Source organism: Paraburkholderia tropica, assembly GCF_900109265.1.
Taxonomy (GTDB): Bacteria; Pseudomonadota; Gammaproteobacteria; order Burkholderiales; family Burkholderiaceae; genus Paraburkholderia; species Paraburkholderia tropica.
The window spans coordinates 1-57671 of record NZ_FNZM01000032.1 but is presented as its reverse complement, the minus strand read 5'-3'; the positions used below and the strand labels follow the sequence as shown (position 1 = coordinate 57671).

General features: G+C 66.7%; 47 protein-coding genes (1 of these 47 running past the window's edge). 34 read left to right on the top strand and 13 right to left on the bottom strand.

What is annotated here, in order from left to right; genetic code table 11:
* The 4 genes from BMY06_RS35445 to BMY06_RS35430 form a co-directional block, all read left to right on the top strand.
* On the top strand, positions 1 to 43 hold the 3' portion of the coding sequence (locus BMY06_RS35445; protein WP_074987524.1) for a (2Fe-2S)-binding protein. The gene continues 674 nt to the left of window position 1, outside the view; 43 of the gene's 717 nt are visible here — the last part of the coding sequence; its start codon lies beyond the left edge, outside the window; its stop codon occupies positions 41 to 43.
* Between the two features lie 15 nt (positions 44 to 58).
* The gene (locus BMY06_RS35440; RefSeq protein WP_074987523.1) at positions 59 to 1060 is read left to right on the top strand and encodes an FAD binding domain-containing protein; all 1002 of its coding nucleotides are present in this window, start codon (positions 59 to 61) and stop codon (positions 1058 to 1060) included.
* Positions 1057 to 3333, top strand: a complete 2277-nt coding sequence (locus BMY06_RS35435; RefSeq protein ID WP_074987522.1) for a xanthine dehydrogenase family protein molybdopterin-binding subunit — start codon at positions 1057 to 1059, stop codon at positions 3331 to 3333. Before BMY06_RS35440 ends, BMY06_RS35435 begins: the two co-directional genes overlap by 4 nt.
* 152 nt (positions 3334 to 3485) lie before the next feature.
* A complete protein-coding gene (locus BMY06_RS35430) occupies positions 3486 to 4073 on the top strand; it encodes a nucleotidyltransferase family protein (RefSeq protein ID WP_065063323.1) in 588 nt (195 codons plus the stop codon).
* Between the two features lie 64 nt (positions 4074 to 4137).
* Here the strand turns inward: BMY06_RS35430 and BMY06_RS35425 are convergent, their stop codons facing one another.
* A complete protein-coding gene (locus BMY06_RS35425; RefSeq protein WP_065063325.1) occupies positions 4138 to 4377 on the bottom strand; it encodes a hypothetical protein in 240 nt (79 codons plus the stop codon).
* Between the two features lie 357 nt (positions 4378 to 4734).
* Here BMY06_RS35425 and BMY06_RS39815 point away from each other — a divergent pair, with 357 nt between their 5' ends.
* Together BMY06_RS39815 and BMY06_RS35420 are read left to right on the top strand one after the other, a co-directional pair.
* Complete coding sequence (locus BMY06_RS39815) at positions 4735 to 4884, top strand: hypothetical protein (protein WP_167371434.1); 150 nt, start codon at positions 4735 to 4737, stop codon at positions 4882 to 4884.
* A 299-nt stretch (positions 4885 to 5183) separates the two neighbouring features.
* The gene (locus BMY06_RS35420) at positions 5184 to 6404 is read left to right on the top strand and encodes a PepSY-associated TM helix domain-containing protein (protein WP_065063327.1); all 1221 of its coding nucleotides are present in this window, start codon (positions 5184 to 5186) and stop codon (positions 6402 to 6404) included.
* 128 nt (positions 6405 to 6532) lie between these two features.
* On the opposite strand, the gene BMY06_RS35415 is transcribed toward BMY06_RS35420, so the two are convergent.
* From BMY06_RS35415 to aepX, 3 genes are read right to left on the bottom strand one after another with little or no spacing between them, the layout of a single operon-like run.
* Positions 6533 to 7600, bottom strand: coding sequence for a 2-aminoethylphosphonate aminotransferase (locus tag BMY06_RS35415; RefSeq protein WP_074987521.1), 1068 nt, complete (start codon positions 7598 to 7600; stop codon positions 6533 to 6535).
* A 10-nt stretch (positions 7601 to 7610) separates the two neighbouring features.
* Positions 7611 to 8819: a phosphonopyruvate decarboxylase gene (gene aepY, locus BMY06_RS35410; protein ID WP_074987520.1), complete on the bottom strand. Its 1209-nt coding sequence runs from the start codon at positions 8817 to 8819 to the stop codon at positions 7611 to 7613.
* Positions 8816 to 10510: a phosphoenolpyruvate mutase gene (aepX, locus tag BMY06_RS35405; protein WP_065063333.1), complete on the bottom strand. Its 1695-nt coding sequence runs from the start codon at positions 10508 to 10510 to the stop codon at positions 8816 to 8818. The genes aepY and aepX overlap by 4 nt, the downstream gene beginning before the upstream one ends.
* An 805-nt stretch (positions 10511 to 11315) precedes the next feature.
* Here aepX and BMY06_RS35400 point away from each other — a divergent pair.
* Both BMY06_RS35400 and BMY06_RS35395 read left to right on the top strand, forming a co-directional pair.
* On the top strand, positions 11316 to 12863 hold the full coding sequence (locus BMY06_RS35400) for a methyl-accepting chemotaxis protein (RefSeq protein WP_074987519.1): 1548 nt from the start codon (positions 11316 to 11318) through the stop codon (positions 12861 to 12863).
* A gap of 285 nt (positions 12864 to 13148) precedes the next feature.
* Positions 13149 to 14840 (top strand): peptidoglycan D,D-transpeptidase FtsI family protein, encoded by a 1692-nt coding sequence (locus tag BMY06_RS35395; RefSeq protein WP_373681716.1) that lies wholly within the window; start codon positions 13149 to 13151, stop codon positions 14838 to 14840.
* On the opposite strand, the gene BMY06_RS35390 is transcribed toward BMY06_RS35395, so the two are convergent.
* Complete coding sequence (locus BMY06_RS35390; protein ID WP_244144336.1) at positions 14837 to 15217, bottom strand: DUF4148 domain-containing protein; 381 nt, start codon at positions 15215 to 15217, stop codon at positions 14837 to 14839. The two genes, BMY06_RS35395 and BMY06_RS35390, sit on opposite strands and share 4 nt — an antisense overlap.
* Positions 15218 to 15364: 147 nt before the next feature.
* Positions 15365 to 16141: a Crp/Fnr family transcriptional regulator gene (locus BMY06_RS35385; protein WP_080180672.1), complete on the bottom strand. Its 777-nt coding sequence runs from the start codon at positions 16139 to 16141 to the stop codon at positions 15365 to 15367.
* A 166-nt stretch (positions 16142 to 16307) separates the two neighbouring features.
* Between BMY06_RS35385 and BMY06_RS35380 the strand changes: the two genes are divergently transcribed.
* The 3 genes from BMY06_RS35380 to BMY06_RS35370 all read left to right on the top strand — a co-directional run bounded on the left by BMY06_RS35380 (position 16308) and on the right by BMY06_RS35370 (position 20172).
* Complete coding sequence (locus BMY06_RS35380) at positions 16308 to 17969, top strand: acyl-CoA synthetase (RefSeq protein WP_074987517.1); 1662 nt, start codon at positions 16308 to 16310, stop codon at positions 17967 to 17969.
* 318 nt (positions 17970 to 18287) lie between these two features.
* Positions 18288 to 18599: a hypothetical protein gene (locus BMY06_RS35375; RefSeq protein ID WP_074987516.1), complete on the top strand. Its 312-nt coding sequence runs from the start codon at positions 18288 to 18290 to the stop codon at positions 18597 to 18599.
* 979 nt (positions 18600 to 19578) lie between these two features.
* Positions 19579 to 20172: an IMPACT family protein gene (locus tag BMY06_RS35370; RefSeq protein WP_065063345.1), complete on the top strand. Its 594-nt coding sequence runs from the start codon at positions 19579 to 19581 to the stop codon at positions 20170 to 20172.
* Positions 20173 to 20212: 40 nt separating this feature from the next.
* Here the strand turns inward: BMY06_RS35370 and BMY06_RS35365 are convergent, their stop codons facing one another.
* Complete coding sequence (locus BMY06_RS35365; RefSeq protein ID WP_065063346.1) at positions 20213 to 21250, bottom strand: zinc-dependent alcohol dehydrogenase family protein; 1038 nt, start codon at positions 21248 to 21250, stop codon at positions 20213 to 20215.
* Between the two features lie 678 nt (positions 21251 to 21928).
* On the opposite strand from BMY06_RS35365, the gene BMY06_RS35360 reads away from it, so the two are divergent.
* Positions 21929 to 22165, top strand: a complete 237-nt coding sequence (locus BMY06_RS35360) for a DUF2964 family protein (protein ID WP_065063348.1) — start codon at positions 21929 to 21931, stop codon at positions 22163 to 22165.
* Positions 22166 to 22305: 140 nt separating this feature from the next.
* Here the strand turns inward: BMY06_RS35360 and BMY06_RS35355 are convergent, their stop codons facing one another.
* Complete coding sequence (locus BMY06_RS35355) at positions 22306 to 22704, bottom strand: hypothetical protein (RefSeq protein ID WP_065063350.1); 399 nt, start codon at positions 22702 to 22704, stop codon at positions 22306 to 22308.
* 638 nt (positions 22705 to 23342) lie between these two features.
* On the opposite strand from BMY06_RS35355, the gene BMY06_RS35350 reads away from it, so the two are divergent.
* Positions 23343 to 23747 (top strand): helix-turn-helix domain-containing protein, encoded by a 405-nt coding sequence (locus tag BMY06_RS35350; protein ID WP_065063351.1) that lies wholly within the window; start codon positions 23343 to 23345, stop codon positions 23745 to 23747.
* A gap of 240 nt (positions 23748 to 23987) precedes the next feature.
* Here the strand turns inward: BMY06_RS35350 and BMY06_RS35345 are convergent, their stop codons facing one another.
* Complete coding sequence (locus BMY06_RS35345; protein ID WP_244144337.1) at positions 23988 to 25679, bottom strand: GGDEF domain-containing protein; 1692 nt, start codon at positions 25677 to 25679, stop codon at positions 23988 to 23990.
* Positions 25680 to 25855: 176 nt separating this feature from the next.
* Here BMY06_RS35345 and BMY06_RS35340 point away from each other — a divergent pair, with 176 nt between their 5' ends.
* A complete protein-coding gene (locus BMY06_RS35340) occupies positions 25856 to 27454 on the top strand; it encodes an inorganic phosphate transporter (RefSeq protein WP_074987515.1) in 1599 nt (532 codons plus the stop codon).
* A gap of 123 nt (positions 27455 to 27577) precedes the next feature.
* On the opposite strand, the gene ppk2 is transcribed toward BMY06_RS35340, so the two are convergent.
* The 3 genes from ppk2 to BMY06_RS35325 form a co-directional block, all read right to left on the bottom strand.
* Positions 27578 to 28516 (bottom strand): polyphosphate kinase 2, encoded by a 939-nt coding sequence (gene ppk2 / locus BMY06_RS35335; RefSeq protein ID WP_065063357.1) that lies wholly within the window; start codon positions 28514 to 28516, stop codon positions 27578 to 27580.
* 175 nt (positions 28517 to 28691) lie between these two features.
* On the bottom strand, positions 28692 to 29093 hold the full coding sequence (locus tag BMY06_RS35330) for a VOC family protein (RefSeq protein WP_065063359.1): 402 nt from the start codon (positions 29091 to 29093) through the stop codon (positions 28692 to 28694).
* Positions 29094 to 29176: 83 nt separating this feature from the next.
* Positions 29177 to 30004 (bottom strand): FadR/GntR family transcriptional regulator, encoded by an 828-nt coding sequence (locus BMY06_RS35325; protein WP_080180674.1) that lies wholly within the window; start codon positions 30002 to 30004, stop codon positions 29177 to 29179.
* Positions 30005 to 30168: 164 nt separating this feature from the next.
* On the opposite strand from BMY06_RS35325, the gene BMY06_RS35320 reads away from it, so the two are divergent.
* The 16 genes from BMY06_RS35320 to BMY06_RS35240 all read left to right on the top strand — a co-directional run bounded on the left by BMY06_RS35320 (position 30169) and on the right by BMY06_RS35240 (position 50458).
* Complete coding sequence (locus tag BMY06_RS35320; RefSeq protein WP_074987514.1) at positions 30169 to 30969, top strand: (Fe-S)-binding protein; 801 nt, start codon at positions 30169 to 30171, stop codon at positions 30967 to 30969.
* Entirely contained in the window at positions 30966 to 31769 is an 804-nt protein-coding gene (locus BMY06_RS35315; protein WP_074987513.1) for a LutC/YkgG family protein, read from the top strand. Before BMY06_RS35320 ends, BMY06_RS35315 begins: the two co-directional genes overlap by 4 nt.
* Positions 31766 to 33226: a LutB/LldF family L-lactate oxidation iron-sulfur protein gene (locus tag BMY06_RS35310; RefSeq protein WP_065063365.1), complete on the top strand. Its 1461-nt coding sequence runs from the start codon at positions 31766 to 31768 to the stop codon at positions 33224 to 33226. Before BMY06_RS35315 ends, BMY06_RS35310 begins: the two co-directional genes overlap by 4 nt.
* Before the next feature lie 107 nt (positions 33227 to 33333).
* Positions 33334 to 35061, top strand: coding sequence for a lactate permease LctP family transporter (locus BMY06_RS35305; protein WP_074987512.1), 1728 nt, complete (start codon positions 33334 to 33336; stop codon positions 35059 to 35061).
* 216 nt (positions 35062 to 35277) lie between these two features.
* Positions 35278 to 35787, top strand: coding sequence for a carboxypeptidase regulatory-like domain-containing protein (locus BMY06_RS35300; protein WP_176087201.1), 510 nt, complete (start codon positions 35278 to 35280; stop codon positions 35785 to 35787).
* A 572-nt stretch (positions 35788 to 36359) separates the two neighbouring features.
* Complete coding sequence (locus BMY06_RS35290; RefSeq protein WP_080180675.1) at positions 36360 to 38024, top strand: efflux transporter outer membrane subunit; 1665 nt, start codon at positions 36360 to 36362, stop codon at positions 38022 to 38024.
* A gap of 16 nt (positions 38025 to 38040) precedes the next feature.
* On the top strand, positions 38041 to 39108 hold the full coding sequence (locus tag BMY06_RS35285) for an HlyD family secretion protein (RefSeq protein WP_074987511.1): 1068 nt from the start codon (positions 38041 to 38043) through the stop codon (positions 39106 to 39108).
* Positions 39108 to 41843 (top strand): ribosome-associated ATPase/putative transporter RbbA, encoded by a 2736-nt coding sequence (gene rbbA, locus BMY06_RS35280; RefSeq protein WP_074987510.1) that lies wholly within the window; start codon positions 39108 to 39110, stop codon positions 41841 to 41843. The genes BMY06_RS35285 and rbbA overlap by 1 nt, the downstream gene beginning before the upstream one ends.
* A gap of 1 nt (position 41844) precedes the next feature.
* Positions 41845 to 42972: an ABC transporter permease gene (locus tag BMY06_RS35275; RefSeq protein ID WP_074987509.1), complete on the top strand. Its 1128-nt coding sequence runs from the start codon at positions 41845 to 41847 to the stop codon at positions 42970 to 42972.
* 137 nt (positions 42973 to 43109) lie between these two features.
* Positions 43110 to 45911 carry a monovalent cation/H+ antiporter subunit A gene (locus BMY06_RS35270; RefSeq protein ID WP_074987508.1) on the top strand — a complete coding sequence of 934 codons (2802 nt, stop codon included), beginning with the start codon at positions 43110 to 43112 and terminating at the stop codon, positions 45909 to 45911.
* Positions 45911 to 46267, top strand: coding sequence for a Na+/H+ antiporter subunit C (locus tag BMY06_RS35265; RefSeq protein ID WP_074987507.1), 357 nt, complete (start codon positions 45911 to 45913; stop codon positions 46265 to 46267). Before BMY06_RS35270 ends, BMY06_RS35265 begins: the two co-directional genes overlap by 1 nt.
* Positions 46264 to 48048 (top strand): monovalent cation/H+ antiporter subunit D, encoded by a 1785-nt coding sequence (locus BMY06_RS35260; RefSeq protein WP_074987506.1) that lies wholly within the window; start codon positions 46264 to 46266, stop codon positions 48046 to 48048. The genes BMY06_RS35265 and BMY06_RS35260 overlap by 4 nt, the downstream gene beginning before the upstream one ends.
* A gap of 2 nt (positions 48049 to 48050) precedes the next feature.
* The gene (locus BMY06_RS35255) at positions 48051 to 48545 is read left to right on the top strand and encodes a Na+/H+ antiporter subunit E (protein WP_065063378.1); all 495 of its coding nucleotides are present in this window, start codon (positions 48051 to 48053) and stop codon (positions 48543 to 48545) included.
* A complete protein-coding gene (locus BMY06_RS35250; protein WP_065063380.1) occupies positions 48539 to 48814 on the top strand; it encodes a K+/H+ antiporter subunit F in 276 nt (91 codons plus the stop codon). Before BMY06_RS35255 ends, BMY06_RS35250 begins: the two co-directional genes overlap by 7 nt.
* 13 nt (positions 48815 to 48827) lie before the next feature.
* Positions 48828 to 49277, top strand: coding sequence for a Na+/H+ antiporter subunit G (locus BMY06_RS35245; RefSeq protein ID WP_074987505.1), 450 nt, complete (start codon positions 48828 to 48830; stop codon positions 49275 to 49277).
* Between the two features lie 395 nt (positions 49278 to 49672).
* On the top strand, positions 49673 to 50458 hold the full coding sequence (locus BMY06_RS35240) for a DUF4397 domain-containing protein (RefSeq protein ID WP_074987504.1): 786 nt from the start codon (positions 49673 to 49675) through the stop codon (positions 50456 to 50458).
* Positions 50459 to 50524: 66 nt separating this feature from the next.
* Here the strand turns inward: BMY06_RS35240 and BMY06_RS35235 are convergent, their stop codons facing one another.
* The gene (locus tag BMY06_RS35235) at positions 50525 to 51433 is read right to left on the bottom strand and encodes a LysR family transcriptional regulator (protein ID WP_065063384.1); all 909 of its coding nucleotides are present in this window, start codon (positions 51431 to 51433) and stop codon (positions 50525 to 50527) included.
* A gap of 172 nt (positions 51434 to 51605) precedes the next feature.
* Between BMY06_RS35235 and BMY06_RS35230 the strand changes: the two genes are divergently transcribed.
* The 4 genes from BMY06_RS35230 (at position 51606) to BMY06_RS35215 (ending at position 57561) form a co-directional block, all read left to right on the top strand.
* On the top strand, positions 51606 to 53732 hold the full coding sequence (locus tag BMY06_RS35230; RefSeq protein ID WP_074987503.1) for a 3-hydroxyacyl-CoA dehydrogenase NAD-binding domain-containing protein: 2127 nt from the start codon (positions 51606 to 51608) through the stop codon (positions 53730 to 53732).
* Positions 53733 to 53886: 154 nt separating this feature from the next.
* Complete coding sequence (locus BMY06_RS35225; RefSeq protein WP_065063387.1) at positions 53887 to 55095, top strand: acyl-CoA dehydrogenase family protein; 1209 nt, start codon at positions 53887 to 53889, stop codon at positions 55093 to 55095.
* 11 nt (positions 55096 to 55106) lie between these two features.
* Positions 55107 to 56243, top strand: coding sequence for an acyl-CoA dehydrogenase family protein (locus BMY06_RS35220; RefSeq protein WP_074987502.1), 1137 nt, complete (start codon positions 55107 to 55109; stop codon positions 56241 to 56243).
* A gap of 106 nt (positions 56244 to 56349) precedes the next feature.
* The gene (locus tag BMY06_RS35215; protein WP_065063391.1) at positions 56350 to 57561 is read left to right on the top strand and encodes a CaiB/BaiF CoA transferase family protein; all 1212 of its coding nucleotides are present in this window, start codon (positions 56350 to 56352) and stop codon (positions 57559 to 57561) included.
* The last annotated feature ends 110 nt before the right edge of the window (positions 57562 to 57671 follow it).

Here is a 57671-nt window from a genome sequence, read left to right as displayed (position 1 = left end):
CATCGTGGCCGCCGTGCGCGACGCGCACAGCGCCGGCGCGTGACGCACGGAGCCGCTCATGGACGCTCTCTCCTACCAGCGCGCCGCCAGCATCGACGCCGCCATCGCCGCCGCGCAGCAACCGGGCGCGGCCTTCATCGGCGGCGGCACGAATCTGCTCGATCTGATGAAAGGCGGCCTCGCGCATCCCGTCACGCTGATCGACATCACGCGCCTCGCGCCGCTCGATCAGATCGACGCCTTGCCCGATGGCGGCCTGCGCATCGGCGCGCTCGTGCGTAACAGCGACGCCGCCAATCACACGCTCGTGCGCACGCGTTATCCGCTGCTCTCGCAAGCGCTGCTCGCGGGCGCGTCGCCGCAATTGCGCAACATGGCGACGGTCGGCGGAAATCTGCTGCAACGCACGCGCTGCGATTACTTCTACGACACTGCGTTCGCGCAATGCAACAAGCGCGCGCCCGGTAGCGGCTGCGCGGCGCTCGGCGGCTTCAACCGGCTGCACGCGATCCTCGGCGCGAGCACGCAATGCGTGGCCGTGAATCCGTCCGATATGAGCGTGGCGCTCGCGGCGCTCGACGCCGTCGTGCAGGTGCGCGGTCCGAACGGCGCGCGCGCGATTGCCTTCGCGCAGTTTCATCGACTGCCCGGCGAGCGTCCCGATCTCGACACCACGCTCGCGCCTGGCGAACTGATCACGTCGGTCGATCTGCCGCCGCCCGCCTTCAGCGATCACGCGCATTACCTGAAGCTGCGCGACCGCGCGAGCTATGCGTTCGCGCTCGTCTCCGTGGCAGCGGCGCTGCAACTCGACGGCCGGACCGTGCGCAGCGTGCGCCTCGCGCTGGGCGGCGTCGCGCACAAGCCGTGGCGCGCGAGTGTCGCCGAGCAGCATCTCACCGGACGCCCGCTCGACACCGCAACGTTACGCGCGGCCGCCGCCGCCGAACTCGCGCAGGCGCGGCCGCTGCCGGGCAATGCGTTCAAGGTCGAACTGGCGCAGCGCGCGATCGTCCGCGCGACTTTGCTGGCGGCGGGCGCCACGGGAGACTTCGCATGAGCGACGCGAACCAGGACGCGAATCACGACACGAATCACGACACGAAGCGGCTGATCGGCCAGCCCGTCGATCGCATCGACGGCATGCTCAAAGTCACGGGCAGTGCGAGCTATGCGTCGGACTTTCCCGAGGCGCGGCTCGCGCACGCGGTGATCGTGACGAGCACCCTATCGAGCGGCACGATCACGTCGATCGACACGCGCCGCGCGCAGGCGATGCCCGGCGTGCTGCTGGTGATGACGTGGCAAAACGCGATGCGACTGCCCAACAACGGCCAGACGCCGCTCGCGCCGCCCGCGGGCCGCCGCCTCACGCTGCTGCAAGACAACATCGTGCGCTACAGCAACGAGCCGGTCGCGGTCGTCGTCGCCGACACGCTGGAGCGCGCCATCGACGCCGCGCAGCACGTCAAGCCGGTCTACGCCGCCACGCCCGGCACGCTCGATTTCGCGCGCGCGAAAAGCGAGGCGCACACGCCGCCCTCGCCGCCGGGCCGTCCCGCCGATTCGTCGCGCGGCGATCCGGAAGCGGGACTGCGCGAAGGCGCGGTGCGCATCGACGCCATCTACACGACGCCGGTGCAATTCCACAATCCGATGGAACCGCACGCGACGATGGCGCGCTGGGACGGCCCCGAACTCACCCTCTACGACTCGACGCAAGGCGTCTCCGGCGCGAGCACCGCCGTCGCCGCCGTGTTCGGCGTGCCCGCCGCGAACGTGCGCGTGATTTCGCCGTTCATCGGCGGCGGCTTCGGCTGCAAGGGTTCGTCGTGGTCGCATGTGAGTCTGTGCGCGATGGCCGCGAAGCAGACCGGACGCCCCGTGCGTCTCGCGCTCGCGCGTCCGCAGATGTTCGGCCCGGTCGGCTCGCGCCCGCACACCGAGCAGCATCTGTCGATCGCGGCGCGCAAAGACGGCACGTTGACCGGCCTGCGTCACGACACCTTTTCGCACACCTCGACGTTCGAGGACTGGACCGAACTGTCCGGACTCGTCACGCGCATGATGTATGCGGTGCCGAACCTGAGCACGAGTCATCGCGTCGTGCCGCTGAACGTGGGCACGCCGACCTTCACGCGCGCGCCCGGCGAAACCACCGGCTCGTTCGCGCTCGAATCGGCGATGGACGAACTCGCGTGGCGGCTCAAGCTCGATCCCGTCGCACTGCGTCTGAAGAATTACGCCGAAGCCGAGCCGCAGGAGGGCAAGCCGTGGTCGTCGAAGGCACTGCGCGAATGCTACGCGGCAGGCGCGGATCGCTTCGGCTGGGCACAGCGCGTGAACGCGCCGCGCGCGATGCGCGAGGGCAATACGCTGATCGGCTGGGGCATGGCGAGCGCGACCTATCCCGCGAACCGCGGCGAAGCGTCCGCGCTCGCGCGCATCCTGCCCGACGGCACGGCGATGGTCGCCTCCGGCACGCAGGACCTCGGCACCGGCACCTATACCGTGATGACGCAGGTGGCCGCCGATGCGCTCGGCTTTCCGCCCGATCGCATCGCGTTCGCGCTCGGCGATTCGACGCTGCCGCGCGCGCCCGGCTCGGGCGGCTCGCAGTCGGCGGCGAGCGTGTCGCCGGCCGTGCAGGCCGCGGCGCGCGCCGCGCGCGACAAACTGATCGCGCTGGCCGTGGCCGACCGCGCCTCGCCCGTGTACAGCGCCGCGCCCGCCGAGGTCACCGTCAGCGACGGCTGGGTCGTGTTGCGCAGCGACCCGTCGCGCCGCGATCCCGCCGCCGCCATCGTGGCGCGCGCGGGCGGCCAGCCAATCGACGCGCAGGCCACGGCTAAACCGGGCGACGAGCGCAGGCAGTACGCGTTCCACTCGTTCGGCGCGGTCTTTGCCGAAGTGCACGTGGACGCGGAACTGGGCACGGTGCGCGTGACGCGCATCGTCGGCGCTTATGACGTGGGGCAGGTGCTCAACGAGAAGACCGCGCGCAGCCAGTTGATGGGCGGCATGGTGTGGGGCGTGAGCACGGCGCTGCACGAAGACGGTCTGCTCGACACGCGCACGGGCCGCTTCGCAAACGGCAATTTCGCGCAGTACCACGTGCCGGTGAACGCCGACATCGGCGCGCTGGATGTGTTGTTCGTGGGCCAGCCGGATCTGCGCTTCAATGCGGTCGGCGTGCGCGGCATCGGCGAGATCGGCATTACGGGCGTGCCCGCCGCCATCGCGAACGCCGTGTATCACGCGACGGGCGTGCGCGTGCGCGATTTGCCGATCACGCTCGACAAGCTGATGCTGCCGCAGCACGCGTTCGCGTGAAGCGGCGGCATCGTCGATCTGGCGTTGATTCAGCGTCGATTCGCTCGCCGCACCTCACGCGCGCGCGGGGCAATCCGCGCTTGCCCCGCGCGCCATTGCGCCGCACAATCGGCCCATTCCCTTCTCGCGCGGCTCGCCCCGCGGTAGACCCCATGGCTTATGCATCGCTCGCCACCGGCGTCCTGCTCGCCGCCGGCACGGGATCGCGTTTCGATCCCCAAGGTCTGCGCAACAAGCTGCTCGAACCGCTGCCTGGCGGCGCGTGCGTCGCGCACGAAGCCGCGCATCGTCTGCTGCTCGTCGTGCCCAAGGTGATCGCCGTCGTGCGTCCCGGCGCGGAAGCGCTCGCGCACGCGCTCAACGAGGCAGGCTGCGACGTGGTGTTCGCGCCCGACGCCGTGCGCGGCATGGGCGCGAGTCTGGCGGCGGCCGTCGAAGCCGATACGGAAGGCGAAAGCTGGATCGTCGCGCTCGCGGACATGCCGCGTATCGCCGTGCCCACGATCGAAGCGGTCGCGCGCGAACTGGACGCGGGCGCGCCGCTCGTCGCGCCGTTCCATGACGGCCGGCGCGGACATCCGGTGGGATTCGGCCTCGAACATCGCGCGGCACTGATCGCGCTCGACGGCGACACGGGCGCGCGCGCGTTGCTCAGCACGCAGCCGATCAAACGGATCGACGTCGACGACCCCGGCATTCTGCGCGACGTGGACACGCCCGCCGATCTGCACGGGCTTTAAACGTCAGGCGCGGATTTCGCGCCGGGCGGCGCGTTGAGGAAACGCAAGAAGCTCGGCAAGCGGCTCAGGGACGGCTGGCGTCCGTCGCTGCGTCCGTCGTGGTATCGGCAACTGGGTTCGCGACCGTGTCGGACGCCGCAGCGTCCGCCTTGGCATTCGCATCGCCACCGGACTTCTCCGAGACTGCGGGCGGCGTGTGCACCGAGGCGACCTGCTCGGCTTTCGCGTGCGACGCATGACCAAACAACGTCGGCACGCCGAGCAAACCCAGAACGAACACCACCGCCACTACCGCCGCACCCATACCATCACCTTGCCGATACTGAGGGAGCGCGCTGGCGCTCCCGTTTTGAGGAAGGCTGAAGTTTACGACCGGGTAAGTTTTTGAAAAATGCCGGCAGCATATAAACAGTGTTGATCTGACAGCAATAATCGACACTCAAAACGGCCTGTATCGCACTCAATATGGCAGGTTTGACGAACAATCGCCTGCCGATCGTCTCGTCGCCACACTCGCGCATGCAAATCGCCGCGCCCCGAAACCCCGCCTGAAGGCGCGCCCGAATCTCCACGGCACGCCGCGCCGCGATCAGCTAGGCTATGAGTACGCGCTCCGCGTTCCGTCCACCGCCCGGCCCCGGCCGCGCACGAGGTAGCCGCGATGATCTGCTCGCACACGAACCCGCTTCCCGAACCGCTCGCCGACCCGACGCGCGATCCCGACCGCGACCCGCTCACGCCCCCGCCGCCGGGCCATCACGGCGAAGAACCGCAACGCCCCGACGGTCCGCCGAACAAGGACCCGATCTGAACGGCGGCGCACGCCGCGCCGCTGCGCGTGCGCCCGAACCCAATCGATCAGCCTCCACCACCGCGCACGATCGACCCGATCCGCGTGCTTTCCCGCTTTTATCCCTCGCCTTAGCTTTCACCAAGCTTGCACTCAGGCGCCACGCTCCTTAAAATGCAAACGATTCGTATTTGCAGTCAAGTAGCGGGTAATATTGCATGTCCGCTCTCTTCAGCCGTTTAGCCGAACCACCAACGCATCGTGACCCACTTTCAGACCGAGCCCGTTCCCGCACTCCGCCGGACGCGCCGCGCCGCCGCATGAGACCGCTGCTGGTTCGCCTGCACCGCTGGTTCGGCCTCGGCACGGCGGCATTCCTGTTCATCGCCGGGCTGACCGGCGCGGTGATCGCGTGGGACCACGAACTGGATTCCGCGCTCAACCCGTCCTTCTATCACGCTCACACGCCGGGCACGCCGCTGTCGCCGCTCGAACTCGCGAAGCGCTTCGAGGCCGCCGAGCCGCACGCCGAAGTCACCTTCATGCCGCTCTCGATCGAGCCCGGCACCACCTTCATGGCGCGCGTGAGTCCGCGCACCGATCCGAAGACCGGCGCACCGTATCCGCTCGACTACAACCAGATCGCGCTCGATCCCGTCACTGGCGCCGAACAGGGCCGCCGCATGTGGGGCGCGCCGTCGCTCGCGCGCGAGAACCTGATTCCCTTCCTCTACCAGCTCCACTACACGCTGTTCATGCCGACGAAGATGGGCATCGACTTCAGCGTCTGGACGATGGGCGTGGTGGGCATGGTGTGGCTGCTCGACGGCTTCATCGCCATCGTGCTCGCGTTTCCGAATCTCAAGAGCTGGCGCAAGTCGCTCGCGTTCCGCCTCAAGCGCGGCGGCTACGCGCTCACGTTCGATCTGCACCGCTCGGGCGGCGTGTGGCTCTGGGGTCTGCTGATCGTGGTCGCCGTCACGTCGATTTCGATGAATCTCGGCACGCAGATCGTGCGCCCCGTGGTTTCGGTCTTCTCGACGCTCGCGCCGGACCCGTTCCGCTCGCCCTCGCCCGCCGGCGCGCTGACGCCCGCCCAGGCCGACGCCGCGCGCACGCGCATCGTCGCCGAAGCGGCCGCCATCGGCCGGCGCGAAGGCATCACCGCGCCGCCGGGCGGACTGTTCGCGATGCCGGAGTTCGGCGCCTACGGCGTGGGCTACTACGCAGCGGGCAACGATCACGGCGACGCCGGGCTCGGCAATCCGTGGCTCGTGATCGACGGCCACAACGACGCGATTCTCGGCAGCCAGATTCCCGGTCGCGGCAGCGCGGGCGACATCTTCATTCAGGCGCAGTTTCCGCTGCACTCGGGCCGTATCGCCGGTTTGCCCGGACGCATCGCGATCAGCTTCACGGGCATCGTCGTGGCGATGCTCAGCGTGACCGGCGTGCTGATCTGGCTGAAGAAAGCGCGCGCGCGCCGCAAATCGTCGAAACAGAGCGTGCCCGTGCGCACGCGCGAACGCACGGCGAGCTGATCGCCGCGTCGATTGCGTCGATCGCGTCGATCGCGGCGCGCGCCGGAAACAAAAAGGCCTTGCAGCGCTTTCACGCTGCAAGGCCTTTTTTTATGGGTCAAAACGAATCGCTAAACGGTCGTCAAGCCTTATTGCGCGATCGCGTCAAACGACGCGAGCAGACGCTCGACGTCGGCGGCATGAATGTCGCCCATCGTCGAGATGCGGAACAGTTCCTTCGACAGACCGCCCTGCCCCGCGTAGATCACGAAGCCGCGCGCCTTGAGCGCGTCGTGCAGCTTCGGATAGTCGATGCCCGCAGGCAGACGGAACGCGCGCAGCACCACCGACGACTCGTCCTTCGGCAGCACGCAGTCCATGCCGCGCGCGGCGAGACCGGCGCGCACCTGCTCCGAAAGCGCCGCGTAACGCGCGTGACGCGCCTTCCAGCCGCCTTCGTCCGCCAGCTCGCGCAGCGCCTCGACCAACGCGTAATACGCGTGCACCGACGGCGTGAACGGCGTGTTGCGCTGATCCTGCAGCGTCGCGAGACGCTTGAGATCGAGGTAGTACGTGCGGCTCGCGGCCGTGCCGAGCGCCGCGCGGCGCACGATCACGAAGGCCGCGCCGGGCACGCCGTGCAGGCACTTGTTCGCGGTCGCCGCCACGGCGGCGATGCTCGTGTCGTCGAAATCGATCGCTTCGGAACCGAAGCTGCTCACGCCGTCGACGAGCATCTGCACGCCGCGCGCGCGGCACGCTTCGCCCAGCGCGCGCAGATCGTTCAGACGGCCCGTGGTGGTCTCGTGATGAATGATCGCGACGTGCGTGAACGACTGGTCGGCGTCGAGCGCGGCGGTGATGCGCGCGAGATCGGGCGCCCGCATCCACTCGTGCTTCACGACTTCGTGCGCGATGCCATACTGCGTGGCGATCGCGGTGATGCGCTCGCCGTACACGCCGTTTTCGACGATCAGCAGCTTGCCGTTCGCGGGCACGAGCGAGGCGATCATGCTCTCGACCGCGGCCGTGCCGGAACCGGTCATGAGCACCGCCTGCCACTGCGCGGGATCGAGATCGTAGACGCCGACGAGACGCGTGCGCGCCTCTTCCTGTACGTCGAAGAACTCGCTTTCGCGATGGCACAGATCTTCCTGCAGCAGGCTGCGGCGCACGCGTTCGGTGAGCGTGACCGGGCCGGGATTGAGCAACAGCATCGGCGATTCCTTATTGAGCGGCGTTGACGGCAGCCGCAGCCTCGGCGCCGATATGGCGCATGAGACGCGACTTGACGTCGGGCGGCGTGATGGTCGGGCGCGGCAGGCCGTCGGGCGTGCCGCGCTTGATCGTCAGGCGTACGAAGCGTGCGCCGGCGACGCCGTTCGCACCCGTCGCGCGTTCGCGCGCCGCTTCCAGCACGGCGTCGAGCGTGGCGAGTTCGTCGCCTTCCACGGCGTCGGCGTAACCGCAAGCGGCCGCCACGTTCGCGAACGACACCTGTTGCGCGACGGTGGCCTGGCCGCCCGTCGAATCGTGCGCGCCGTTGTCGAGCAGCACGTGCGTGAGGTTCGACGGACCGTAGGCGCCGAGCGTCGCGAAGTTGCCCATGCGCATGAGCGCGGCGCCGTCACCGTCGAGCGCGACCACGTTCAGATCCGGACGCGCCAGTGCGAGGCCGAGCGCGAACGAGCTGACGCAACCCATCGAGCCGACCATGTACAACTGGTTCGAGCGGTCGTCGATCGCGTAGAGTTCGCGGCCGCAGAAGCCCGTCGACGCCACCACCACCGTCGATTCGGCGGGCGTGGCCGCGATCACGCGTTCGAGCGCCTGCTGGCGCGTCGGCAGATCGTCGTAGCCCACGCCCGCGAATTTCGACTGCGCCACCGGCAGCGCGTGCTTCGCCGGCATCGAGCCGCCGCCCTTCAGTTCGAACGGCGCGACGCTGCCCTTTTGCATCACGAGCGCGTACGGGCGACCCGTTTCGTCCATGTGGCGGATGGCGCGTTCGAGCACGGGCGCGATCTGGTCGGCCTCGGTCGGGAACAGCTCCCAGGGCACGTCCATCGTGTCGAGCATCTGCGGCGTGACCGGACCCATCAGCGCGTGCTGCGGTTCGTCGGACACGCCGGGCTGGCCGCGCCACGTCACGATCAGCAGTTGCGGCAGACGGAAGGTCCACGTGAGCGAGGTGAGCGGGCTCACCGCGTTGCCGAGACCCGAGTTCTGCATCATGGCGATGCCGCGCTTGCCCGCGAGCGCGACGCCCGCGATCAGCGCCACGGCGTCGCCCTCGTTGGCCGAGCTCACGTAATGCAGCGACTCGTCCTGCAGCACGTAATTGATGAACGGCGTGAGGAACGAGCACGGCACGCCCGCATACCATTCGAAGCCGCGCGCGCGCGCCGCTTCGACGAACTGTGCCGCTTCGATCATGCCTTCGCCTCCGGCGACGAGCCCGCGTCGCTGCCGATCGGCGTCTGCGCGTGCGCGAAGTCGCCCGCGCGGCGGAAATCTTCGAGGTCGTTCACGCCGCGCCAGTGGCCGCGCACGTATTGCACTTCGATCTTCTCGCCGTCGGCGATCAGCGCGTTGAGCAGCGCCGGCATGTCGAGCGTGTCGAAGTCGGCTTGCGTCTGCAGTTGCGCGAGCTTGTTCTTGAGCTTCTCACGGCCCGCGCCGCGCACGTTCATCAGACCGATCCAGCGGCCCGCGGGCGCCACGCCCTGAGATGCCTGATCCGACGACACACGTTGCAGATACGTCTTGTTGCCGAACAGGCCACGGTCGTCGCCCGACGAGCACCACGCGAAATCGCGCACGCTCGCGTTTTCCGTTTCCGGCGACGAGTCGATCACCACGCTGAATTCGGCTTCGCTTTCGACGAGGTCGCGCAGGATGTAGCTGCGGAACAGCAGATCGCCGTACGAGATCACAGTGTCGTTCTTGAGCGCGTCGACGGCGCACGCGAGCGACGCCAGCTCGTTGGTCTGCGCGTAGCGCTCGTTGCGCGCGAGCTTGATGCCCGCCGTGTCGATCGCCTCGGCCTTGTAGCCGCCCACGACCGTGATGTCGTTGACCGCTTCCTTCTTGAACGCGTCGACGAGCCAGCGCAGCAGCGGCTTGCCCGCGACCGGCAGCATGACCTTCGGCTTGTCTTCGGTCACGGCGTCGAGACCCGATCCGCGGCTCGCCGCCAGCACGATCGCCGAACCGGCCGAACGCGTGGTCGAGAGATAGCGGTTCTCGGCTTCCGAGTATTCGTCGGCGTCCTGCAGACGGAAGATCTCGTTGACGGTCGCGATGCGGTCTTCCACGTCGACGAGCGTCTGCGTTTCGTAGATCGTGCGGGTGACGGCCTGCATCGCCGAAACCGCCGCGCGGATCTGATGGTTCGCCCAGATCACCGTGCTGATGCCCGCCTTGCGGAACACGTCGGTCGGCGTGCTGTAGTACTTGGTCGGCACGATCACGAGCGGACCGCGGCCGGCCCATTCGCGCGCGAACGTGAGGATCTCGTCAGGTTTCGAGAGCTTGCTGTGGATGAGGATCGCGTCCGCGCCCGCGAGGCGATACGCTTCGGCGCGCTTGAGCGCTTCGTCCATGCCCCAGCCTGCGATCAGCGCCTCGACGCGCGCCACGATCGAGAAGTTCTCGTCGGTCTGCGAGTCCTTGCCGGCCTTGATCTTGCCGCAGAATTCGTCGATGTCGGCGAGCGGTTGCGCTTCGCCGCCGATGAAGCTGTTGGTCTTCGGGAACACCTTGTCTTCGATACAGACGCCGGCGATGCCGCGCTGTTCGAGCTTGCGCACGAGGCGGCGCACGTTGTTGAAGTTGCCGTAGCCGGTGTCGCCGTCCAGCAGGATCGGCAGGTCGCTCGCGTCGGCCATGAACTCGAGGTTGTCGACCACCTGGGTCCAACTCGCCTCGTTGTTGTCGCGCACGCCGAACTGCGCGGAGATCGAGAGGCCCGAGCCCCAGATCGCCTTGAAACCTGCTTCGCGCGCGATGCGTGCGGACAGGCCGTTGTGCGCTTCCATCAGGAATTCGAGTTCGTTGCTGACCAGCATCTGACGCAGCCGTGCGCTGCGCGATGCCGGAACCAGTGCGGGTTCGCGTGCGTTCATCGTGTAACTCCAGTGGACGTCGCGTGGGCGCCGGGTTGGCCCGCGCCGCGCGCGTCGCATCGTTGGGAAATGACTTTTCTGGCCTGGGCGCCGCTTGTCGCGTGCTGCTTGCGTGCTGCTTGCGTGCTGCTTTGCATGCTTGTCGCGTGCTTGCCTGCGTGCGCTTTGCGTTGCTTCGCGCGGTGCTCGGTGCGTTGCGGATTGCCGTACTGCTTCGCTTGCGGGCGACTTGCTTTTCGCTTGCTAAACACCGACGTGCCGCTTGCGAATCGCCCGCTATTCCGGAAGCGAAGCGCGAATAAGAATCGATCCTGAACCCGCGAATATGAACCGCAACCGTCGCGGTAACAGACTCGGGACACACACCGGAACGCACTCGTTCGCAGCCCCTACGACAACGGCGCGACACCCGCATGACAAGGGCAGCCTTGAGCCGAAGCCGCGACTATAACGGAAATGATTATTGCTTGCCCCCGAATCCCGCCAGAAGTGGCAAATCATGGAGTTGCTGTGAAATTTGTGGCTTTTAAGCGCGAATTACGGCGTTTTTTGCACTCATGGGGATAGCGCTCGCCAGGCGTCTACATCGCGTGTGCATATGCACGTCGCGGTGCCCATCACTGTGCGCATCAACGTCTTGTTTTGTATGAGGAAACGGCTCGACTGAGGGTTCGCCCTGACTCGCCCGCGCGTTCGAAAACGCCGTTAACACGCACAGGCAGAGCGCTCGCAACGACGCGCGCGACGCCCTAAGCAACACTCGATTCATTGCACCGTGCCAAGCCCCCGAACCATCCGACAGACGATGACGCTCAACACCAAACTCCGCTCGATGATCACGATCCTCTGGATCGGCCTGCTGCTGATCGTGGCCTTCGGCGCATGGCAAAGCCGCGACTCCATGATCCGCGAACGGCGCGCGCAACTGACGACGCTCGTCGACGAAGCGAGCAGCATCGCGAACTACTACTACGGCCTCTCGCAACGCAACGCGATGCCCGAAGCCGAGGCGCAAAAACAGGCGCTCGCCGTGATCGGCTCGATCCGCTACGGCAGCGACGGCTATCTGAGCATCAACAACTCGCAGGCCGTGATGCTGATGCATCCGATCAAGCCCGAACTCAACGGCAAGCTGCTTTCCGGTTTCGCCGATCCCGCGGGCAAGCACGTGTTCACCGCGCTGTCCGAAGCGGCGAATCAGCCCGGCGGCGGTTTCGTCGATTACCTCTGGGCCAAGCCCGGCCATAGCGAGCCCGTGCCGAAACTCAGCTACGGCAACCGCTTCGCGCCGTGGGACTGGGTGATCGTGACCGGCATGTATATGGACGACGTGAGCGCCGCGTTCTACGGCAGCCTCGTGCGCTGGCTGCTCGTGACCTTCCTGCTCGGCGGCATCGCGACCGTGGTGATGGTGTTCGTCGTGCGCAGCGTGCGCGGCAGCATCGGCGGCGAACTCGAAACGGCCGTGGAGACGGCCAACCGCATCGCGCAGGGCGACCTGACTTCGCGCGTCGAAACGCACGGCACCCACGCGCAGAGCCTGATGCGCGCGCTCGCGACCATGCAGGGCGCGCTCGTGCAGACCGTGGCGCGCGTGCGCAGCGGCGCGGAGAACATCAACGTGGGCGCGAACGAGATCGCCGCGGGCAACACCGATCTCTCGCAGCGCACCGAGCAACAGGCCGCCGCGCTCGTGCAGACCGCGTCGAGCATGGACGAGATGACGTCCAACGTGCGTCAGAACGCGGACAGCGCGCAGCACGCCGCCACGCTCGCGAGCGAAGCCGCCGAAGTGGCGACGCGCGGCAGCAGCGTCGTCGACGACGTGGTGCGCACGATGGGCGCGATCACGACCAGCTCGCAGCAGATCGGCGACATCATCGGCGTGATCGACGGCATCGCGTTCCAGACCAATATTCTCGCGCTGAACGCCGCCGTCGAAGCGGCGCGCGCGGGCGAACAGGGCCGCGGGTTCGCGGTGGTCGCGTCGGAAGTGCGCAGCCTTGCGCAGCGCTCGGCCGCGGCCGCGAAGGAGATCAAGACGCTGATCGAGCAATCGACGGGCACGGTCGCCGAAGGCCAGCAACTCGTGACCAGCGCGGGCACGACGATGGGCGAGATCGTGCAGTCGGTGCGGCGCGTGCACGAGATTCTCGAAGAGATCAGCCACGCGTCGCGCGAGCAGAGCGCCGGCATCGAACAGGTCAACCGAGCGGTGGGCGAAATGGATCAGGTAACGCAGCAGAACGCCGCGCTGGTCGAAGAAGCCGCCGCCGCCGCGCATTCGCTCAAGGATCAGGTGACGGGGCTGCGCGAGGCGATTGCGAGTTTCAGGTTGCCGGTGGCGGCTTGAGCGTCTCCGTCTGACCGTGTGATCGCCGATGCCCGGGCGCGCCTCGCGCCACGCGGACATCGGCGCCCCCCGCCTCCGGTCCCCGCCTCCGCCCCCGCCTTCGCGCGCACTTTCCCTGCGCCGCATCACACCCCGCGCGTCCGCGCACTGGCACGCAAATTTCAATTAAATTACACACAGTTTACAATGCCATTCGACTGACACCCGACAGACGCACCTCGCCCTCCGATGATCCGCTCGAGAAGACCGCCGCGCGACCCGCACGCCACCGCGACCCGCCATCCGATGCTGGCGTCTAAGCTGCCCGCCTGGCGTTCGAAGCTCATCGTGTTCATCACGTTTTCCGCGTTCGCGGCGCTCGCGGGCCGCGCGCTCTGGGTACAGGTCGTCAATCACGATTTCTACGTCAAGCAGGGGCAAAAGCGCTATCAGCGCACGCTCGAACTCGACGCCATGCGCGGGCGCATCGTCGACCGCAACGGCGCGATTCTCGCCGTCAGCCTCGAAACCTTCGAGATCTGGGCGAATCCGAAAATCCTCGACGCAGCCGCCTGGTCGCCGCTCGCGAAACTGCTCGACATGCCGCTCGCGGAACTGCGCCGCCGGCTCGCCGGCGACCGCTCGTTCGTACTGCTCAAGCGCCAGGTCGACGCCGACACCGCCGCGCATATCGACGAAATGGCCACCGGCGGCATCACGCTCATCGCCGACTCGAAGCGCTATTACCCCGAGGGCGAATCGGCCGCGCACGTGGTCGGCTTCACCGACGTGGAAGACGCGGGCCAGGAAGGGGTGGAACTCGCCGCCGAAGCGCGTCTGCGCGGCACGCCGGGCCAGCGCGAAGTGATCCGCGACCGGCTCGGGCGCGTGATTTCCGAGCCGAGCGAACGCGTGCAGCCGAAGAACGGCGAGACGGTGCAGCTCACGGTAGACCGCCGCGTGCAGCAGCTCGCCTACACGCAGCTCAAGGCGGCCGTGGCGAAAAATCACGCGGAAGCGGGCAGCGTCGTGGTGCTCGACGCGCAGAACGGCGAGATTCTCGCGCTCGCGAACTGGCCGTCGTTCGATCCGAACAACCGCGCGCGCCTCACCGGCAAGCAGTTGCGCAACCGCGCCGTGATCGACACCTTCGAGCCGGGTTCGACGATCAAGCCCGTGGTCGCCGCGCTCTCGATGGATCTGCGCAAGGTCAACGCCAACACCATCGTCGACACCTCGCCGGGCACGTATCGCATCGGGCCCGCCGTGATTCACGACACCTCGAATCACGGCCGCATGACGGTGGCCGAGGCGATCCAGAAGTCGAGCAACATCGCGCTCGCGAAGATCGCGCTGAACCTGCCCGCGCAGACCATCTGGAACAAGTATCAGGAATACGAGCTTGGCGTGCGGCCCGAAGTGACGTTTCCGGGCGCGGCGGCCGGACGTGTGCGGCCGTGGGCGCGCTGGCGTCCGATCGAGCAGGCGACGATGGCCTATGGCTATGGCCTCTCGGCATCGCTGCTGCAGATCGCGCAGGTCTACACGGCCTATGCGGGCGACGGCACGATGTATCCCGCGAAGCTGCTGCGCGGCGCGCCCGTGACCGCCACCAACGCGCCGCGCGCGGTCACCACGCCGGCCACGGCGGCGGCGCTGCGCAAGATGCTGGAAATGGCGACGACGGAAGGCGGCACGGGCCGCGCCGCCAACGTCGAGGGCTATCGCGTCGGCGGCAAGACCGGCACCGCGCGCAAGCAGATCGGCGCCGGCTACGCGAAGAACCGCTATCGCGCGCTGTTCGTCGGCATGGCGCCGATGAGCGCGCCGCGCGTGATCGTCGCCGTGATGATCGACGATCCGGCGGGCCGCTCGTACTATGGCGGCACCGTCGCGGGCCCGGTGTTCGCGGGCGTCACGCAGGGCACGCTGCAACTGATGGGCGTGCCGCCGGATTTGCAGGCAGCGCCGGCGACACAGTCGCCGCAGTCACGTTAGTGTTGCGCGGAAGCGGCGGGCGCCGCCACGCGCGTGCCCGTCTGTCCGGCCTGCGCCGGTTCCGCGCCATAGCCCGCTTGAGCGGCTCGATCCGCTGAATCCACTTCGGCCACGCTCTGCACCCGCGGCTGCGCCTGCGCAACACGCGCCTCTTCGGCACGCTTCGCTTCGAGGCGGACCATCGCGGCTTCGATATCGTTCGGGTAATTCGCGTTGCTGGCCTGCGACGGGTTATAGCCCACCGATTCCAGGTCCTTCAGTTCCTGCAGCACTTGCGCGCGCGTCACCGGACCGTTCTGGATGGACTGCGCGAACGCGATCGCCGGCGCAATCGCCATCATCGAAACCAGCGCCGTGCGTAGCATTGCGTTCTTCACCTTGCTCTCCTGTGTCAATCGATGCGCCCAGTCTACGCAGCAAGCGCCCGCGTAAAAACGCACCGCACAGGGGAGGACTGTTCCAGTCCGCGAAAGACTGGAGAGAATTTCCGGCGTAGGGGCGCGAACGGCGCGCACGCTGCGTCGTCAGATCTGATCGCGCCCGAACGCGCGCAAGGCGTCGAGATTCACCACGTCGACGCGGTTGTACGCCAGCGTGACGAGCCCCGCGCGTTCGAGCGTCTGCAAAGCCTGATTGACGCGCTGACGCGACGCGCCCGCCAGCATGCCGATCTCTTCCTGCGAGATTTCCAGCGCGCGGCCCGTCTCCGGATAGAGATCGGGATTGAACATCTGCGCGAGCGCCTGGGCGATCCGCGCATCGACATCGAGCAAGCGGCTGTTCTGGATCAGCCCGATAAATTCGCCCATGCGGTTATTCAACTGATGGATGACGAAGCGGTTGAACGGCAGGCTGCTGTCCATGAGGCGATGAAACGTGTCGGCGGGCACCGCCATGACGAGCGACGGCTGCAGCGCGATGACGTCGTATTTGCGCGGCTCGCGCTTGATCACGCTGCCCTCGCCGAACCAGCCGCCGTGCGGCACGCCCGAAAACGTGCAGCCGCGACCCGAGGCGTTGAAGATGGCGAGCTTCACGAGCCCGCTGCTCACGCCCAGCCAGTACGCCGAAGGCGCCTCGCGCGCGGCCACGGTCGCGCCCGCCGCCCAGCTCTGCGCGTGCGAGGTGTCGAGCACCCACGCGCGGTGTTCGGCGTCGAGCGAACGGAACCACGCGAAGCGCTCGAACAGCGCCGCGAGCCGCGCGGCGTCGCGCGCATCGATGCGGCCCGCGGCGGCGGCAGCGGCTTGGTCCGGAGGCATAATGGGCTGCGTCATGGCGCTCACCTTGAAATAGATCATTGCGCGCGGCCGCTCTGTCGCGCCAGCGACAGACTCGCGCGCGCGGTCCTGCTACGTTAGCGCGAATCATACCGATAAACCGTCAATCCGCACGGGCCGACAGGCCGTCGCCATGCACGTCGCTTTGCACAGCACGTCGACCCGCGCGCAGACAGGAGACAGCGCCATGTTGCATCCGTACGAAGACGGCCTCGCGCCGCGCGAAGCCAATTACGTCCCGCTCACGCCGATCGATTTCATCGCGCGCGCCGCCGAGGTCTACGGCGACCGGCTCGCGATGGTCCACGGCAGCGTGCGCCGCAACTGGCGCGACACTTACGCACGCACGCGCCGCCTCGCGAGCGCGCTCCAGCGCGCGGGCATCGGCCGCGGCGACACCGTTGCCGTGCTGCTGCCCAACATTCCCGCGATGGTCGAAGCCCACTTCGGCGTGCCGATGCTGGGCGCGGTGCTCAACACGCTCAACACGCGGCTCGACGTCGCGACCATGCTGTTCATGCTGCGTCACGGCGAGGCCAAGGCGCTGATCGTCGATACGGAATACGCCGCGCTCGCGCAACGCGCGGCGCTCGCATTTCCCGAACTGAAAATCATCACGGTCGCCGACGTGGCGCCCGCCGACCCCGAGCATTTCCCGCGCGCGATCGACTACGAGACCTTCCTCGAACAGGGCGATCCCGAGTTCGCGTGGCAGTTGCCCGCCAACGAATGGGACGCCATCGCGCTCAACTACACCTCGGGCACGACGGGCGATCCGAAGGGCGTGGTCTATCACCATCGCGGCGCGTATCTGAACGCGCTCAGCAACATCCTCGAATGGGATTTGCCGAAGCACGCCGTCTATCTGTGGACGCTGCCGCTCTTTCACTGCAACGGCTGGTGTTTCGCGTGGACGATTGCGGCGCGCGCGGGCGTGAACGTGTGTCTGCGCAAGTTCGACGCGAAACTCGTGTTCGACCTGATCCGCACCGAAGGCGTCACGCATTATTGCGGCGCGCCCATCGTGCAGGGCGCGCTCGCGGATGCGCCCGCCGAGTATCGCGAAGGCATCGCGCACACGGTGCGCACGATGGTGGCGGGCGCGCCGCCGCCGCCGGCCGTCATCGCGAAGATGAAGCAGATCGGCATCGAACTCACGCACGTCTACGGGCTCACCGACGTCTATGGGCCCGCGTCGGTGTGCGCCGTGCAGGACGCGTGGAAGTCGCTGCCCGACGACGAGCAGGCGCGCCTCGCCGCGCGTCAGGGCGTGCGCTATCACCTGCAGGCGGGCGTGAGCGTGCTCAACCCCACGACGATGGAACCCGTGCCCAACGACGGCGAAACGCTCGGCGAGATCATGTTCCGCGGCAACATCTGCATGAAGGGCTATCTGAAGAACGAGCGCGCCACCGAAGAAGCGTTTCGCGGCGGCTGGTTCCATACGGGCGATCTCGGCGTGATGACGCCCGACGGTTACGTGCGCATCACCGACCGCAGCAAGGACATCATCATCTCGGGCGGCGAAAACATTTCGAGCATCGAAGTGGAGGACACGCTGTATCGCCATCCGGCGGTCGCGCTGGCCGCTGTCGTCGCGATGCCCGATCCGAAGTGGGGCGAAGTGCCGTGCGCGTTCGTCGAGCTGCGTCCGGGCACGAGCGCGACGGCCGAGGAGATCGTCGCGCATTGCCGGCTGTTTCTCGCCAGCTACAAGGTGCCGCGCGTGGTGAAATTCGGCGAGTTGCCGCGTACCGCGACCGGCAAGATCCAGAAGTACGAGTTGCGCGCAAAGGTGGGATCGCAGAACGCAATCGACTTCGGCAAGACGGAAAAGCCCGCAAAATGAAGGGCTTTTGAAAGATACAGGGCGCGGCGAGAGGCGTCGGACGGCGTCGAAGCCGCGTCGGGTCGCCGTCGAATGTAACGCCTCTTGACAACCTGGCCCTTTGATTACCGCGCGCAATCTTCAGAAAGGCGCGGTAATCCTTTTTGCATCAAGGTTCGACTGTTAAAAGGGCCTATTTCTTATGACAGTTTGAGTGAAACGAAAGCTTACAAGTGGTCACGTTTTCACCGCGCTCCTCTCGCTAAGCTTGGTTCCGTGGTCGAACGCAGCGCAACAACCGATGCGCCGCGACGATGAACCCGAAGAGGAGGAAAGAACATGAACACCAAGAGCTGGAAGACCCCCGCACGTGTCCTCGCGGCTGCACTGCTGGCCGGCGGCGCGCTGATGGGCGCCTCGAGCGCCTTCGCTCAATCCGCCCCGTACGGCCTGCGTGCCGACTCGGCGCCCGAATACGGTCAGCCCCACATGATGCCGGTGGGCGTGCAACTGTCGATCGGCTGGCACGACAACCGTTACTGGGACGGCCACCGCTATTGGGAACATGACGAGTGGATGCACCGTCACCCGCATGATCCGGGTCCGCGCGGTCACGACGACCATCGTCCGCCGCCCCCGCCGCGCTACTAATGCGTGATCTCGCGCGGCTGCCTTCGAGCGCCGCGCGACGGACTTACGCTAAGCCGGACCGCCGAGGCCGGTCTCTTCGAAAGAGAGACCGGCCTCGGCGCATTTCTCCCCTCGCCGGGGCGCTTTCGCGCCATTTTCGGGCGGCGCGGCGCAGCGCGCATTTCACTCCCTTACCTGAATCCTGCTAACTGCGACTATCGCTCGCCTTCGCTTGATTTGGCCTCCGAATCACAATCGACGCGAACGAAGGGAAAAACACGCGCCTGGCGCTGCGCTTACGCACGGCGGATAAGTGCGCAAGCGCACAGAAGGTAATGCTGCGTAATGCGCCCGCGTTGATCCTGGCCGGACTGGCGGTTAAGGTGGTTGGGCGTTTCGTTCCCCGGAGCGCACGGTGTATTCTCATTGCCCCGGCCGCTACGGTTGGGGCTTTTTTTTGCGCGCGAAAAATCGCTCAGACGCCATCGCGCGAGCAGACCCGCACGCAGACGGCGCACGGCCTGCGACATTTTTTTGCGTTGCCGCGGAATTTTGATGGGCGTAAGGTGGAATCGCCTCTTGAGAACAGGCGAGCCTTATGACCCCCGGTCATCGGAGCATATCCTGACCGGGGATTTTTTCTGCGTGCTTGCCGCAGAGAGGAAGCGTCTGGGAGATCGCGGCGCAGGAGCTGCGGCGCCACGACGAAATCGGTATATGACGGATCACCGAATGAGGAGTTCGGATTCGCTCCAGCCAGAGCTAGACCCGTCATGGAACGCATTATCGGGCCTCGCGCCCAAAGCGTCATTAGCACAACGCGCAAGAATCCATTACGGAAATTGTCAAGATGCCGCAGCGCGGCCTGACGTCGCAGTTTTTTGCCTCACTATCGCTCGATAGCAGGCGCGGCCTGTTCGGCCGGCCGCGCGCGCCGGCACATCCGCTAACATGACGGTTTGCCCTGGCCGCTCCGGCCTTGCTACCGGCCCCGCCCGCTTTGCCCACCTATACCCTTGCCAACTCCGTCGGCGCGGAACTCGAGATCCGCAAGAGCCGCTTCATCGCCCTCGCGATTCCGGTTGCCGACCGCGAAGCCGCCATGGCCGAACTGCGCCGTCTGCGCGAAGAACATCCCACGGCCACGCACGTCTGCTGGGCGCTGCTGGCAGGCGGCCAGTCGGGCATGTCCGACGACGGCGAACCCTCGGGCACGGCCGGCCGCCCGATCCTCGAAGTGCTGCGCCATCACGATCTCGACGGCGTGCTCGCCGCGGTGGTGCGCTACTACGGCGGCGTGAAGCTCGGCGCGGGCGGCCTCGTGCGCGCCTACACCGACGCCATCGCACACGCGCTCAAGGACGCGCCGCGCGTCGAGCGCATCGCACAGGCGCGCTTCACGGTGGAAGTGGGCTATCCCGACGAAACGCGCGTGCGCCACTGGATCGAGCAAGGTCAGCACACGCTCGTCGACAGCCGCTACACGATGACCGTGCGCCTGACGGTCCAGCTTCCGGCCACCGAAGTGGAAGCCGCGCGCGACACGCTGCGCGATCTCACGCAAGGTCGCGCGGGCTTTCCGGAATACGACTAAGCGACGCAGCGCTCGCGCTCTGACATTCCGACGCGCGCGCTCAGGCCGAAATGATCACCTTGAGCGCCTGCGTGCGCGCCGCTTCGCCGAAAGTGGCGTACGCGTCCATGATCTGATCGAGCGTGAAGCGGTGCGTGACGAGCTTGCCAGGTTCGAGCCGCTTCGACTCGACGGTGGCGAGCAGCATCGGCGTGGTGTAGGTGTCGACGAGTCCGGTCGTGAGCGTGATGTTGTGCGCCCAGAGCTTCTCCAGATGCAGATCGACCTTGGTGCCGTGCACGCCCACGTTCGCAATCGTGCCGCCCGCGCCTATGATCGACTCGCAGATCGAGAAGGTCGCCGGAATGCCCACGGCCTCGATCGCCACGTCCACGCCGCGCCCGTTCGTGAGCGCCATCACGCGCTCGACGGCGTCGCCGCTCTTGCTGTTCACGACGTCGGTCGCGCCGAAGCGCTTCGCGACTTCGAGCCGGTTGTCGTCGAGGTCGACCATGACGATGCGGCCCGGCGCGTAGAACTGCGCCGTCATGAGCGCCGCCAGCCCGACCGGCCCCGCGCCGACGATCGCCACCGACTGCCCCGGCTTGACCTTGCCGTTGAGCACGCCACATTCGAAACCGGTCGGCAGAATGTCGCTGAGCATCACGAGCGCCTCTTCGTCGGCGCCCTTCGGCAGGTGATAGAGACTCGTGTCGGCGTGCGGAATGCGCACCTTCTCCGCCTGCGTGCCGTCGATCAGATGACCGAGAATCCAGCCGCCCGTGGTGCAGTGCGAATACATCTGGCGGCGGCAATATTCGCACTTGCCGCACGAGCTGATGCAGGAAATCAGCACCGCGTCGCCAACCTTGAAATTGGACACGCCCTCGCCCACCGCTTCCACCACGCCCACGCCTTCGTGACCGAGCGTCGTGCCGGGCTTCACCTCGGGCACGTCGCCCTTGAGGATATGCAGATCGGTGCCGCAGATGGTCGTCTTCGTGATGCGCACGATGGCATCGGACGGCTTCTCGAGTTGCGGTTCGGGTTTGTCTTCCAGCGCTTTCTGGCCGGGCCCATTGAATACGAGCGCTTTCATCTTGCTCCTCCAGTGAGACGATGCGAGGAAAAGAAAAGAAACGATGTGCAATGGCCGCGCGCTTCGCCGCTGTGTCATTGCGTGTCGTGTGCGTGTTGCGCGAGAGCGGATGCGATTATTTCGCCGATTTCATCGATTAACGCGACCGTTGCGCGTCATGCGATCTCATGACGGACTGCATCCGCACTCACTCGAGCTTAGCACCTGAAGCGTGCACGAGACTGCGCAAGTGAACGAATGCGCACGGACGAATCGTCGCAGCTCACGTCAATCACAATCGATTGAAAAAGTGAAGAGAATGGCGAAGTAAGGGCAAAGCGGGCACCGCGCGAAACCGCAATCGCGCACGCAATCGCACGCGACAAAAAAAGCCGCCGATGAAAATCGGCGGCTAACAGGGGACGTGAAGAACAACCGCGAATCGACTATCGAATCGACCCGACGCACCCATCATGGCGACGCAAAATTAAGGCAAACTTAAAGCCATGGAAAAGTCCGCAGAAAGTTTCGTTACGGCGGCTTCATGACAGCGCATCGCAGCCCGCATTGCAGTCATTCCGAAAGCAACGAAGCGCACGATCGTCTAATCTTGTCACAAAGAGGTCTGCGCGCGCGGCCGCGCATGCGCCGCCACGCGGGGTCATCAGACCGCGCACATCACGTGAAAGGGACGAGAAGATGTTCGATCGTTTGAGGGAAGGCGCAGGTCCCGAACGGCGCCACCGCGTCTGGAGCAAGCTGCGCATCTTCGTGGCGGCCATCGGGACGCTCGGTTCGGCCACGGGCATCGCGATCGCCGTGCTCGGGCTCGTGCAGTTCAACAACCAGAAAGTGATGATCGGCGTGGGCGTGATCATCGTCTCGACGGCGGTGTACGTCTCGATTCTCGCGCGCGACCGCAATCGCGTCGACTAGCGTCGATCACCCTCGATCCGCTCCGCGCGGATCAGGCAGGCGGCGCGCGCTGCCTGCCACGCGACGCGCGCCACGTCTGCAATCAACGACGCTTCAGCACGCCTGCACGATTCAACCGCGCGGCGCCCTTCACGTGGCACTCACGCGTCCTGCCCGAGCGCCACGCAAGGCTCGGCGCTGCGATAGTGGTCGTAGACACGTTCGCGCTCCTCGCTCGCGAGCTGGCGCTTTTCCGTGAGCTTGAGCATGCGATGGCGGTCCGCGCCGAGCGTCGCGTAATAGCGCTCAGCGTGCAGCCGCCGGAAGCGCGTGAAGAAGTCCGGTCCCGGCAGCCCCGAATCGGTCGCGAGCAGCGACGCGTAATCGGCCACCTGCGGCTCGCACAGCGCCGCCGCCGCCGCTTCGAGCTGCTCATAACGTTCGCGCAGCGGCACGGTCTGCGCGAACAGCGCGTGAAAAGCCCCATACGGCACGAGGCCGCGCCGGCTGGCTGCGCGCCGCAGCAGGCGTCCCACCTTTTCGTCGAGTTCAGTATGCATTGCTGTAGCCCGTAAAAGTATGCGAGGCGGAAGAGACCCGACGGATTCGCGCCGCGACGCGCAGCAGCGTGAAACCGGTCCGCCTTTTCGATCCGTCCGATTCAATTCAAATCGCATTCAGCGATTCAAACGCGTGAATTCAGGCCCCTCGAATTTCGCAAAACGATTCAATGGAAATCGGAAATGCATTCTGCCGAAATTTACGGGATCGCTCTCGTAATCTGCCCGTGGGCGGTCGTGATAAAAAGGATTGCAAACATTGCTTCGAGCGAATCGGCGGTCCATGATGGCGCGAATGCGCAATGGCTCGCGGTATTGTTGATCGAATTGGATACGTTCATTTTTTCCGATAGTCCAGGAAAATCCGTAAGTCAAGCAGACTATTTTTCCGCCAGCTATACACATTCCCTACAAAAACAATTATTAATATCCGCTGCGGACTGCCCGAGCAGTCCGCACGCGTCCCAGGTGGACGTCCCGAGTGGGCGTCACGTTTCGCCGTCCGCAAGAGGCCGCGCGTCGGGCAGGAGTTGACGCAAGGCCGCAGCAAACGACAAGACCCGCATGCAGGAATTGGGTTGAAGGAGCGGCGCATCCGCAAGCCGCATGACCGGAATCTTTCGTCGACGAGTGATCACATGCTGACCAGAACCGAAAATTTGCCGAGCGTCGCGCGCCGGATGGCCGCCGGACAGATGCTCGTGGAAGGCGCCACGGTGCATGCCGTGGCCGATTCGCTGCACCTCTCCGCCCAGACGGTGCGCCGCTACAAGTCCATCGTGGAGGACGGCGGGCTCGCCGCGCTCCAGCAGATGAGCGTGGGCGGCCGTCCTTCCGTGCTCGACCACGCCGCGCTGGGCTGGATCGCCAATGCGTTGCACGGCTCGGCGCGAGAGCATGGTTTTGCAAGCGACGCGTGGACCAACAGCCGCGTGCGCGAACTGATCGGCCGCCAGTTCGGCGTCCATTATTCGCGCGTCTATACGTGGCAGATCGTGTCGAATCTTGGCCTCGGCCATCGCCTCTCGAAATCGGCACGCTGATTCGAACGGATTCACGCGAGCAGGTCCGGCGATCCGGGCAAACGTCGCAATCAGGTTGCACCTGGCCGCGGGCGTCTTCACGACGCCCGCGCGGCTCGGTGCAGGCGTTGTGCGGGGTGTCGCGCGACGAGGGCGGCTCCGCGGCGGTTTCGCGCAGACTCATCACGCGCGCCCCATTCAGTGCTCGCCGCGCAAACGCGCCAATCTGCCCGCCAATCAGTTCGCCATTCAGCCCGAATTTCAGCTCGTCATATCCGTCGCCGCAGCCGGGCCCGGCATGATGTCGTCCGCGCCGGTCCACGCCTTCGCGCGCACCTGGTTGCGCCCGGCGTTCTTCGCCTCGTAGAGTTGCACGTCGGCGGCGGCCAGCAGCTTCGCGCCGCTGCCGCCCACCGGCGGCTCGCAACTCGCGCAGCCCACGCTCACCGTCACGCAGCCGTGGCGCGAACCCGTGAACGCCAGATTCGCCGACTCGATACGCCGCCGGATCTTCTGCGCGACCTTCTCCGCGCCCGCCAACGTCGCGCCGGGCAGCACCACCGCGAATTCCTCGCCGCCGTAGCGCGCGACCATATCGGCGGCGCGCCGCGTGCCCGACGCGATGCGCTCGGCCACCAGCGCGAGCACCTCGTCGCCGGCGGCGTGGCCATAGGTGTCGTTGAAAAGCTTGAAGTGGTCGATGTCGAGAAACAGCACGCCCAGCGGCGCGCGCTCGCGCACCGCGCGCTGCCATTCGGCGACGAGCCGCTGATCGAGCGCGCGCCGATTCGAGAGTCCCGTGAGCGGATCGGTGACCGCGAGACGCAGCAACGCGCCCTCGGCGATCAGCTTGTCGCGCAGCGCGAAGGCGAGAATCCACGACACCGCCACCCACGCGCCGCCGAACACCGTCGTCATGACGAGCGCGACCATGCTGCGCCGCCGCCAGCCCGCGAGGATATCGGCGACCGCGGGCGCCACGCCGATGATGATCGGCGTCGTGCCCGCGCGGCCCCACGTGTAGAGACGCTCCACGCCGTCGGTCCCCGAATGCGCCGCGAAAGTGCCCGCGGGACGGCTCGACACGACCTTGAAGGTTTCCCCCTGCCGGAAATTGGCGCCGACGCTGTTCGGTATCAACGGCTTGCTCGCGATCAGCGTGCCATCCGCCATCATGATGAAGACTACGCCGCGCGGCCCCACGTCGATGTGATCGAGCAACTGCTGAAAATACTCGAGCCGCACGCCGAGCAGCGCAACGCCCGCGAACGCGCCATCGGGCGCGCTGATGCGGCGCGTGAGCCCGATCGACAGCACGCCGTTGCGCAGCCGCGAAGCATAAGGCTTCGAAATGAACAGGCCGAGCTGCGGATCGCGCTGCTGCGCGACGAAATAATCGCGGTCGGCGACCGACAGATTCGGCGCGGCCTCGCCGCTCTGCGACGCCTTCACGTGGCCTTGCGCGTCGAGCACATAAGCGCCGCCGAGATACGAGGCCGCCGTCGCGCGGTCGAACAGCACGCGCTGGCGCAGCGCGTCGGGCAGCGTCCACGTCGCGCGTTCCTGCGCGCTCGCAACCACGGCGCGCAGCGAGAGGTCGTATAGCTCGACGTTGCGCGCGATGTCGCTGCTCAGGAGCCGCAAGATGTTCTGCGAATTCTCGACCGCGTGCCGCATCTCTTCGGCGCGGCTTTCGTAGAGCGCCACATAGGTGACGGTCGCCATCACCGTGGCAACGAGCGTGCCCGAGAGCCCGGCGAAAAACGGATGATTGCCGATCGCGCGCGTGGCGAGCCTGCCCTGCGCGAACAGCCAGCGGCGCAGACGCTGGGTCGGCGAAAGCACGCGCCGCGCCAGCGGTCGGCGATGCCACGGCTCGGGCGAAGCGCTGCGATTCGCCTCGTCCTCCGCCACGGCGGGATGGCGTTCAGGCTCTTGAACACGTTCGACCACGCGCCCATTCCTCCGACGATTGACACGCAAAACACGCGTAAAACGCCCTTTTCTTGCGTGCCTGGCGAGCCGTACGCATGAAAATGTCATCAATCCGACACGCTGGCTCCGGATGATCGGAAGCGCGACTTTCGCCGCATTTTCATCGCCCTTTCAGCCACAGGAGCCAGCACGTCATGCCGGACCTTTCCCTGTCACCGCAGCCTGGCGCCTCGCCCGCACGCGGCCGCAGCGCGAGCCTGCTCGCCTTCCTGCTCGTGATCGCCGCGGGCGCCGTCTATGTCGGCATGCATCTCGCCGACGATCTGTCTCCCGTGCGCGAAAGCTCCGCGTTGCCCTGGCTGTTGCTCGGCATCGCGCTGCTGATCGCGCTGGGCTTCGAATTCGTGAACGGCTTCCACGATACCGCGAATGCCGTGGCGACCGTCATCTACACGCACTCGCTCTCGCCGAACCTCGCGGTGATCTGGTCGGGCGCGTGGAATTTCCTCGGCGTGCTCACGTCCTCGGGCGCGGTCGCGTTCGGCATCCTGCAACTGTTGCCCGTCGAGCTGATCCTGCAGGTGGGCAGCAGCGCCGGTTTCGCGATGGTGTTCGCACTTCTGATCGCGGCGATCATCTGGAATCTGGGCACCTGGTACTTCGGTCTGCCGTCGTCGAGTTCGCATACGCTGATCGGCTCGATCATCGGCGTGGGCCTGATGAACCAGATGATGCACGGTTCGACTGGCACGAGCGGCGTGGACTGGAGCCAGGCAATGGGCGTCGGCAAGTCGCTGCTGTTTTCGCCGCTCGTCGGCTTCCTGCTCGCGGCGCTGCTGCTGCTCGTGCTCAAGGCGCTCGTGCGCGTGCCCGCGCTCTACGCCGAGCCGAAGGGCAAGGAACCGCCGCCGTTCTGGATCCGCGCGCTGCTGATTCTCACCTGCACGGGCGTCTCGTTCGCGCACGGTTCGAACGACGGCCAGAAGGGCATGGGCCTCATCATGCTGATCCTGATCGGCACCGTGCCGACCGCTTACGCGCTCAACAAGGCCGTGACGACGGGCGAATCGCAGACCTTCGTCGCGGTCGCCGAACAGGCCTCGCGCACCTTCGGGAAGTATGCGAACGGCGTGCCCACGCCGACCGACGCCGCCGCCGTGCGCAGCGAAGTCGAGCGCTATATCAGCTCGCGCACGCTCTCGCCGCAGACGATTCCGGCGCTCTCCGCGCTCTCCGCGGAAGTAGGCCAGCAGGTGGCCGGCTACGGCTCGATGGCCAACGTGCCGCAATCGGTGGTCGATAACGTGCGCAACAACATGTACGTGATTTCGGAAGCGATCCGCCTGATCGACAAGGCGAAGCAACCCGCCTTCGCCGCCGACGACGCCAGGGCGATCGACAACTTCCGCAGTCAGATCGATCACGCGACCAAGTTCATCCCGACGTGGGTGAAGGTGGCGGTGGCGATCGCGCTGGGTCTCGGCACGATGGTCGGCTGGAAGCGCATCGTGGTGACGGTGGGCGAGCGTATCGGCAAGCAGCATCTGACCTACGGCCAGGGCGCGAGCGCCGAACTCGTGGCGATGGCCACCATCGGCGCCGCCGACGTGTACGGCCTGCCGGTCTCGACCACGCACGTGCTGTCCTCGGGCGTGGCGGGCGCGATGGCCGCCAACGGCTCGGGCCTGCAATGGAACACGGTGCGCAGCCTCGTGCTCGCGTGGGTGCTCACCTTGCCCGCGTCGATCGTGCTCGCGGGCGGCCTGTACTGGGTGTTCCGCCACCTGTTCTGAGCGCCGCATTCGTATCGCTATCGGCAAGGACCACCAGCAAAAGCAGCACCGCAGCAAAAAAGCCGCGCTCCTTTCGGGGCGCGGCTTTTTCTATTCGAGCCGGCTGAGAACCGGACGCGGCGCTCAATACACGTCGGGCACGAACATGTTTTCCGGCACCGGCTGGCGGATATAGTCGGGATGATGCACGCGCGCGGGCAGCGTCACCTGCGGATGCTCGACCTCGTGATACGGCACCTGACTCAGCAGATGGTGAATGCAGTTCAGACGCGCGCGTTTCTTGTCCACGCCCTGCACGACCCACCACGGCGCTTCGGGAATATGCGAGCGCTGCAGCATCACTTCCTTCACGTGCGTGTACGCTTCCCAGCGGCGGCGGCTTTCGAGGTCCATCGGCGAGAGCTTCCACTGCTTGAGCGGGTCGTCGATCCGGCTCTGGAAGCGCACTTCCTGTTCGTCGTCGGTGATCGAGAACCAGTACTTGACGATCTGCACGCCGCTGCGCACGAGCATCTTCTCGAACTCGGGCACCGAGCGGAAGAACTCTTCGTATTCGTCGTCGGTGCAGAAGTTCATCACGCGCTCGACGCCTGCGCGGTTGTACCAGCTCCGGTCGAACAGCACCATTTCGCCGCCCGCCGGCAGATGCTGCACGTAACGCTGGAAATACCACTGCGTGCGCTCGCGGTTGTTCGGCGCGGGCAGCGCGGCCACGCGGCACATGCGCGGATTCAGACGCTGCGTGATGCGCTTGATGACGCCGCCCTTGCCCGCCGCGTCGCGGCCCTCGAAGATCACGACGAGGCGATGCCCCGTGCTGATGATCCAGTCCTGCATCTTCACGAGTTCGCCCTGCAGACGGATCAGCTCGCGGAAATAGACGCGGCGCAGCGCGCGCGCTTCGTCGCTGATCTGCAGACCGCTTTCCTGCAGGCGGTCGTCGACTTCCATTTCGAGCTCTTCGTCGTAGGCGTCGATGAGTTCTTCGTCGAGACGGCGGCGGCGATGACGCTCCGCTTCCAGATCCTGCTCGATGGCCGCTTCGCGGTCCAGTTCGTTCATGGCGACTCTCCTTTTTCGATCAATGGCACCCCGCGCCGGATGCGCCCCGCAAGCGAAGCGCCGATGGACACGGCCACACGCCACTATCGGCGCGGCGGGTGTCACGCGTATTTCATATGCATCGCGCGATGGCCTGAATTGCCGATTCGCTGATTTACCGATTCTCCGCGCGCGCTCAGGTGCGCGGCAACGGTTGCGCAAAACTGAGTTCGTGCCCGTCCGGGTCGCGCAGATGAAAATAGCGCTCGCCCCACGGCGCGTCCTGCGGCGCGAATTCGGGCGAGAAACCGGCGGCCACGGCCTGCTGGTAAAAAGCGTCGACGCCGCAGACGTAGAGGATCACGCGACCCCAGCCCGCCACCGCGTCATGCGGCCCTTCGAGCAGGTTCAGGTAGCACTCGCCGCCGCCATCGCCGCCGAGCACGAACGACGCGAAGCCCGCAATTCGCGGCCCCGGCTTGTGCGCGAAGCCAAGCGGCTCGTAAAAACGCAGCGAGCGCGCGAGATCGCTCACGGTCAGGGTCACGGCGCTCAATGATTCGATACGCGCTTCGTTGCGCGCGGCGGGCGGGGTCATGGCCTGGCCTCCTTGTGATGGGTGTCGCGGGCCGCGCACGGCCCCTGTCCGCCGACTTTAGCAGCCTTTCGCCGCCACGGGCGTCAGGCGCGCCCGCGCTTTGACCTGTCCGCCAGCTTCGGCGCGGCGGATCGGCGGCCCTTCTTGCCAGCGGCTTGATCGCCGGGCTCACCGCCACTGGTCGGACCAGTTTCGAACAATCCGCTCTCCTCGCCGACCCGCGCGCGCACGAAGTCGATATGCGTCTGCATGGCCGTGCGCGCCTCTTCGGGACGCCGCGCCAGAATGGCGTCGCAGAGCGTGCGATGCTGCAGGAGCAACAGCCCGGAGGCGTCGGCGGTCTGCTCGCGCAACCCCGTGCCGTTGATCGTGATGTGCTCGCGCAGCACGCCCAGCACGCTCGTGTGCAGATGCAGGAACATCGCGTTGTGCGAGGCCTGCGCGATGACTTCGTGCAGCTTTGCGTCGGCGTCGGCCTCGGCGGTCTTGTCGTCGGCTTCGCGGGTGCGCTCCAGCGCGTCCATCTGCGCGCGGATGCGGGCAAGATCGTCATCGCTCGCGCGCAGCGCCGCAAAATACGCGGTCGCGCCTTCCAGCACGCGGCGGAATTCGAGGATGTCGTCGCGCAAGGCCGGATGGTCGGCCACCAGTTGCCCCCACGGCGAAGCGAAGCCCGTGCGCAGCTGATCGGTCACAAACACGCCCGCGCCCGCGCGGCTCGCCACGAGTCCGCGCGCAGCGAGCCGCTGGGTCGCCTCGCGCACCGTGTTGCGCGCCACGCCGTAATCCTGCGCGAGCACGCGCTCGGACGGCAGCTTCGCGCCCGCGCCCCACGTGCCGTCGAGCAGCGACGTTTCCATGCGCCTCATCACCGTTTCCACGCGCCCGCGTGCGCCCGCCCTGTCCCTCATTGATCGTCCCCGAGATGTGTTTCGTGTGATCCGGGCGGCGCGCGAATGCGCACTGGTCCAACCAGTTTGTGTGCGCCGCCCGAAGCGGCAATTATGCGCCACAAACCTGCCGTTGCCGCGCACCACCGCGCCGGACGACGCGCCACCCGATACCAAAGCGAGACATGAAGCCACGGCTCTACCCCACCGGCCCGCGTCCCACCGACGTCTACCTGTTCGCCACCTGCCTCGTCGACCTGTTCGTGCCGCAGGCCGGACTCGACGCGGTCAAGCTGCTCGAACGCGAAGGCCTCACGGTCCACTTTCCGCGCGGCCAGAGCTGCTGCGGCCAGCCCGCGTACAGCAGCGGCAACCCGCGCCAGGCGCGCGAGGTGGCGCGCGCGCAGCTCGGCCTGTTCGAGCAGCCGTGGCCCGTGATCGTGCCCTCGGGTTCGTGCGCGGGCATGATGCGCCATCACTGGGCCGCCCTGTTCGCGGATGAAGCCGCTGACGAAGCCCGCGCGCTCGACCTCTCGTCGCGCGTCTACGAACTGACCGAATTCCTCGTGCGCGTGCTCGATGTCGATCTGGGCGCAGCGGGCGCTTACGCCGACGCCGCACGCACCCAGCCCGACGAGCGCGTCGTGCTGCACACCTCGTGCGGCGCGCGCCGCGAGATGGGCACGCGCGTACACGGCGTCGAAGCCGTCGATGCGCTGCCCGGCGTTACGCGCGTCGAGCACGAACGCGAATCGGAATGCTGCGGCTTCGGCGGCACCTTCTCGCTCAAGCACCCCGACATTTCGGGCGCGATGGTCGCCGACAAGATCGCCTCGGCCTGCGCGACCGGCTGCAACCGGCTCGTTTCCGCCGATTGCGGCTGTCTGCTGAACATCGGCCACGCGGCAGAGCGCAAAGGCGCGCCGCTCGAAGTCGAACACCTCGCCAGCTTCCTGTGGCGGCGCACGGGCGGAGACGCAGCATGACCCACGCAGTCGAGACACCTGACTCATCCGGCGCCCGCGCGCGCATGCTCGGACGCCTGCGTGCGAGCATGCCCACCGCAGCCGCCGCGCCCACGCAGATCGATGCACTCGATACCCGCATCGACGCGCATTTCGATGCTCGCCGCGCCCTCGCGAACCTGACGCATTCCGAGCGCCTCGCGCAATTCCAGCACATGCTCGAAGCCGCGCACGCCGACGTGACGATCACGACCGCGCAAGCCTGGCCCGCCGAACTCGCGGGCCGTCTCGCGCAGGCGGGCGTGAAGCGTCTGCTGCTCGATCCGTCGAGCGCCGAAGGCACGGCACTCGCCGCCGCGCTGCCTGCGCAGATTGCCGCGAAGCATTACGACGCGCCGATCGAAACCTGGAAGTCCGAACTATTCGACACGATCGATGCGGGCTTCACGGTCGCGCGCTCGGGCCTCGCGGCCACCGGCACGCTGATCGTCGTCCCCGACGCCAACGCGCCGCGCACGGTTTCGCTGGTGCCGCCGCTGCACGTCGCGCTCGTGTATGCCAACACCTTGCACGCGGATCTGCACGCCGCCGCCAAAGCGGAGCGCTGGCGCGACGGCATGCCCACCAATCTCGTGATGATCTCCGGTCCGTCGAAGACCTCGGACATCCAGCAGACCACCGCATACGGCGCGCACGGACCGCGCGCGCTGTGGGTGATCGTCATCGACGATAACGCCGACGACAGCGCCGACGACAGCGCCGACGACAGCGCCGACGACAGCGCCGATAACAACGCCGCCCCGCAGGGAGACGCACGATGAGCACGGCCGGCACCGCTGAAAACACGCTGCATTTCATGCCCACCGCCGAGTTCCGCACTCGCGCGCGCACCGCGCTCGACGACCCGCAATTGCGCAAGAGCTTTCGCGGCGCGATGGATTTCCTGCAAGGCAAGCGCGCCGCGCAGTTTCCCGAAGCCGACGAACTCGAACAACTGCGCGACCTCGGCGAAGCGGTGCGCCAGCACGCGCTCGCGCGTCTGCCCGATCTGCTCGAACAGCTCGAAGCGAAGCTGCGCGAGAACGGTGTGCACGTGCATTGGGCCGAAACCGCCGACGACGCCAATCGCATCGTCCACGAGATCGCGCAACGTCATGCCGCGACGCGCGTCATCAAGGGCAAGTCGATGGCGAGCGAGGAAATCGAGCTCAACCATTACCTCGGCGAGCGCGGCATCGACTGCATCGAGTCGGACATGGGCGAGTACATCGTGCAGCTCGCGGGCGAAAAGCCCTCGCATATCGTCATGCCCGCGATCCACAAGACGAAGGGCGACATCGCGCATCTGTTCGAGGAACACATTCCCGACACGCCTTATACCGAAGACGTCGACGCGCTGATTCAAACGGGCCGTCGCGCGCTGCGCCGCGCGTTCATCGACGCGCAGATCGGTCTCTCGGGCGTGAACTTCGCCGCCGCCGATACCGGCACGCTCTGGCTCGTCGAAAACGAAGGCAACGGCCGCCTGTCGACCACGGTCCCCGACGTGCATATCGCGATCATGGGCATGGAAAAAGTGGTCGCGAAGCTCGAACACATCGTGCCGCTTTCGAGCCTGCTCACGCGCTCGGCGACCGGCCAGCCGATCACCACGTATTTCAATCTGATCAGCAGTCCGCGCCGCGCGGGCGAGCAAGACGGTCCGCGCGAAGTGCATCTCGTGCTGCTCGACAACGGCCGCAGCCAGGCCTACGCCGACGAGCAGTTGCGCGCCACGCTGCAATGCATCCGCTGCGGCGCGTGCATGAATCATTGCCCGGTGTACACGCGCATCGGCGGCCATGCTTACGGCACGACCTATCCGGGTCCGATCGGCAAGATCATTTCGCCGCATCTGCTGGGCCTCGACGCGACCGCCGATCTGCCCACCGCGTCGAGCCTGTGTGGCGCCTGCGGCGAAGTCTGCCCCGTGCGCATTCCGATTCCGCAACTGCTCGTGCGTCTGCGCACCGAAGCGAATCGCGCGCCCGACGAAACGGTTGCGCATCCGCTGCGCGGCCAGGGCGCGAATCACAGCAAGAGCGAGCAATTCGTCTGGCGCTTCTGGAGCGGCGCATTCGCGCATCCGCGTGCGTATCGCGCGCTGCGCTGGGCCGCCACGCGCCTGCGCGCGCTCGCGCCTTCGCAGCAGATGGGCTGGACGCAGCATCGCACGCCGCTCAAGCCCGCGCCGCGCAGCCTGCACGATCTGCTCAGCGAGCGCGATCAGCCGCAATAGCGTTCGACTCGCTACGAATCACACTCGTCAGGCATCCGAACTACATTGCATAACCGGCCTGACGATCCGCATCGCCATTTTTATCCGCATCATCGGAGGAGACCGTAGTGCAACCCTGGCATCAGATCTATACCCCGCTCGGCAGTCTGTGGCTGTCCGCGCTCGTGGCCGCCGTGCCCATCCTGTTCTTCTTCGTCGCGCTCGCGGGCCTGCGCCTCAAGGGTCACGTCGCTGCCGCGATCACGCTCGTGCTCGCGCTCGGCGTGGCGATCTTCGAATACGGCATGCCGGTGAAGCAGGCGCTGGTGTCGGCGGGTTTCGGCTTCGCCTACGGCATCTGGCCGATCGCGTGGATCATCGTGACGGCCGTGTTCCTCTACAAGATCGTCGTGAAGACGGGGCAGTTCGAAGTGATTCGCGCCTCCGTGCTCTCGATCACCGACGATCAACGCCTGCAACTGCTGCTGATCGGCTTCTCGTTCGGCGCGTTCCTCGAAGGCGCGGCGGGCTTCGGCGCGCCCGTCGCCATCACCTCGGCGCTGCTCGTGGGGCTCGGCTTCGAGCCGCTCTACGCGGCGGGCCTGTGCCTGATCGCCAACACCGCGCCCGTGGCGTTCGGCGCGATGGGCATTCCGATCATCGTCGCGGGCCAGGTGACGGGAATCGATCCGTTCCTGATCGGCGCGATGGCGGGTCGTCAATTGCCGCTGCTGTCGCTGTTCGTGCCGTTCTGGCTCGTCTTCATCATGGACGGCAAGCGCGGCCTCAAGGAAACGTGGCCCGCCGCGCTGGTCGCGGGCGGCAGCTTCGCGATCACGCAGTACTTCACGTCGAATCACATCGGGCCTGAACTGCCGGACATCACCTCGGCGCTCGTGAGCCTCGTCGCGCTCGCGGCCTTCCTCAACGTGTGGCAACCGCGCCGCGCGATGCAAGCAGCCGGCGCAAATGCGCGCATGAGCGGCGGCGCGGCCACGCTCGGCGGCTTCGGCGGCGGCCAGTTCGGCGGCAATGGCAACAACGGCACGAAAGCGTCGAGCCGCCAGGCGTCGCCGTATTCGCTCGCGCAAACCGTGCGTGCGTGGTCGCCGTTCATTCTGCTGACCGCCATCGTCACGGTCTGGAGCGTGAAGCCGTTCAAGGCGCTGTTCGCCGCGAAGGGCGTGCTCGCGGGCACCGTGCTGAGCTTCCATGTGCCGGGCCTCGATCAACTCGTGGTGCGCACCGCACCGATCGTCGCCTCGCCCAAGCCCTACGAAGCCGTGTTCAAGCTCGACTGGCTCTCGGCGGTCGGCACCGCGATCATGATCACGGCCATCATCTCGGTGATCGTGCTGAAGATGAAGCCGCGCGCCGCCGTGACCGCGTTCTTCGAAACGCTCGGCGACCTGCGCCGTCCGGTGCTCTCGATCGGTCTCGTGCTCGCCTTCGCGTTCGTGGCGAATTACTCGGGCATGTCGTCGACGCTGGCGCTCGCGCTGGCCGGCACGGGCGCGGCGTTCCCGTTCTTCTCGCCGTTCCTCGGCTGGCTCGGCGTGTTCCTGACCGGTTCGGACACCTCGTCGAACGCGCTGTTCTGCTCGCTCCAGCACACCACGGCGCACCAGATCGGCGTCTCGGACACGCTGCTCGTGGCGGCCAACACCTCGGGCGGCGTGAGCGGCAAGATGATCTCGCCGCAATCGATCGCGGTCGCCTGCGCGGCCACGGGTCTCGTCGGCAAGGAAGCGTCGCTGTTCCGCTTCACGGTGCGCCATAGCCTCTTCTTCGCGGGCATCGTCGGCATCGTCACGCTGATTCAGGCGTATGTGCTCACGGGCATGATTCCGCAGTAAGCGCATGGCTCGACCGTGCGCCGCACAGTACGTGCGGCGACGCCACACAAAGGCACCAGCACAAGCCGCCGTTCGCCTCGCGACCGGCGGCTTTTTTTTCAAATGGCTTGCACTTGCGTGTCGATCGAAAAATGGCAAATCGGCCCTGTTTTAAGGGACTTTTAAGTCATGCGGCCTAGTCTCGATTCACCTCGTTCACATCGATGGAGGTCGATCATGAAGGCACGCACTTTCACACGGATGGCGCTGTCGACGACAGCGTCGCTCGCGCTCACCTTCGGCGCGTTCGGCGCACCAGGGGCTTACGCGGCGGCGCTTGCGAATCACGCCAACGCCAGCGCCAACGCCAGCGCGGACACATCCGCAGCGAATCTCGGCGCGCTACCTTCGCCGCAACGCGCAGGCTCGATTGCGTATCTCTCCGGCGGCATCGGCAGCGATCAGTCGGCGGCGTTCAAGGCGGCGATGCCGCGTTATCCGCTCTCGCTCGAATTCGCGCGCCAGACGGCGGGCGGCAATGAATATCTCGCCAACGTGCCGGTGAAGATCGCCGACGCGCACGGCCAGCAACTGCTCGCCACGCGCACGAACGGTCCGTTCATGCTGGTCACGCTGCCCGACGGCCATTACATCGTGACTGCGAGCCACGACGGCAAGACCGTGCGCCGCACCGTCGACATCGGCCAGCGCGCGCACACGCACGAGGCTTTCGTCTGGCCGATGTAAGCGCAAGAAAGCCCGCGTAAGCCGCCATCGCGCGAGTCGCGCCCGTCGGGCGGCGGCACGCGCCGCCGCTCGATTGGCGCACGCCGCGTCGAAACGGACGACGCGTTTCGACTGCGCACCTCGCCGTCACGGCTTTTTGCTTTGTGTCACGATCGTTCGCGAATCGGGACGCGCGTGCGCCGCGCGCGTCCCGGACGCGATGCGCACCGCATTCCGCGAGTCGCCATCGTCCGCCACACGCGCCGCAAGATGATGACCACTCAACGATCGAATCGCCGCTTTGCGACGCGTGTGCACCCGCCCGCGTCTCGCCTCGTCGTTCGCGCACCGCGCCGGAGCGGCGCTGCGCCGCACCTTGCGTTGCTTGTTATGCGGCGCGCCGTCACCCATATCGAAGCACCGGACGCCGGATGGTCACGGCCTTTGCACGGCGGCGCGCATTGATGCCCGCCGCACCGCTGCGCCCCTCACTCGACGCCCGCACCACGCCCGACGCTGACCTCGCGCGCATGACGCGCGCCGCGCGCGTCGCCCTGTGTGAACCGCAGCCTGCGCGAGAGGAGAAGTCACCCATGACCCGCCGCCCTGTCGTTGCCGCGTTTGACGCAACCGGCTCGTCCGGAACGTTCGGCACGCCCGCTCCGTCGCGCCACGCCCGGCATTGGCCGCTGACGCTCGCCTTCGCCGCCGTCGCCACGGCCTTCACCGGCTGCGTCTCGCTCGCGCCCGAGTATGAGCAGCCGCCCTTGCCGGTCCCGCAGACCTTCCCCGAAAGCGGCACGCCGTCGAACGGCGCGAACACGCTGAGCGCCGTGCAGGTGGGCTGGAAGGATTACTTCACCGACCCCGTGCTGCAAGGTCTGATCGCCGAGGCGCTCGATTACAACAAGGATCTGCAACTCGCGATCCAGCGCGTGGAAGAAGCGCGCGCGATGTACGGCATTCGCCGCGCCGACCAGTTTCCGACCATCGGCGTGGAAGCCGATCTCGCCCGCGCGCGGGTGCCCGCGCAGCTCTCGGGTTACGGCGTGCCCGTGACGGCCAGCCAGTATCAGGTCGGCATCGGCCTCGCGAGCTGGGAACTCGACTTCTGGGGCCGCGTGGCCAATCTCAAGGAAGCCGCGCTACAGAACTATCTCGCCACCGACGCCGCGCGCCAGGCCGTCACGCTCACCGTCGTCGAGCAGGTCGCCAACAGCTATCTGAGCCTGCGCGAACTCGACGAACGCATCACCCTCACGCAGCAGACGATCGCGAGCCGCAAGGAGTCGTACCGCATCTTCACGCGGCGTCACGAAGTCGGCGCGATCTCGCGGCTCGATCTCAAGCAGGTCGAAACGCTCTGGCGCCAGGCCGAGGCGCTCGGCGCGCAACTCCAGCAGGAGCGCGCGACGCGCGTGAATGCGCTGCAACTGCTCGTGGGCAAGCCCATCGACATGCCGCATATCGACGTCAAGCTCGACGACCACGCCGTGATGCGCGACCTGCCGCCGGGCCTGCCGTCCGACCTGCTGACCAATCGGCCCGACATCGTCGCCGCCGAATTCCAGTTGCGCGGCGCGAATGCGAACATCGGCGCGGCGCGCGCGGAATTCTTCCCGAAGATCACGCTGACCGGCGCATTCGGCACCGCCAGCACCCAGCTTTCCGACCTCTTCACCGGCCCGAGCCGCGCGTGGAATTTCGGGCCGAGCGTGTCGCTGCCGATCTTCGACATGGGCCGCCGCGAATCGAATCTCGAAGTCGCGAAGTCGCAGCGCGATCAGGCCGTGACTTCGTACGAACGCGCGGTGCAGTCGGCGTTCCGCGACGTGGCCGACGCGCTGGCCGCGCGCGAATGGCTCGCCGAACAGGTCGAGACGCTGCGCGCGACCGAAGCCGCCCAGGCCGAACGCGCGCGCCTCGCGCAGTTGCGCTACGACCACGGCGCGTCGCCGTTCCTCGAAGTGCTCGACGCCCAGCGCGACCTGCTCGCGGTGCAGCAGCAGCTCGTGCAAACGCGGCGCGCGTATCTGTCGAGCCGCGTCTCGCTCTATGCGGCGCTCGGCGGCGGCGGATTTGCCACGAGCGCGCCCGGCGTGATGGGTTCGGAAAGCGACACAAACGGCGCGACCGTTTCGCCCGGCGCAACGCACGCCATTTCGCCCGAGATCGCCGCGCCCGGCACCGGCACGCCGAGCGCGAAGCCGGCCCCGAAGGCGTCGCGCGCGCCCGCCGCCGCGCCCCACACTCCCTGATTCCGAGGTTGCCGCCATGCAGATTTCAGCCCGCAAAGTGATTCCCGCCGTCGTCGTGATCGTGCTCGCGGTGGGCGGTTATTTCGGCTGGCGCTATTACGCCGATCGCGGCCCGGGCGCCGGTTTCGTGAACGGCAACGGCCGCATCGAGGCCACCGAGATCGACGTGGCCACCAAACTCGCGGGCCGCGTGCAGGACGTGCTGGTCAAGGAAGGCGATTTCGTCGAGGCGGGCCAGGTGCTCGCGCACATGCAGGTCGAAACGCTCCAGGCGCAGCGCAGCGAAGCGGTCGCGCAGCATCAGCAGGCCGTCAATACCGACGCGAGCGCGAAGGCGACGATCGCCCTGCGCGAGAGCGACCAGCGCGCCGCCGAGGCTGTCGTCGCGCAACGCGAAAGCGAACTGGACGCCGCGCGCCGCCGTCTCGCGCGCTCGGAAAAACTCTCGAAGGAAGGCGCATCGTCGATGCAGGAACTCGACGACGACCGCGCGCGCGTGCGAAGCTCGCAAGCCGCCGTGGCCGCCGCCAAGGCGCAGGTCACCGCCGCGGCGGCGGCCGTCTCGGCGGCCAAGGCGCAGCAGACGGGCGCGGTCTCGGCGATCGCGGCGGCGCAGGCGACCATCGACCGCGTGCAGGCCGACATTCAGGACAGCGATCTGAAAGCGCCGCGCGCGGGGCGCGTGCAGTACCGCGTCGCGCAGCCCGGCGAAGTGCTCGGCGCGGGCGGCAAGGTGCTCAACATGATCGACCTCGCCGACGTCTACCTCACCTTCTTCCTGCCGACCAACGCGGCGGGCCGCGTCTCGCTCGGCCAGGACGTGCACATCATTCTCGACGCCGCGCCGGAATGGGTGATTCCCGCCAAGGTCACGTTCGTGTCCTCGACCGCGCAGTTCACGCCCAAGACGGTGGAAACGCAAAGCGAGCGCGAAAAGCTGATGTTCCGCGTGAAGGCGCAGATCGATCCCGTGCTGCTTCAGGCGCATCTCAAGTACGTGAAGACCGGCCTGCCCGGCGTCGCCTGGGTCAAGCTCGACCCCGACGAGGAATGGCCCGACAAACTCAAGATCAAGGTGCCCTGATGAGCGAACCCGTCGTTCGCCTCGAGCACGTCGGCCTGCACTACGGCAAGATCGTCGCGCTTCACGACGTCACCCAGGACATCCCCGCCGGGCTGATGATCGGCATGATCGGCCCGGACGGCGTGGGCAAGTCGAGCCTGCTTTCGCTGATCGCGGGCGCGCGCAAGGTGCAGCAAGGGATCGTGCGCGTGCTCGGCGGCGACATGTCGAGCAAGAAGCATCGCGACGACGTCTGCCCGCGCATCGCCTACATGCCGCAAGGGCTCGGCAAGAACCTCTATCCCACGCTCTCGGTCGAAGAGAATCTGCAGTTCTTCGGCCGCCTGTTCGGCCACGACGAACACGAGCGCCGCCGCCGCATCGACGCGCTCACGCGCAGCACCGGCCTCGATCCGTTTCTCGCGCGCCCCGCGGGCAAACTCTCGGGCGGCATGAAGCAGAAGCTCGGCCTGTGCTGCGCGCTGATCCACGACCCCGACCTGCTGATCCTCGACGAACCGACCACGGGCGTCGACCCGCTCGCGCGCGCGCAGTTCTGGGACCTCATCAACGGCATCCGCAAGGAACGCCCGTCGATGAGCGTGATCGTCGCGACCGCGTACATGGACGAGGCGCAGCGCTTCGACTGGCTGATCGCGATGGACGACGGGGCGGTGCTCGCGATCGGCAAGCCCGCCGAACTGCTCGAACGCACGCACACGGACTCGCTCGAAGAAGCCTTCATCGCGCTGCTGCCCGAGGCGAAAAAACGCGGCCACCAGCCGGTCGAGATCGTGCCGCTCAACGTCGACGAGCACACCGAAATCGCCATCGAGGCCAAAGACCTGACGATGCGTTTCGGCGACTTCGTGGCCGTCGATCACGTGAGCTTTCGCATTCAGCGCGGCGAGATTTTCGGCTTTCTCGGCTCGAACGGCTGCGGCAAGTCGACGACGATGAAAATGCTCACGGGCCTGCTGCCCGCGACCGAAGGCAAAGCCTGGCTGTTCGGGCACGAAGTCGATCCGCGCGACCTCGACACGCGCCGCCGCGTGGGCTACATGTCGCAAGCGTTTTCGCTCTATGGCGAACTCACGGTGCGCCAGAATCTGGTGCTGCACGCACGTCTGTTTCATGTGCCCGAAGCCGACATTCCGGCGCGCGTCGACGAAATGGTCGAGCGCTTCGACCTCGCCGACGCGCTCGACACGCTGCCCGACAGCCTGCCGCTCGGCGTGCGCCAGCGGCTCTCGCTCGCGGTGGCGATGGTCCACAAGCCCGAGTTGCTGATCCTCGACGAACCGACCTCGGGCGTCGATCCGGTCGCGCGCGACAACTTCTGGCGCCTGCTGATCACGCTCGCGCGCGAAGATCAGGTGACGATCTTCATCTCCACGCACTTCATGAACGAGGCCGGGCGCTGCGACCGCATTTCGCTGATGCACGCGGGCCGCGTGCTGGTGAGCGACACGCCCGCGAACATCACGCGCGATCGCGGCGCGGCCACGCTCGAAGAAGCGTTCATCGCCTGGCTCGTGGATGCGGGCGCGGGCACCGAGGAAACCACCGGCGACGAACTCTCCGTGCTGGCCGAAAATCCCGACGCCGCCGCGCATCCGCAACAGCATCGCGGCTTCAGCCTGCAGCGCGCGTGGAGCTATATGTGGCGCGAGGCGCTCGAACTGCGGCGCGACCCCGTGCGCGCGACGCTCGCGCTCGCGGGCTCGCTGTTGCTGCTGTTCGTGATGGGCTTCGGCATCAGCATGGACGTGGAGGATTTGCGCTTCGCGGTGCTCGATCACGACCGCACCGCGCTCTCGCACAACTACGAGCTGAATCTCGCGGGCTCGCGCTACTTCATCGAGCGGCCGCCGCTGGCGAGCTACGCGGACATGGACAAGCGCATGCGCAGCGGCGAACTCGCGCTCGCGGTCGAGATTCCACCTGGCTTCGCACGCGACGTGGCGCGCGGCAAGGCGGTGCAGATCGGCGTGTGGGTCGACGGCGCGATGCCGCAGCGCGCGGAAACCGTGCGCGGCTACATCATGGGCATGCATCAGGGCTGGCTGCTCGAACAGGCGAAGCTGCGTCTGGGCGCCGACGCGCATGCCGCCGTGGCCGTCGAAACACGCTTTCGCTACAACCCCGACGTGCGCAGCCTGCCCGCGATGGTGCCCGCCGTGATCCCCGTGTTGCTGCTGATGATGCCCGCCATGCTCACCGCGCTCGCCGTGGTGCGCGAAAAGGAACTCGGCTCGATCATCAACCTCTACGTCACGCCGGTCACGCGGCTCGAATTCCTGCTCGGCAAGCAGGCGCCGTACGTGCTGCTCGCGATGCTCAACTTCCTGCTGATGGTGTTCCTCGCCATTACGTTGTTCGGCGTGCCGATCAAAGGCAGCTTCCCGACCTTGTTCGCGGCGGGCATGCTCTACTGCCTGTGCGCGACCGCCATCGGCCTGCTCGCCTCCACGTTCACGAAGAGCCAGATCGCCGCGCTGTTCTTCACGATGATCGGCACGATGGTGCCCGCGGTGCAGTTCGCGGGGCTCATCACGCCGGTTTCGTCGCTCGAAGGCGCGGGACGCATCATCGGGCAGATCTATCCGGCGAGCCACATGCTCACCATCAGCCGGGGCGTGTTCAACAAGGCGTTGCATTTCAGCGATCTGTGGAACTCGTTCTGGCCGCTGGCGATCGCCACGCCCATCGTGCTCGGCGTGACCGTCGCGCTGCTCAAGAAGCAGGAGAGCTGACATGCGCCGCCATCTCGCCAACATCTACCGCCTCGGCGTGAAGGAGCTCTGGAGCCTCGCGCGCGACCCGATGCTGCTGATCCTCATCATCTTCTCGTTCACGGCGATGATCTATTCGTCGGCCACGTCGCGGCCCGAAACGCTGCACATGGCGCCCATCGCCGTGATCGACAACGACGTCTCGCCGCTCTCGCAGCGCCTGATCCAGGCGTTCTTCCCGCCGCACTTTCTTGCGCCCGTGATGGTCACGCCCGCGCAGGCCGATCGCGGCATGGACGCGGGCAATTACACGTTCGTGCTGAACATTCCGCCCAATCTGCAACGCGACGTGCTCGCCGGACGCGCGGCCGAAGTGCAGCTCAACGTCGACGCCACGCGCATGAGCCAGGCGTTCACCGGCAGCAGCTACATCCAGCAGATGATCAACGACGAAGCCACGGAGTTCGTGAACCGCTATCGCGCGCCGACCGAACTGCCCGTCGATCTCGCCGTGCGTATGCGCTTCAATCCGAATCTCACCCAGGCGTGGTTCGGCTCGCTGATGGAAATCATCAACAACGTGACGATGCTCTCCATCATTCTCACGGGCGCGGCGCTGATACGCGAGCGCGAGCACGGCACCATCGAGCATTTGCTGGTGATGCCGGTCACGCCGACCGAGATCATGGTCGCGAAGGTCTGGTCGATGGGGATCGTGGTGCTGGTGGCCGCCGCGCTCTCGCTCACGTTCATCGTGCGCGGCGCGCTGCATGTGCCGATCGAAGGATCGGTCGCGCTGTTTCTCGCGGGCGCGGCGCTGCATCTGTTCGCCACGACCTCGATGGGCATCTTCATGGCGACGCTCGCGCGCAGCATGCCGCAATTCGGCATGCTGCTCGTGCTCGTGCTGCTGCCGCTGCAGATGCTCTCGGGCGGCAGCACGCCGCGCGAAAGCATGCCCGAGTTCGTGCAGCACATCATGCTCGCCGCGCCCACCACGCACTTCGTCGAGCTGGGACAGGCGATCCTGTTTCGCGGCGCGGGCATCTCGGTCGTCTGGCAGCCGTTCCTCTGGCTCGCCGTGATCGGCTCGGTGCTGTTCGTGTTCTCGCTCGCGCGCTTTCGCAAGACGCTCAGCCAGATGGCCTGATCCGCGTCCTGCCGGGCGCACGGGCGTGGATGCCGATCGCATGAACTCCGTCCCCGTTTGCGGCTATGATCGTGGATGCGGCCCGGCGGGCCCGCACCGTTCACACCGCGTGCAGCGGGATTCCCGGAGAGTATCGAATGGTATTGGGCTGGCTCGTCGTACTTCCGTTCGTGGCTGCGGCGCTGGTGGCGCTCGCGGCGCGGCGCGCCAGCGCGCTCTCCACCTGGATCGCGTTCGCGGCGGCGCTGTTCGGCCTCGGCCTGCTGCTCAGCGAACGCGTCGGCATGTCGCCCCACGGCGTGCTGCAATGGCGTCACGAGTGGGTGCCCGACATCGGCCTCGCGCTCTCGCTGCGGCTCGACGGCCTGTCGTTCATGTTCGCGCTGCTGGTGCTCGCCATCGGCCTGCTGGTGTTCATCTACGCGCGCTACTACCTCGCGGGCAGCGAAGCGCTGCCGCGTCTCTACCTGCTGCTTCTGCTCTTCATGGGCGCGATGCTCGGCGTCGTGCTCGCGAACAATCTGCTGCTGCTCGTGATCTTCTGGGAGCTGACGAGCCTCGTCTCCTTCCTGCTGATCGGCTTCTGGCCGTCGCGTCCCGACGCGCGGCGCGGCGCGCGCATGGCGCTCACCATCACGGGCGCGGGCGGGCTCGCGCTGCTCGCCGCCGTGCTGCTGCTCGGCCACGTCTGCGGCAGCTATGAACTGAACGACGTGCTCGCGCAGGTCGACAAGATCCAGCACCATCCGCTCTATCCGGCCATTCTGCTGCTCACGCTGTTCGCGGCCTTCACGAAGTCGGCGCAGTTCCCGTTCCAGTTCTGGCTGCCGCATGCGATGTCCGCGCCCACGCCCGTCTCCGCCTATCTGCATTCGGCGACGATGGTGAAGGCCGGCGTATTCCTGCTCGCTCGTCTTTATCCCGTGTTCGAAGGCACGCACTGGTGGGCCTATACGGCGACGCTCGCCGGGCTCGTCACGCTCGTGGGCGGCGCGTCGATGGCGCTGTTTCAGCGCGATCTCAAGGGCCTGCTCGCCTATTCCACCATCAGCCATCTCGGTCTGATCGTGCTGCTGTTCGGTCTCGACACGCAGCTGTCCACCGTCGCCGCGCTGTTTCACACCGTCAACCATGCGGTGTTCAAGGCGTCGCTGTTCATGGCTGCGGGCATCATCGATCACGAAACCGGCACGCGCGATCTGGGCCGCCTGCGCGGCTTGCGCAGATACATGCCGCACACCGCCGTGCTGGCCAGCGTCGCGTCGCTCGCGATGGCGGGCGTGCCGCTCCTCAACGGCTTTCTCTCGAAGGAAATGTTCTTCGGCGAGACGCTCGCGCAAGGCATGTTCGGCCCGTTGAACTGGACGATTCCGGTCGTTGCGATCGTGGCCGCCGCGCTATCGGTGGCGTACTCGCTGCGCTTCGTCTGGGGCGTGTTCTTCGACGGCGAAACGCCGCGCGATCTGCCGCACTATCCGCCGCACGAACCGCCGCGCTTCATGAAGCTGCCGGTGGAAATCCTCGTGGTGATCTGTCTGTTGATCGGGCTCTTTCCGCAACAGGCGATCGGCCGTCTGCTCGAATCGGCGGCGTGGTTCACGCTCGGCGGCAAGTTGCCCGAATACAGCCTGAGCCTGTGGCACGGCATCAACACGCCGCTCGTCATGAGCGTGGTTTCGTTCGTCGCGGGCGGCGTGCTGTTCTTCGCGCGCCGCGACGCGTTCCGCCATCATCGCTCGCTGCTCACGGAAATGAACGCGAGCGAGGGTTTCGACCGCTTCGTGCAGCGGCTCGAAAAAGGCGCGGGCGCGGTCGTGCGCGTGTTCGAAACGCGCTCGCTGCCGCACTATCTCTCGTGGATGATCGCCGCGATGCTGATCGTGCCAGGCGCGTCGTTCGTCGCGCTGGACGCATTCGGCGGCACGTACGCGAGCATGCCGCCCGATCCGCTCACGCTCTGCGGTCTCGCGCTGATGGCGCTGCTCGCGCTCGGCGTGGTGCTGGTGCGCACGCACACGCTCTACGCGCTCGTGATGCTGAGCACCTGCGGGCTGCTCGTCACGCTCGCGTTCGCGCGCTTCTCCGCACCCGACCTCGCGCTCACGCAGATCTCCGTGGAAGTGGTCACGATCCTGCTGCTGGTGCTCGCGATCTACTTCCTGCCGCAACTGCAGACCGCCATCGAGCCGATTCCCGCCCGCCTGCGCAACGGTCTGCTCGCGCTCGCGGGCGGCGGCCTGCTCGGCAGCGTCGCCTACGAAGTGATGACGCGCACGCCGGAACCCGGCATCGCGCCGTACTTCCTCGCCAACGCGCTGCCCGGCAGCGGCGGCCACAACGTCGTGAACGTGATCCTCGTCGACTTTCGCGGCTTCGATACGATGGTCGAAATCAGCGTGCTGGTGGTGGCCGGGCTCGCGGTCAAGGCGCTGCTGCGCGGCCTGCGCCTGAAAGCGCCCGGCACCGGTCCCGGCGGCTTGCCGTGGTCGTCGCAATCGCATCCGCTGCTGCTCGCGATCCTCGTGCGGCTGATGCTGCCGCTCACCGTGCTGGTCGCCGTATTCGTGTTCCTGCGCGGCCACAATCTGCCGGGCGGCGGCTTCATCGCCTCGCTGATCGTCTCCGTCGCGCTGCTGCTGCAATACGTGGCGAGCGGCGTGTTGTGGACCGAATCGCGCATCCGCATCAACTATCGCGCGCTCGCCGGGCTCGGGCTGCTCGTGGCGGCGGCCACGGGGCTCGGCAGTCTCGCGTTCGGTTATCCGTTCCTGACGAGCGCGTTCGGACACTTCCATCTGCCGCTGATCGGCGAGATCGAATTGAGCACGGCGATGCTGTTCGATCTGGGCGTGATGGGCGCGGTGGTCGGCACCACGCTGACGATCATTTCGCACCTCGGCGTGCGCGACAAGGACATGCAATCCGTGGAGAAAAGCTGATGGAAGCCGCCTTCGCCGCCGCAATCGGCGTGCTCTGCGCCTGCGGCATCTACCTGCTGCTGTGCGCGCGCGTGCTGCCCGTGATTCTCGGCATCACGCTGTTCTCGTATGCGATCAATCTGTTTCTGCTCGGCATGGGCCGGCTCTCGACCGGCAAGCCGCCCGTGATCGCGCCAGGCGCGGCCTATGCCGATCCGGTGCCGCAGGCGCTCGTGCTCACCGCAATCGTGATCGGCTTCGCCATGACGGCCTTCACGGTCGTGCTCGCGCTGCGCTCGCTCTCGATCACGGGCAACGATCACGTCGACGGCCTGAGCGACAACCGCATCTCCGGCGAGGCGCTGCGCGACGAATGAATCACGCCCTCCTGCTCCCCATCCTGATTCCGCTGTTCGCGGCGGCGGCGATCGTCGCGCTGCCGCCGCGCGCCAAGCGGCTGCAACGCGCGCTCAACGCGGCCGCCACGATCGCGCTGCTGCCGCTCGCCTGCCTGCTGATGGCGCGCGCGGCGCAAGGCGAGATCGTCACGTATGCGCTCGGCGCGTGGCGCGCGCCGTTCGGCATCGTGCTGCAACTCGACCGGCTCGGCGCGCTGATGCTGCTGCTCACCGCCGTGCTCGCGGTGTGCTGCCTGATCGGCACGTCGAGCGCCGACGCGCGGCGCGGACGCTATTTCCGCGCGCTGTTCCAGTTCGAGCTGATGGGCCTGAACGGCGCGTTCCTCGCGGGCGACCTGTTCAATCTGTTCGTGTTCTTCGAACTGCTGCTGATCGCCTCGTATGCGCTGCTGCTGCATGGCGGCGGCGCGCGGCGCGTGCGCAACGGCCTGCACTATCTGCTGATGAACCTCGTCGGTTCGTCGTTCTTCCTGATCGCGCTGGGCGTGCTCTACGGCATCACCGGCACGCTCAACATGGCCGACATGGGCCAGCGTCTCGCGCTGCTGCCCACGGGCACGCTGCCGCTCGCGCAGTTCGCGGGCATCACGCTGATGCTCGTGTTCGGCCTCAAGGCCGCCGTGTTCCCGATGTCGATGTGGCTGCCGCAGGCGTACCGCAGCGCGATCGGCCCGGTCGCGGCGCTGTTCGCGATCATGACGAAGGTCGGCATCTACGCGATGCTGCGCTGCGATGCGCTCGTGTTCGGCGCGGCGGGCGGCGTGCTCGATGCGTTCATGCATCACTGGGCGTGGTGGCTCGCGATCGCGACCATCGTGTTCGGCGCGCTGGGCGCGCTCGCGGTGTCGAGCCTCAAGACCACGACGGGCTATCTCGTGCTGGTGTCCGTCGGCTTGCTGATCGCGGCCGCGACGCAGCAGACGCCGCTCGCGTGGAGCGCGCTGCTCTACTACCTGATCAGCACGACGCTGTGCACGGGCGCGCTGTTCCTGCTCGCCGATACGCTCGAACCCGAAGCGCCCGCCACGCCGCACGCGGCCGCTGCCGAGAGCGTCGAACCCGGTTCGCTCGAAGCACTCGACGACGCCAACGTGGCCGCGATCTCGCCCGAATCCGACGCGGCGGCGGTGGCGCGACTCGCGCGCAAGCGCAAGGCGCAAGCGGCTGAGGCGGCTGAGGCGGCTGAATTGGCGCATGCGGAACCGGCCCGGCACACCGCACCTGCCGAACACCCGACGCACGCGCCGTGGCCCTCGAACGTCGCCGGGCTGCTCTATCTGATCGCGGCGGTCGGCGCGGCGGGTCTGCCACCGCTCTCGGGCTTCCTCGGCAAGGCCATGGTGCTCTCCGCCACACCGCTTGGCCCGGCCGCCGTGCTGTGGCCCGCCGTGCTGCTGTCGAGCCTGCTGTCGATCGTCGCGCTGAGCCGCACCGGCACGCGCCTGCTGTGGGCCGAGCCTGCCGCGCGCGTTCAGGCCCACGCCACCACGCCCGCGCCGCGCGGCAGCAACGCGAAGCTCGCGGCCTGCGCGCTGCTGCTGGGCTGCGTGGCGGCGATCACGCTGGGCGCGGGCGCAGTGCGTCATTATCTCGACGACACCGCCGCGCAACTGCTCGACCGCGAAGCCTACGTGCATGCGGTCCTGCCCGCGCCTTCGGACGCAAATTCGGACGTCAATTCGGACGCAAATTCGAACGCGCCGTCGAACCCACCCGCGCCCGCGGCCCAAGGGAGCTGATCATGCTGAAACGGCTCTTTCCGCATCCGTGGCTCACCCTCGTACTGCTCGTCTGCTGGGTGCTGCTGATGAACGACCTCTCGCCGGGCAATCTGCTGCTCGGCGCGGCGCTGGGCTGCGTGATTTCGTTTTGCGTCGGCGAAGGTCTGTGGCTGCAGCCGGTGCGCTTCGGCAAGCCGTGGCGGCTCGTGCGGCTCACGCTGCACGTGCTGATCGATATCGTGGTGGCGAATGTGGAAGTCGCGCTGCTCGTGCTCGGCCCGACGAAACGCCTGCGCCCGGCCTTCATCGAAGTGCCGCTCGACAGCACGCATGAAATCGCGCTCACGGCGCTCATCAGCATCGTCTCGCTGAGTCCCGGCACGCTGTGCGCCGAACTCAGCGACGACCGCACGCGCCTCGTCGTGCACGTGCTCGACCTCGACGACGAAGCCGCGCTTGTCGCGCTCATCAAGTCCCGTTACGAAGCCCCGTTGATGGAGATCTTCGCATGCTAGCCATCGCCATTCCGGTTTCGCTCGCGATCCTCGGCCTTGCTTTTCTGCTCACGCTCGTGCGACTCGTGCGCGGGCCGTCGCTGCCCGACCGCATCGTCGCGCTCGACACGCTCAACATCAACGCGATCGCCCTGATCGTGGTGTACGGCATCAGCCTGCGCTCGACGGTCTTCTTCGAAGTCGCGCTGCTGATCGCGGTGATGGGTTTCGTGGGCACCGTCGCGCTGACGAAGTATCTGCAGCGCGGCGACATCATCGAACTCAACTGAACGAGGCCCGCCGATGCAAACCGTCATCGAAGCGATCGTCTGCGTGCTGCTGCTGATTGGCAGCCTGTTTACGCTGGTCGGCGCCATCGGGCTCGCGCGTCTGCCCGACTTCTTCATGCGCCTGCACGGCCCGACCAAATCGACCACGCTGGGTGTAGGCGGCATCGTGCTCGCCTCGGTGATCTATTTCAGCGCGAACAGCAACTTCGCGAGCCTGCATGAATTGCTGATTCCGGCGTTCCTGTTTCTGACCGCGCCGATCAGCGCGCACATGCTCGCCAAGGCGGGCACCCAGCAACGCGTGCCGCTCGCGGCGGCCACGCGCGGACGCCCGCCCATCACGGGCGCGAGCGCCGACAAGCGCGACACGCGCGACACGCGCGAAGTGCGCGAAGCGCATCCTGATTCCCAGCCGCAAGTTGCAGACCCGAACCCGGACGGCACGCCCGCTCAGGATGCCTGAGCGCCGGCGCGCTTAAAAGCGGCATCGTTTCACTGTTTTCACGGTTTTCGTTGTAAAGACAACGCGCGGCGCATCGGACCGGTCTGCCACGGCGCTTGTCCGTCCAATCATCCCCGCGATCATCCGCGCGCTCACGCGCCACTTCCCTCGCTTTCGCAGCACGCCCACGCCGCCTCCGCGCAAGCGTTCGCACGGGCGCGCTTACGCCTTGTTACGACTTCGCCCACGCAGCGCGACGCCCACGGCACAGCGATTGCTGAGCATGCTCGCCCGCCCGCGCGCGGCATTTTACGTGGCAAGCAACACTCGCCCGCGCGGCTGGACAGCCATAACAAACGCGCACACATACACCGTGCCTTCTACAGCTGGAAACGAAACCCGATGAGGTGGATGAGATGAAGACGATTCGCACCCTGGCCGTGCTCGCGAGCGCGGCGGCCCTGCTGAGCGCATGCGGCGGCGGCGGCAACGACGTAGGCAAGGAACTCGGCCTGCAAAACCCCGAAGTCCATTTCGTGCACGCGCTGCCCGGCGGCGGCAACGTGGACTTCCTCGTGAACGGCGCAGCCCTGCAAACCAACATCGCATACAAGCAGGTCACCAACTTCGCGAACATCAACACGGGCAACACGACCGTGGCCTACGCCAATACCGGCTCGACCACGGCCATCGCCAGCGGCAACTTCCCCGACGTCGCCAAAGGTCACGAATACACGGTGCTCGCGTTGCCCGCGCTTGCCGGCGGCGACATCGGCCTGATCGACGATCCGTTCGACAAGGGCCTGTTCTCCAACAGCGCACGCGTGCGCGCGTTCAACGCCACCGTCAACGCGCAGAATCTCGACATCTACATCGTCGCGCCCGGCACCGACATCAACACCGTGGCGCCGACCATGGCCGGCGTGGCGTACAAGAACGCCGTGCCGGCGAGCGGCCAGGATTCGAACTACCTGAACGGCGGCACCTACGTCGCCATCGCGACGGTGTCCGGTTCCAAGACGGCGATCTTCCAGTCGGCGAGCTTCGATCTCGCGAACAACGCCGACTGGCTGATCACCTCGGTGCCGATCTCGGGCACGCTCTCGCAACTCGCGGTGGGACAGATCCACCTGCTGGTCGCGCAAGGCGGCAACACCTCGCAGCCCGCCGTCGAGCTGATCAACCAGCTCACGGGCGTGTAATCCGGCTCGCCCTCCAGCCACAAGCGCTGTTGTAAAAGCCGCCACCGAAGCCGCCGCGATGCTCGCTCACGCGGCGGCGCCGCGCCCCGTCTTGTGCGCTTCGTCGAGCACGAAGTCGATGAAGGTGGCGGCCGCGCGCGTATGGTGGCGGTTCGGCATGTACAGCATGTACATGTGCGTGCCGAAGATGCTCAGACGCCACGCGTCGAGCGACGTCACCACCGCGCCGAGCCGGATGTCGTCCTGCACCACGTAGTCGGGCACGATGCCCACGCCGAGTCCGGACAAAATCGACTGGCGCAGAAACAGGAAGTTCTCCGAAATAATCGACGGTTCGAGCAGCACCTCGTGCCGGTCGTCGTCCAGATAGCCCGCGAGACGCAGTTGCCGCCCGACCACCGTGGCGGTGATCACGGGCGCGCTCGCCAGATCTTCCAGCGTCTGCGGCATGCCGTGCTGCTGCGCCCACTGCGCCGACGCACAGATGATGTACTTCACCGCACCCATGTCGCGCGCGACGAGATTCTGCGGCGGTTCGTGCATCACGCGCACGGCGATGTCGACTTCGTCGCGCAGCAGATCTTCCACGCGATTTTCGAACATCACGTCGAGCACGATGCCCGGATAAAGCCGCTTGAAGCGGATCAGCCAGTCCGACATCACGAGCTGGCCATAACCGCTCGGCACGGAAAGACGCACGCGCCCCTGCAGACTCTTGCCGAGCGTGGACACCGACTCGCGCGCCGCCAGCAACGCGTTCTGGATCGAGCGGCCGTGCTCGTAAAGCTTCAGGCCGATCTCGGTCGGCTCGACGCGCCGGGTGGTGCGGCGCACCAGTTGCAGCCCGACCGATTTTTCGAGGTGATTGAGGTGGTAGCTCACGTTCGCGCGGCTCATCTTGAGCCGGCGCGCCGCCTCGCTCAGATTGCCCGCGTCGAGTATCTCCACCAGCATGGTTAGCGCATTGACATCCACGTTCGGGTCTCGGAGTTTTCTGCAGACTGATTATTGTCAAAGAATCTTTGACAGTCTGTCAACGAACCATGGGATTGTCAATTAACCTTGGCGTATCCACAATAAAACGAATATCAGAGAACCGCCTTCCGGGCCCTGCGCCTGTCGGGCCCTCAATCCGGAGACACCCTTCATGGCAATCGATACGGCCGTTCCCGTTTCTCCCGTCACCCACGAACTGCGCGGCAAGGTGCTGCTTGTCACCGTCGACAACCCGCCCGTGAATGCGCTCGGCGTCGACGTGCGGCGCGGCCTCGCGGCCGCCATCGAGCACGCCGAGTCGAACGACGCCGTGCAGGCCGTGCTGATCGTCGGCGCGGGCCGCAACTTCATCGCCGGCGCCGACATCCGCGAATTCGGCAAGCCGCCGCAACCGCCCGCGCTGCCCGAAGTCTGCGCGCGCATGGAGTCCTGCCACAAGCCGGTGATTGCGGCCATTCACGGCGCGGCGCTCGGCGGCGGCCTCGAAGTGGCGCTCGCCGCGCACTATCGCCTCGCCGTCGCGGGCGCGAAGCTCGGCTTGCCCGAAGTCAATCTCGGCCTGCTGCCGGGCGCGGGCGGCACGCAGCGCACGCCGCGTCTGATCGGCGCGCAGGCCGCGCTCTCGCTCATGCTCAGCGGCCGTCACGCCAGCGCGCAGGAAGCGCTCAAGATCGGTCTCGTCGACCGCGTGGGCGCGAGCGAAGACATTCTTGCGGAAGGTCTCGCCTACGCGCAGGAACTGCTCGCCGCGCATGCACAGCCGCGCCGCACGCGCGACGCGCAGGCGCTCGCCGACCACGCCGCCTCGCAGGCCGCCATCGACGCCGCGCGCGCCGAAACCGCGAAGAAGTCGCGCGGTTTGTTTTCCCCGCTGAAGATCATCGATTGCGTGCAGGCCGCGCTCGATCATCCGTTCGAAGAAGGCATGCGCGTCGAGCGCAAGCTGTTCCTCGAATGCCTCGACAGCCCGCAGCGCGCGGGCCTCGTCCACGCGTTCTTCGCCGAGCGCGAAGTGCAGAAAGCGCCGGAAACGAAGAGCGCGAAGCCGCGCGCGATCGAAAGCGTCGGCGTGGTCGGCGGCGGCACGATGGGCGCGGGCATCGCCGTGGCCGTGCTCGATTCGGGCCTGCCCGTGACGATGATCGAACGCGACGAGGCCTCGCTCGAACGCGGCCGCGCGCACGTCGAAAAGGTCTACGACGGCCTCATCGCGAAAGGCCGCATGACGCCCGAAGCGAAGGCGCAGACGCTCGCGCGCTTCAGCGGCAGCACGTCGTACGACGCGCTCGCGAACGCCGACCTCGTGATCGAAGCCGTGTTCGAGGAAATGGGCGTCAAGCAGGCCGTGTTCGCGGAACTCGACCGCGTCTGCAAGCCGGGCGCGGTGCTCGCCACCAACACCTCGTATCTCGACATCGACGCCATCGCGGCCAGCGTGAAGCGCCCGCAGGACGTGATCGGCCTGCACTTCTTCTCGCCCGCGAACATCATGAAGCTGCTCGAAGTCGTGGTGCCGAAGGCCGTGAGCGCCGACGTCGTCGCCACCGCATTCGAACTCGCGAAGAAGCTGCGCAAGGTGCCGGTGCGCGCGGGCGTGTGCGACGGCTTTATCGGCAACCGCATTCTCGCCGTCTATCGCACGGCGGCCGATCATCTGATGGAAGACGGCGCGTCGCCGTATCAGATTGACAAGGCCGTGCGCGAATTCGGCTTCCCGATGGGCCCGTATCAAGTGGTCGACCTCGCGGGCGGCGACATCGGCTGGGCCACGCGCAAGCGCCGCGCGGCCACGCGCGATCCGAAAGCGCGTTACGTGCAGATCGCCGACCGCCTCTGCGAGCGCGGCTGGTTCGGCCAGAAAACGGGCCGCGGCTTCTACCTCTATCCGGAAGGCGCGCGCGTGGGCACGCCCGACCCGGAAGTGGAATCGATCATTCGCACCGAGCGCGAGCGCGCGGGCATTGCGCCGCGCAGCTTCACCGACGAAGCCATCCTGCGCCGCTACATGGCCGCGATGATCAACGAAGGCGCGAACGTCGTGCACGAAAAGATCGCGCTGCGCCCGCTCGACGTCGATGTCACGCTGATCTACGGCTACGGTTTCCCGCGCTATCGCGGCGGCCCGATGCAGTATGCCGATACGGTCGGCCTCGCCAATGTGCTCGCCGACATCCGCGAATACGCGAAGGAAGATCCGCTGTTCTGGAAGCCCTCGCCGCTGCTCGTCGACCTCGTCGAGCGCGGCGCGAACTTCGCGAGCCTGAATCAGATCGGCTGAATCGCGTCGCTCGATGCATCGCTACATGCATCGATAGCCGCATCGCTGGAAGCATCGCTTGAACAGCGCGTGACGGCCTCGCCGCCACGCGCCTGAACACCCGCCCGCGCCCGGCACCGCTTGCCGCGCGCGGGCCGCAAGGAGCAACACCACCATGGACCTGAAATTCACCGCCGAGGAAGAAGCCTTCCGCAGCGAAGTGCTCGGCTTTCTGCGCGATCATCTGCCGCAACGTCTCGCCGATATCGTGCGCACCGGCCGCCATCTCACGCGCGACGACATGGCGCAATGGCACGCCATCCTCAACGACAAAGGCTGGCTCGCGAATCACTGGCCGCAGGAATACGGCGGCCCCGGCTGGACGCCGGTGCAGAAGTTCATCTTCGAAAACGAATGCGCGATTGCGGGCGCGCCGCGCATCGTGCCGTTCGGCGTGAACATGCTCGGGCCCGTGCTCATCAAGTACGGCAGCGAAGCGCAAAAGCGCTATTGGCTGCCGCGCATTCTGAACGGCGCGGACTGGTGGTGTCAGGGCTATTCGGAACCGGGCGCGGGCTCCGACCTCGCCTCGCTGCGCACGAGCGCCGTGCGTAAAACCGACGCGAACGGCGACTACTACCTCGTGAACGGCCAGAAGACGTGGACCACGCTCGGCCACTACGCGAACATGATCTTCTGCCTCGTGCGCACCGCCACCGATGTGCGCAAGCAGGAAGGCATCAGTTTTCTGCTGATCGACATGAATACGCCGGGCATCGAAGTGCGCCCGATCGTCACGCTCGACGGCGAGCACGAAGTGAACGAAGTGTTCTTCACCGACGTGCGCGTGCCGGTCGAGAACCTCGTCGGCGAAGAGAACAAGGGCTGGACCTACGCGAAATATCTGCTGACCTACGAGCGCACCAACATCGCGGGCGTGGGCTTTTCGGTCGCCGCGCTCGCGCGCCTGAAACACGCCGCGCAGCAGGTCAAGCGCAACGGCAAGCCGCTCGCCGACGATCCGCAGTTCGCCGCGCGTCTCGCGAAAGTCGAGATCGACCTGGAGAACATGAAGACCACCAATCTGCGCGTGATCGCGGCGGTGGCCGGCGGCGGCGTGCCCGGCGCGGAAAGCTCGATGCTCAAGATTCGCGGCACCGAAATCCGCCAGGAGATTTCGTCGCTGCTGCGTCGCGCGATGGGGCCGTACGCGGCGCCGTTCGTCGAAGAAGCGCTGCACGAAGGCTATGACGGCGAGCCGATCGGCCCCGACGAAGCCGCGAGCGCCGCGTCGCAGTATTTCAACAATCGCAAGCTGTCGATCTTCGGCGGCTCCAATGAAATTCAGAAGAACATCATCTCCAAGATGATTCTCGGTCTTTAAGAGGTCCTGCTATGAACTTCCAGCACACCGAAGACCGCCGCATGCTTGCGGATACGCTCAATCGCTTCATCGCGGAGCAATACGGTTTCGAGAGCCGCGATAAAATCGCGCGCTCGCCTGAAGGCTTCAGCGCGCCGATGTGGCAGCGCTTCGCCGAACTCGGCGTGATCGGCGCGCTGTTCGACGAAGCGGACGGCGGCTTCGGCGGTCAGGGTTTCGACGTCGCGGTCGTGTTCGAATCGCTCGGGCGCGGCCTCGTGGTCGAACCGTTCCTCGACACGCTGATCGTCGGCCGTGCGCTCGCGCACGCGGGCAACGAGGCGCAGCGCGCGCGCATCGCATCGTTGATCGACGGCTCGCAGATCGCGGCCTTCGCGCACGACGAGCCGGGCTCGCACTACGAAGCGGCGCGCGTGAGCACGCGGGCGGAAAAGCGCGGCGACGGCTGGCTGCTGCAAGGCGCGAAAGGCGTCGTGCAGCACGCGGAGCACGCCGACGTGCTGCTCGTCTCGGCGCGCACGTCGGGCGCGGAATTCGACGAAGCGGGCATTTCGCTCTTTCTCGTGCCGCGCGACGCGCAAGGCGTGCGCGTGCGCGGCTATCGCAAGATCGACGGCGGACGCGCGGCCGAAGTCACGCTCGATAACGTGCAACTGGGCGCCGACGCGATCGTCGGCGAACCGGGTGCGGGCTTCGCGACGCTCGAACAGGCGAGCGGCTACGGCCTCGTCGCGCTGGCATCGGAAGCGGTCGGCGCGATGGACGTGGCGCGCGATCACACGCTCGAATATCTGCGTACGCGCAAGCAGTTCGGCGCGCCGCTCGGCAGCTTTCAGGCGCTGCAGCATCGCATGGCCGATCTGCTGCTCGAAATCGAGCAGGCGCGTTCGTCGGTGATCAACGCGGCGGCGGCCATCGGCGCGGCGCGCGTCGAACGCGAGCGCGCGCTGTCGGCGGCGAAGGTCACGATCGGGCGCATTGGCGCGCGCGTGGCCGAAGAAGCGATCCAGTTGCACGGCGGCATCGGCATGACGTGGGAGTTGCCGCTTGCGCATTACGCCAAGCGTCTCGTGATGATCGATCACCAGCTCGGCGACGAGGATCATCATCTCGCGCGTTATATCGCGCTGTCGCGCGCAGCGGCCTGATCGTCGCGCCCCAGCTCCAACCCGGCGACGGAAAGGCGGGCGCGATGCAACAGACGCGACAGCGACGCGCGGCCTTCCCTCAACAACGAACCAGGAGTGCCTGCTGATGCAGACTCACAACACCGGCCTGCCGCTTTCGGGCGTGCGCGTCCTCGATCTGTCGCGCGTGCTCGCGGGTCCGTGGAGCGCGATGGTGCTCGGCGACCTCGGCGCGGAAGTCATCAAGATCGAACATCCCGACCGCGGCGACGACACGCGCGACTGGGGCGTGCGCATCGGCAAGACCGAGACCGCTTACTTCAACAGCGTGAACCGCAACAAGCGTTCGCTTACGCTCGATCTGCAAACGCCCGAAGCGCAGGAGATCGTGCGCGAACTCGCGAAGACCAGCGACGTCTTTATCCAGAACTTCAAGTTCGGCGGCGCGGAGAAACTCGGGCTCGGCTACGAGCAATTGCGCGCGATTAATCCGCGCCTCATCTATTGCTCGATTTCCGGCTACGACCGCACCGGTCCCGAAGCGAAGCGTCCCGGTTACGACCTCGTCGTGCAGGGCGAAGCGGGCCTGATGGCGCTGAACGGCGAGGCGGACCAGCCGCCGCTGAAGTTCGGTGTCGCGGCGGTCGATCTGTTCACCGGCATGTATTCGGCGCAGGCGATGCTCGCCGCGCTCTACGAACGCGAGCGCAGCGGTCGCGGGCGTCACATCGAAATGGCGCTGTTCGATTGCGGGCTGATGATCACTGCGTACTACGGCCTCGAAGCGCTCGTGATGGGCGAAGATCCGCCGCGCTACGGCAACGCGCATCCGTCGATCGTACCGTATGGCGTATTCGATGCCGCCGATGGTCCGCTCGTCATCACGGTCGGCAATAACGCGCAGTTCGAACGCTTCGCGCGCGAAGTGATCGAGCGCCCCGACATCGCCGACGACGCGCGCTACAAAACCAACATCCTGCGTTCGCAGAACCGCGCGACGCTCGTGCCCGAACTCGAACGCGAACTCGCCAGCCGCGGGCGCAAGCTGCTGCTCGAACGGCTCGCGGGCGCGGGCATTCCGTGCGGCGAAGTCGCGGGCCTGCGCGAAGCGCTGCTCTCGAAGCGCGCGACCGATGCGGGACTCGTGACGCAGCAGCCGCATCCGGACACTGAAAGCGGCACGACGCCGGTGCTCGCGCCGCCGTGGCGCTTCGACGGCGAACGCATGCCCGTGCGCCGCGCCCCGCCGCAACTCGGCGAAGGCACGCGCGACGTGCTCGCGTCGCTCGGCTATAGCGACGAACAACTCGCGCAATTGAAGGACAAGGGCGTCATTTGAGCCCGCTTGAATAAACCCGTTGGAACAGGAGGAGTGCTGTGAAGATTCTCGTACCCGTCAAACGCGTGGTCGATTACAACGTGAAGGTTCGTGTGAAGTCGGACGGCACG

Coding starts and splice junctions, on each gene's coding strand:
- BMY06_RS35425 (WP_065063325.1), bottom strand. CDS start 4,377: ATGGGTGCGGCGGTAGTGGCGGTGGTGTTCGTTCTGGGTTTGCTCGGC.
- BMY06_RS35315 (WP_074987513.1), top strand. CDS start 30,966: ATGACCCACGCAGTCGAGACACCTGACTCATCCGGCGCCCGCGCGCGC.
- BMY06_RS35300 (WP_176087201.1), top strand. CDS start 35,278: ATGAAGGCACGCACTTTCACACGGATGGCGCTGTCGACGACAGCGTCG.
- BMY06_RS35430 (WP_065063323.1), top strand. CDS start 3,486: ATGGCTTATGCATCGCTCGCCACCGGCGTCCTGCTCGCCGCCGGCACG.
- BMY06_RS35340 (WP_074987515.1), top strand. CDS start 25,856: ATGCCGGACCTTTCCCTGTCACCGCAGCCTGGCGCCTCGCCCGCACGC.
- BMY06_RS35265 (WP_074987507.1), top strand. CDS start 45,911: ATGGAAGCCGCCTTCGCCGCCGCAATCGGCGTGCTCTGCGCCTGCGGC.
- BMY06_RS35260 (WP_074987506.1), top strand. CDS start 46,264: ATGAATCACGCCCTCCTGCTCCCCATCCTGATTCCGCTGTTCGCGGCG.
- BMY06_RS35250 (WP_065063380.1), top strand. CDS start 48,539: ATGCTAGCCATCGCCATTCCGGTTTCGCTCGCGATCCTCGGCCTTGCT.
- BMY06_RS35275 (WP_074987509.1), top strand. CDS start 41,845: ATGCGCCGCCATCTCGCCAACATCTACCGCCTCGGCGTGAAGGAGCTC.
- BMY06_RS35380 (WP_074987517.1), top strand. CDS start 16,308: ATGTTGCATCCGTACGAAGACGGCCTCGCGCCGCGCGAAGCCAATTAC.
- BMY06_RS35240 (WP_074987504.1), top strand. CDS start 49,673: ATGAAGACGATTCGCACCCTGGCCGTGCTCGCGAGCGCGGCGGCCCTG.
- BMY06_RS35435 (WP_074987522.1), top strand. CDS start 1,057: ATGAGCGACGCGAACCAGGACGCGAATCACGACACGAATCACGACACG.
- BMY06_RS35290 (WP_080180675.1), top strand. CDS start 36,360: ATGACCCGCCGCCCTGTCGTTGCCGCGTTTGACGCAACCGGCTCGTCC.
- BMY06_RS35395 (WP_373681716.1), top strand. CDS start 13,149: ATGCTGGCGTCTAAGCTGCCCGCCTGGCGTTCGAAGCTCATCGTGTTC.
- BMY06_RS35320 (WP_074987514.1), top strand. CDS start 30,169: ATGAAGCCACGGCTCTACCCCACCGGCCCGCGTCCCACCGACGTCTAC.
- ppk2 (WP_065063357.1), bottom strand. CDS start 28,516: ATGAACGAACTGGACCGCGAAGCGGCCATCGAGCAGGATCTGGAAGCG.
- BMY06_RS35385 (WP_080180672.1), bottom strand. CDS start 16,141: ATGATCTATTTCAAGGTGAGCGCCATGACGCAGCCCATTATGCCTCCG.
- BMY06_RS35270 (WP_074987508.1), top strand. CDS start 43,110: ATGGTATTGGGCTGGCTCGTCGTACTTCCGTTCGTGGCTGCGGCGCTG.
- BMY06_RS35375 (WP_074987516.1), top strand. CDS start 18,288: ATGAACACCAAGAGCTGGAAGACCCCCGCACGTGTCCTCGCGGCTGCA.
- BMY06_RS35285 (WP_074987511.1), top strand. CDS start 38,041: ATGCAGATTTCAGCCCGCAAAGTGATTCCCGCCGTCGTCGTGATCGTG.
- BMY06_RS35360 (WP_065063348.1), top strand. CDS start 21,929: ATGTTCGATCGTTTGAGGGAAGGCGCAGGTCCCGAACGGCGCCACCGC.
- BMY06_RS39815 (WP_167371434.1), top strand. CDS start 4,735: ATGATCTGCTCGCACACGAACCCGCTTCCCGAACCGCTCGCCGACCCG.
- BMY06_RS35230 (WP_074987503.1), top strand. CDS start 51,606: ATGGCAATCGATACGGCCGTTCCCGTTTCTCCCGTCACCCACGAACTG.
- BMY06_RS35365 (WP_065063346.1), bottom strand. CDS start 21,250: ATGAAAGCGCTCGTATTCAATGGGCCCGGCCAGAAAGCGCTGGAAGAC.
- aepX (WP_065063333.1), bottom strand. CDS start 10,510: ATGAACGCACGCGAACCCGCACTGGTTCCGGCATCGCGCAGCGCACGG.
- BMY06_RS35255 (WP_065063378.1), top strand. CDS start 48,051: ATGCTGAAACGGCTCTTTCCGCATCCGTGGCTCACCCTCGTACTGCTC.
- BMY06_RS35415 (WP_074987521.1), bottom strand. CDS start 7,600: ATGCTGTTGCTCAATCCCGGCCCGGTCACGCTCACCGAACGCGTGCGC.
- aepY (WP_074987520.1), bottom strand. CDS start 8,819: ATGATCGAAGCGGCACAGTTCGTCGAAGCGGCGCGCGCGCGCGGCTTC.
- BMY06_RS35215 (WP_065063391.1), top strand. CDS start 56,350: ATGCAGACTCACAACACCGGCCTGCCGCTTTCGGGCGTGCGCGTCCTC.
- BMY06_RS35440 (WP_074987523.1), top strand. CDS start 59: ATGGACGCTCTCTCCTACCAGCGCGCCGCCAGCATCGACGCCGCCATC.
- BMY06_RS35350 (WP_065063351.1), top strand. CDS start 23,343: ATGCTGACCAGAACCGAAAATTTGCCGAGCGTCGCGCGCCGGATGGCC.
- BMY06_RS35420 (WP_065063327.1), top strand. CDS start 5,184: ATGAGACCGCTGCTGGTTCGCCTGCACCGCTGGTTCGGCCTCGGCACG.
- BMY06_RS35355 (WP_065063350.1), bottom strand. CDS start 22,704: ATGCATACTGAACTCGACGAAAAGGTGGGACGCCTGCTGCGGCGCGCA.
- BMY06_RS35325 (WP_080180674.1), bottom strand. CDS start 30,004: ATGAGGGACAGGGCGGGCGCACGCGGGCGCGTGGAAACGGTGATGAGG.
- BMY06_RS35400 (WP_074987519.1), top strand. CDS start 11,316: ATGACGCTCAACACCAAACTCCGCTCGATGATCACGATCCTCTGGATC.
- BMY06_RS35310 (WP_065063365.1), top strand. CDS start 31,766: ATGAGCACGGCCGGCACCGCTGAAAACACGCTGCATTTCATGCCCACC.
- rbbA (WP_074987510.1), top strand. CDS start 39,108: ATGAGCGAACCCGTCGTTCGCCTCGAGCACGTCGGCCTGCACTACGGC.
- BMY06_RS35220 (WP_074987502.1), top strand. CDS start 55,107: ATGAACTTCCAGCACACCGAAGACCGCCGCATGCTTGCGGATACGCTC.
- BMY06_RS35245 (WP_074987505.1), top strand. CDS start 48,828: ATGCAAACCGTCATCGAAGCGATCGTCTGCGTGCTGCTGCTGATTGGC.
- BMY06_RS35225 (WP_065063387.1), top strand. CDS start 53,887: ATGGACCTGAAATTCACCGCCGAGGAAGAAGCCTTCCGCAGCGAAGTG.
- BMY06_RS35330 (WP_065063359.1), bottom strand. CDS start 29,093: ATGACCCCGCCCGCCGCGCGCAACGAAGCGCGTATCGAATCATTGAGC.